This is a genomic window from Pseudomonas sp. Gutcm_11s, assembly GCF_028649395.1.
Taxonomy (GTDB): Bacteria; Pseudomonadota; Gammaproteobacteria; order Pseudomonadales; family Pseudomonadaceae; genus Aquipseudomonas.
The window spans coordinates 1-55,426 of record NZ_JAQSUW010000011.1 but is presented as its reverse complement, the minus strand read 5'-3'; the positions used below and the strand labels follow the sequence as shown (position 1 = coordinate 55,426).

The window sequence follows — 55,426 nt, the reverse complement described above, 5'->3', positions numbered from 1 at the left end:
AAGATCTCGTTGCTGCCCTCGCGCAGGCACTGCAAGGTGCGCTGCAGGGTGTTCATCGCCATCCACGGGCAATGCGCGCAGCTACGGCACGCCGCGCCGTTACCAGCAGTAGGCGCCTCGACAAAGACCTTGTCCGGGCACAGCTGCTGCATCTTGTAGAAGATGCCGCGATCGGTGGCGACGATGAAGGTCTTGTTCGGCAGCGTCTGCGCCGCCTTGATCAGCTGACTGGTAGAGCCCACAGCATCAGCCAGATCGATCACCGCTTCCGGCGATTCCGGGTGGACCAGGATGGCCGCATCCGGATGCAGCGCCTTCATGTCTTCCAGCTGCTTGGCCTTGAACTCTTCATGGACGATGCAGGCACCGTCCCACAGCAGCATGTCCGCGCCGGTCTCGCGCTGGATGTAGCGCCCCAGGTGCTGGTCAGGTGCCCAGAGGATCTTCTCGCCGTTGTCCATCAGGCTCTCGACGATCTCCAGCGCACAACTGGAGGTCACCACCCAGTCGGCACGCGCCTTCACCGCCGCCGAGGTATTGGCGTAGACCACCACGGTGCGGTCCGGATGCTGGTCGCAAAACGCCGAGAACTCGTCCACCGGGCAGCCCAGGTCGAGCGAACAGGTGGCGTCCAGGGTCGGCATCAACACGCGCTTTTCCGGGTTGAGGATCTTCGCCGTCTCGCCCATGAACTTGACCCCGGCCACCACCACGGTCTGCGCCTCGTGCTGGTTGCCGAAGCGGGCCATCTCCAGGGAGTCGGACACGCAGCCACCGGTTTCCTCGGCCAGAGCCTGGATCACCGGGTCGCAGTAGTAGTGGGCCACCAGCACGGCGTTCTGCTTCTTCAGCTCGGCAGCAATTTCGCTGCGGTAGAAGGCTTCTTCGTCGGCGGTCAGCGGCTTGGGCTGCTTGGCGGCGAGATGGGCCTGAACCAACAGGCGTTCGGAAATCTGGGTCATGTCATCAGGCTCTGAATATGCTTTCAGTGCAGTCGATTATACCCGCCAACGGTTCTGGCGAGAGAGCTCTGACGGGGAAGTGATGAGGGGTGACGCGAAGGAGGGAGTGGTGGGTCGTGTAGGATTCGAACCTACGACCAATTGGTTAAAAGCCAACTGCTCTACCGACTGAGCTAACGACCCAACGCGGAGCGCATGATACTGATTTAATTCAGGAAATCAACACCCCGCAGAAAATTTTAGGCGTAACGGGTCGGATCCGCCACTCCGGCCGCCACGAAACCGGCTGCGCGCAGGCGGCAGCTGTCGCATTTGCCGCAGGCACGGCCGTCGTCATCCGCCTGGTAGCAGGACACCGTCAGCCCGTAGTCCACGCCATGCTGCAGGCCGATCTGCACGATCTGCGCCTTGGACAGGTTCTGCAGCGGCGCCTGGATGCGGAAGCCACGCCCCTCCACGCCCTCGCGGGTCGCCAGATTGGCCACCCGCTCGAAAGCGGAGATGAACTCGGGCCGACAGTCCGGATAGCCGGAATAGTCCACGGCATTGACCCCGATGAAGATGTCATGGGCGCCCAGCACCTCGGCCCAGCCCAGGGCGAGGGAAAGAAATACCGTGTTGCGCGCCGGCACATAGGTAATCGGGATGCCCTCGGTAGGCGCCTCTGGCACGGCAATCGTGCTGTCGGTCAGGGCCGAACCACCCATGCCATTGAGGTTGAGGCCGATCACCTTGTGCTCGATCACACCCAGCTGCTGCGCCACCCGCTCGGCGGCCTGCAGCTCGGCGCGATGACGCTGGCCGTAATCGAAACTCATGCTGTAGCAGGCAAAGCCCGCCGCCTTGGCCTGGGCCAGGACGGTGGCCGAGTCCAGGCCACCGGATAGGAGTACAACGGCTTTCTTGTCGGTCATCTCAGTGCCCCGGCTCATCATTCCAAAGAATCTTGTGCAGCTGCAGCTGGAAACGCACCGGCAGGTTGTCGGCGACTATCCAGTCGGCCAGATCGCGCGCACTCACCTGCTGGTGGCTGGGCGAGAACAGCACCTCTCCAGCGCGCTCGTCCAGGCGGTACTCGATCAGCTTGCTCACAGCCCAGTCGTAGTCCTCTCGCGAGCAGATGACGAACTTGACCTGATCGTTGCGGGTCAGCTCGGCCATGTTGCTGTAGAGGTTGCGCGAAACTTCCTGGGAACCAGGCGTCTTCAGGTCGACCACACGACTGACACGCTTGTCGGTCGGGGCAATATCGATGGCACCGCTGGTTTCCAGGGAGACCTGGTAGCCGGCATCGCACAGGCGCTGCAACAGCAGCACGCAGTTGGGCTGGGCCAGCGGCTCGCCGCCGGTCACGCAGATATGGCGTGGTTTGTAGCTGGCTACACGCTCGAGGATGGCGTCCAGGCTCATGATTTCGCCGCCGCTGAAGGCGTAGGCGGTGTCGCAGTACTGGCAGCGTAGTGGGCAGCCAGTCAGGCGGACGAACACAGTGGGCAGGCCACTGGTCGCTGTCTCGCCCTGCAACGAGTAGAAAATCTCGGTAATGCGCAGGGTTGTTTGCATATCGGCACCGGGCGTGACGGCTAAACAGGCCATCCGCCTCCGTTGCGGGTGAATCGGGGCGGCGATTCTAAACGAAAAAATACCCGGGGTGATTTCCAGCGCCACGCCGACACATGGCAGGAAACAAAAAGCCCGCGACTAGCGCGGGCTTTCCGACGGAGGGCATACCGACTCAGGGCAGGCGCTGTAGATCACGCTGTGCCAGTTGGGCAGCCGACGAGCCGGGGTATTGGGCGATCAGCTGCTGCAGGATGCCCTTGGCGCGATCGGTGTTACCCATGCGCTGCTCGACATCGGCCAGCTTGAACAGCGAGTCCGGCACCTTGGCGTGGGTCGGATAGCTGGCGGCGACCTGAGCGAAGGCCTTGCCGGCGCCCTGCAGGTTGCCCTGGGCCAGGTTGACCTCACCCAGCCAGTACTGGGCGTTGCCGGCGTACTGGCTCTGCGGGAACTTGCGCAGGAAACCTTCGAAGGCCTGGCTGGCCTTGGCGAAATCCTTGGCCTTGATCAGGTCGAAGGCAGCGTCGTAATACAGCTTTTCCTTCGCCGGGTCGGCCGGTTCGTTGCTGGCTGCCGGAGCCTGCTGGGCAGGGGCAGCGGGAGTGCCGGCGGCGTTGATCGCGCCATCGGCCGGGGAATTCTGTGCAGGTGCCTGTTGTGCACCGGCGGCACCGCCTTGCAGGCGGCTGTCGAGATCCTGATAACGCGCCTGGCTCTCTTGCTTGAGGCGTGCGATCTCGTTCTGCTGCTCTTCAACCTGACCGCGCAGCTGCGCAATGTCCTGTTGCATCTGCTGCAGTTGCATGAACAGTTCGCCCTGCGCCGAAACCGGGGCGGCTGCCCCAGTTCCGGCGTAGGCGCCGCTCGTACCGTAACCGACTGGTGGATAGCTGCTACCGGAGCCGCCATCTACCACGGGAACCTCCGCCACTGCCGCGAGCGGCAGAGCGAAGATCAGAGAGGTCAGGATACGAGGGCACTTACGCATAGCGAATTACTTGCGCAGTTCGACGCGACGGTTCTGAGCCCAGGAGGACTCGTCGCTGCCGGTAGCAACCGGACGCTCTTCACCGTAGGAAACCAGTTCCAGCTGAGCCGGGGAAACGCCCTGCAGAACCAGGTAGCGCTGAACGGCCTTGGCACGACGCTCGCCCAGAGCCATGTTGTACTCGCGGGTGCCGCGCTCGTCGGTGTGGCCTTCCAGAACGACGCGAGCGCCGTTGCCTTTCAGGTCCTTGGCGTGTACGTCCAGAGCGCGCATGGCTTCCGGCTTCAGGTCGGAGCTGTCGTACTCGAAGTAGAAGGTGGTGATGGCGCGCAGAGCAGCTTCTTCGCTCAGAGCACCGTCAACGCCGCTGCCGCCAGCGTTGTAGCCAGCGTTCGGGTCAACAGCGCCTTCGCCGGAAGCGTCGCCGCCTTTGGACGAGCAACCAACAGCCACGGCCAGAGCCAGGCTCAGTGCGGCAAATTTGCCAAATTTCAGCATTTCCATGGTGTAGCTCCTAATGAGTTCTAGGTGTTTTTTACAGCAGAAAATCGTGATACCGCATCAGTTCAGGAAGGGCGACCAGGAAGGTTCCCGGACATCACCTTGCGCGGTGGGAATCGGGAGCCTGACACGCCCGTTGGTGGACACGAGCATCAGCACTCCCCGGCCCTGCTGGCGGGTGGCGTAGATTAGCATGGTGCCATTGGGCGCAACAGTGGGCGAGTCGTCCAGGCTGGTCTCCGAAAGGATGCGCAGGCGACTGGTCACCAGGTCCTGAGCGGCCACCTTGAAGTTGGTGAAACCATCCTGACGATGGATCATCACCAGCGTCTTCTCGTCAGCCGAGAGTTTCGGGTTGGCGTTGTAGTTACCGGTGAAGGTCACGCGCTGCGCTGCGCCACCGGAGATGCTCTGCTTGTAGATCTGCGGCTTGCCGGCGCGGTCGCTGGTGAAGTACAGGGTCTGCCCGTCTTTACCCCAGAATGGCTCGGTCTCGATCGAGCCGGAGTTGGTCACGCGCTGGATCTGGCGCGAGCCCAGGTCCATCACGTAGATCTCCGGGTTGCCGTCCTTGGACAGCACGAAGGCCAGGCGATTGCCGTCCGGCGAGAACGCCGGTGCGCCATTGAGGCCTTCGAAGTTGGTCAGCTGCTCGCGACGACCGGTATCAATGTGCTGCATGAAGATACGCGGGCGGCGCTGCTCGAACGACACATAAGCGATGCGACGACCATCCGGCGCATAGCGCGGCGACAGGATCGGCTCGCGCGACTGCAGCAGGGTCACACCGCGGGCGCCGTCGTAGTCGGACCGCTGCAGGGTGTAGCGGGTGTTGTTCACGCCGAAACGCTCGGCAGTGACATAGAGCATCTTGGTGGAGAAGGCGCCCTTGATGCCGGTCAGCTTCTCGAAGGACTGATCGGCAATGTGGTGCGCCATGTCACGCAGCTGGTCGGTGGTACCACCGACGGTACCGGCCACCACTTGCTGCTGGGTCGCCACGTTGAACAGGGCGAACTGCACCTGCAGGCGCGCGCCGTTCGGCACGATGCTGCCGACCATCACGTACTGGGCACCCAGAGCCTGCCAGTCGCGATAGATGATCTCGGCCGCCGAGGTCGGCAGGCTGATCATGTTCTGCCGCGGGATCGGCTCGTACATGCCGCTGTTGCGCAGGTCGTTGCCGATGATGGTGGACAGGTCCTCGGGCAGCACGGAGCCGCCCTGCCAGCCGAAGGGCACCACGGCGATGGGGATGGCGCGATCGCTACCGGTGGTAACCACCAGTGGGTCCGCCGCCTGCACCGAACCGACCAACAGGGTCAGGCCGAGCAGAGCAATACGAATCAAGGTATTCACAGAGACAAATCCTCCGGTTTGAAAATCATCCGCCGCTGACGGTACATGGCGTTGAAGGTTGCACTATCCAGCTGTTGCATTTCCGGAATACGCACGACGTTCTTCACAGCCGCCACGGCGGAGTTGTCGAACGGCGCGTCGCCGCTGGAACGGGTAACCGAGGCGTTGACGATGGTGCCGTCCGGCAGCATCTGGATCATCACCTCGACACTCATCCCGTTGCGCGCCGATGGCGGACGCTGCCACTGCTCGCTGACCAGCTTGATGATCAGGTCATCGAGACTACCCGCGACCTGATCACCCACTTCATCGGCCAGCGCCTGCTGACGTTCGGTGGTGTCGCCCAGCAGCTCCGCCAACGCTTGCGCCTTCTTGTCTTCGGCGGCCTTGCGTGCGGCCTCCTGGGCCTTTTTCTTCTTCGCAGCCTCGGCAGCCGCCGCTTTCTTCTTGGCGTCTTCCGCGGCTTTTTTCTTCGCCTGCTCGGCCGCTTTCTTGCGAGCCTCCTCGGCGGCAGCCTTTTTCTTCTCTTCCTCGGACTTCTTCTTGGCGATGTCGGCCTGCTTCTTCTGCTCGGCCGCCTTCTTCGCCTCGTCGGCTTTCTTGGCCTCGGCCTGCTTCTTCGCCTCAGCCTGTTTGGCCGCCTCGACTTTCTTTTGTTCCGCCGCTTCCTGCTTCTGCTGCTCTTCCTTCTTGGTCTCGAGCTGCTCCACCTCGTACTGGCGCGCCTTGGTCTTCTGGGCTTCGCCGGCAATCTTCTGATTGGTCTGGGTGGTCGCCTGGCTCTGCGACTTCAGCTGGTAAAGGGTAGCCTGCACGATCGGGCGCGCCGGTGGCAGTTCCGGCGCGAAGTGGAAGCTGACGAACAGCATGGCGAACAGCAGGACGTGGATCGACACCGCCCAGACCGTTGGCCAGAAGTAGCTTTCCGAGGAGGAGCGAACGCTCTTCTGCTGCATCAGGGCGCCTCGGTGATCAGCCCGACGTTACCCACGCCGGCTTCCTGCAGGCCACCCATCACGGCCATGACCGAGCCGTAGTCCACGGCCTTGTCGCCACGCACGAAGACCTGGACCTTCTTACCCTGGCCGGCGTTCTGGTTCATGATCGCGCTGACCGTCTGCACCAGCGCCGGCAGGGCCGTAGCGGTCTCGCTAGCCTTGCTCTGGTCCGGATCGACTTCCTCGCCCATGTTCCAGTAATAGGTCTTGTCGGCCTTGATCGAGATGGTCAGCACACGGGAGTTGTTGTCCTGCGGCAGTACCTCGCTGGAGACCTTGGGCAGGTCGACCTTGACGCCCTGGTTGAGCATCGGCGCGGTCACCATGAAGATCACCAGCAGCACCAGCATCACGTCGATATACGGCACGACGTTCATCTCGGCGACTGGCTTGCGTCTGTTGCGGATTCTGGCCATTGGCTGAGCCTCACTCGTCCGAGGTGTGGACCTTGCGGTGCAGGATGGCCTGGAACTCGTCGGCAAAGGTGTAGTAACGACCGATCAGACGATCACCTTGCGCCGAGAAGCGGTTGTAGGCGATGACCGCCGGGATGGCGGCGAACAGACCGATAGCGGTGGCGATCAGCGCCTCGGCGATACCCGGGGCCACGGTGGCCAGGGTCGCCTGCTGCACCTGAGCCAGGCCGCGGAAGGAGTTCATGATGCCCCACACGGTACCGAACAGGCCGACATAGGGGCTGGTAGAACCGACGGTGGCAAGGAACGGCAGGCTGGTTTCCAGCTTTTCTTCTTCACGCGAGATAGCAACGCGCATGGCACGAGCCACGCCGTCCATCACCGCATCCGGGTCGACGCCCGGTTGCTGGCGCAGGCGGGAGAACTCCTTGAAGCCAGCGCGGAAGATCTGCTCGACGCCGCAGTCCGGGTCCGGATTGCTGCCGGCCTGGCGATACAGCTTGGACAGGTCGATCCCCGACCAGAAGCGCTCCTCGAACACCTCGAGGGACTTCTTCGCCGCGCGCAGCATGGTGCTGCGCTGGAAGATCATGATCCAGGACACCACCGAGGCGGCCACCAGGGCGAGCATGACCAGTTGCACCACCAGACTGGCGTTGCTGATCAGGCTCCACATCGACATATGGTCAACGGCGTTGGCTGTTGCTTCCACGCTACTCTCCTACCGATCCTGCTGTGACTGTACCCATGCCCGCCGCGAAGGCTGCGCGCAGCGCTTCGGGGATGGCACGGGGTTTCAAATTGTCGGCCCGCACGCAGGCCACCACGAACTGCCCCTCGCAGAGCAGTGCCTCATCCGTTGCCCGCCGTACCTGTTGACGAAAGCGCAGGCTGGCACGGTTTAACTCCATCACCTCGGCAGTGACAAAAATCTCGTCGTCCAACCTGGCCGGCGCGTGGTAGCGCGCCTCGGCGGAATGCACGACGAACAGGAGGTTCTCGCCCACCAGCTGCGACTGGGCAAAACCCAGATTACGCAGGCACTCGGTACGAGCCCGCTCCATGAACTTGAGGTAATTGACGTAGTAGACGATGCCGCCAGCGTCGGTGTCCTCGTAATACACCCGACACTTGAGGGCAAAAGGCTGGGCCTCGTTTTGCGCGCGCATACTCTAGTGTTTACTCCTGGCCTTGCCAATCCGGGCAAGCCGTTGTTTTGCAACTATTCGTCGCCGCCGAACAGGTCCGCGACCGGGGCGTCGCCCAGGCGCTTCGGCAGATTGAGCCCAAAGTGCAGGTAGGCATGCCGCGTCACCACCCTACCCCGCGGCGTACGCATGATGTAACCCTGCTGAATCAGGTACGGCTCGAGCACGTCCTCGATGGTACCGCGCTCCTCGCCAATGGCAGCGGCCAGGTTGTCGATACCCACCGGGCCGCCGTCGAACTTGTCGATCATCGCCAGCAGTAGACGGCGGTCCTGGTGGTCGAAGCCACGTTCGTCGACATCCAGCATGTTCAGTGCCTGATCGGCGATCTCGCGGCTGATCTGCCCACTGGCACGCACCTCGGCGAAGTCGCGCACGCGGCGCAAGAGGCGATTGGCAATACGCGGCGTGCCACGGGCGCGGCGAGCGATCTCGAAGGCCCCCTCAGGATCGATGGTCAGACCGAGAATGCCGGCCGAACGGCTGACGATGGTGGCAAGGTCCGCGCTGGAGTAGAACTCCAGGCGCTGGACGATACCGAAGCGGTCGCGCAACGGGTTGGTCAGCATGCCCGCACGGGTAGTGGCGCCAACCAGGGTGAAGGGCGGCAGGTCCAGCTTGATCGAGCGCGCGGCAGGGCCTTCGCCAATCATGATGTCGAGCTGGAAGTCCTCCATCGCCGGGTACAGCACCTCCTCGACCACGGGCGAGAGGCGATGGATCTCGTCGACGAACAGCACGTCGCCCGGTTCCAGGTTGGTCAACAGCGCAGCCAAGTCGCCCGGGCGTTCCAGCACCGGGCCCGAGGTGCTCTTGATCGACACGCCCATTTCCTGGGCGATGATGTTGGCCAGGGTGGTCTTGCCCAGGCCGGGCGGGCCGAAGATCAGCGTGTGATCGAGGGCCTCCTGGCGATTCTTGGCGGCCTGAATGAACAGCTCCATCTGCTCGCGCACCACCGGCTGACCGATGTACTCAGCCAGCTTGAGCGGGCGAATCGCGCGGTCCAGCTGCTCGTCGCGCTCACGGGCGCTGGCGGTGATCAGGCGGTCGGCGTCTATCACTTCTTACACCATTCCTTTCAGGGCACGGCGGATCAGCTCTTCGCTGGACAGCCCTTCTTCCTTTACAGCGGCCACGGCCTTGCTGGCCTCCTGCGGCTTGAAGCCGAGCGAGATCAGGGCGCTGACGGCATCGCTCTCCGCGCTTGAGACTGCCACGCCGGCGCGGGGTTCCACTACCAGTGGAGCGATGGACGGCATGGTCTCCCAGGCCTTGAAGCGATCCTTGAGCTCCACCAGCAGGCGCTCGGCGGTCTTCTTGCCGACACCGGGGATCTTCACCAAGGTCGAAGTGTCCTGAGCCTGCACACAGCGCACCAGCTCATCCACCTCCAGGCCGGACATCAACGCCAGGGCCAGCTTGGGACCCACGCCATTGAGCCGGATCAGCTCACGGAACAGCTCACGCTCGCGCTTTTCGGCGAAGCCATAGAGCAGATGCGCATCCTCGCGCACCACCAGATGAGTGTGCAGCGTCACCGGCTGCCCCACCGCCGGCAGGCGATAGAGGGTGGTCATCGGCACTTCCACTTCGTAGCCGACGCCGTTGACGTCGAGGATCAGGTGCGGCGGCTGCTTCTCTGCCAGATTGCCCTTGAGGCGTCCGATCACGAATTCGTTTCCTTTTGTTTACAGGCGCAGGCGCCCGCTGCGGCGCTTAGCGCCGAGCAGGTTGTGCGGAATCAGGCTCTGCCGGTGATGGGCGTGGCAGAGAGCGATGGCCAGGGCGTCGGAGGCGTCGATCTGCGGCTTCTGCACCAGCTTGAGCAGGTGCATCACCATCATCATCACCTGCTGCTTGTCGGCGCCGCCGGTGCCGGCAATCGCCTGTTTGACCTGGCTGGCGGTGTACTCGTTGACGTCCAGCCCCGCCTCGATGCTGGCGACGATGGCTGCGCCACGGGCCTGACCGAGCTTGAGCGCCGAATCGGCGTTCTTCGCCATGAACACCTGCTCGATGCCCATGGTCACCGGGCCATGCTGGCGAATCACCTCGCTGACCCCGCGGAACACCACCTGCAGACGCTCGGCGAGCGAGCCATCACCGGTGCGAATGCAACCGGAAGCGACGTACTCGCAGCCGCGCCCGGTGTCGCGTACCACGCCGTAGCCGGTGATGCGCGAGCCGGGGTCGATGCCAAGGATCAGGGTCATGCAGCGTTGCGCTCCGCAGGCCGTAGCACTGTCTATTTATCCAGCCGCGAGTATACGGAGCGGCGCGCATATAAAAAAGCCGGAAGCGCATGAGCGGCTTCCGGCTTTTTAGTGCAACGAGAGCGCAGTGGAGATCAGTCCAGCTGCTCCATGAGCTCGTCGGGAATTTCCGCGTTGTGGTAGACGTTCTGCACGTCATCCAGGTCTTCGAGCATGTCGATCAGCTTGAGCACCTTCTTGGCGGTCTCCAGGTCAGCAATCGGCGCCATGGTCGAGGGGATCATGGCCACCTCGGCCTCTTCGCCCTTGAACCCGGCGACGGTCAGCGCCTCGTTGACCGCGAGGAAGTCGGCGAAGCTGGTCGACACCAAGGCCGAACCATCCTCACCCATCTCCACGTCGTCGGCGCCGGCTTCCAGGGCCGCCTCCATCAGCGCATCCTCGCTCACGCCTGGGGCGAAGCTGATCTGCCCCTTGCGCTCGAACATGTAGGCCACCGAGCCGTCGGTACCCAGGTTGCCGCCACACTTGGTGAAGGCATGGCGCACGTCGGCGGCGGTACGGTTGCGGTTGTCGGTCATGGCCTCGACGATGATCGCCACGCCACTCGGCGCATAGCCCTCGTAGCTCAGCTCGGTCATGTTGTCGGCTTCGGTGTTACCGGCACCGCGAGCGATCGCACGATCGATCACATCACGCGACATGTTGGAGGTCAGTGCCTTGTCCACCGCCAGACGCAGACGCGGGTTGTCCGCCGGCACGCCACCGCCATGCTTGGCGGCCACGGTCAGCTCACGAATCAGCTTGGTGAAGATCTTGCCGCGCTTGGCGTCCTGACGACCCTTGCGGTGCCTGATGTTGGCCCATTTGGAATGACCGGCCATAACTCACTCCGTTTCTTTCAATCGATTTTGTCGTACCTGAAATGCAAGGAGCCTGGCATGCCAGGCTCCTGTTGCTACCGCTTACTCAGCCTTGGGCTGTTCGCGCAGGCGGATATGCAGCTCGCGCAGCGCCTTGGCATCGACGATGCCCGGGGCCTGGGTCATGACGCAGGCCGCGCTCTGGGTTTTCGGGAAGGCGATCACTTCACGAATCGAGCTGGCGCCGGTCATCAGCATGACCAGGCGGTCCAGACCGAAGGCCAGGCCGCCGTGGGGCGGAGCACCGAACTTGAGGGCGTCGAGCAGGAAGCCGAACTTCTCCTGCTGCTCGTCTTCGCTGATGCCCAGCACGCGGAACACGGTCTGCTGCATGGCCTTATCGTGGATACGGATCGAACCGCCACCCAGCTCGGTACCGTTGAGCACCATGTCGTAGGCACGGGACAGAGCAGCTGCCGGGTTGGCCTCCAGCTCTTCCGGGGTGCACTTGGGCGCGGTGAACGGGTGGTGCATGGCGGTCAGGCTGCCGTCGTCATTTTCCTCGAACATCGGGAAGTCGACGACCCACAGCGGGGCCCACTCGCAGGTCAGCAGGTTGAGGTCGTGGCCGACCTTGATGCGCAGCGCGCCCAGAGCATCGCAGACGACCTTGGCCTTGTCGGCACCGAAGAACACGATGTCGCCATCGACGGCGCCAACGCGGTCGAGGATGACCTTGAGGTTATCTTCCGGGATGAACTTGACGATCGGCGACTGCAGGCCTTCTACGCCCTTGGCGCGCTCGTTGACCTTGATGTAGGCCAGACCCTTGGCGCCGTAGTTGCCGACGAACTTGGTGTAGTCGTCGATCTGGCTACGCGGCATGGAGGCAGCGCCCGGTACGCGCAGGGCAGCGACGCGGCCCTTCGGATCGTTGGCCGGGCCGGAGAACACCTTGAACTCGACACCCTGCAGCTGATCGGCAACGTCAACCAGCTCCAGCGGAATACGCAGGTCCGGCTTGTCGGAGCCGAAGCGACGCATGGCTTCGGCCAGGGTCATGTGCGGCAGCTCGCCGAATTCCAGGTCCAGCACTTCCTTGAACAGGTTGCGGATCATGGTTTCGGTGATGCCCATGATGTCGCTTTCATCGAGGAAGCTGGTCTCGATGTCGATCTGAGTGAATTCCGGCTGGCGGTCGGCGCGCAGGTCTTCGTCGCGGAAGCACTTGGCGATCTGGTAGTAACGGTCGAAGCCGGCCACCATCAGCAGCTGCTTGAACAGCTGCGGGGACTGCGGCAGAGCGAAGAAGCTACCGGCATGGGTACGGCTCGGTACCAAGTAGTCGCGCGCGCCTTCCGGAGTGGCACGGGTCAGGATCGGGGTTTCGACGTCGAGGAAGCCGTTGTCGTCGAGGTAGCGGCGGATGCTGCTGGTGATGCGCGAACGCAGCTTCAGCTTCTCGGCCATTTCCGGGCGACGCAGGTCGATGAAGCGGTAGCGCAGGCGGGTTTCTTCACCCACATCGCTGTATTCGTTGAGCGGGAACGGCGGAGTTTCCGCCTCGTTCAGCACTTCCAGCTCGTAGCCGAGCACTTCGATGGCACCGGAGGCCATGTTGGCGTTGCGCGCGCCTTCGGGGCGTACACGCACCTTGCCGACGATCTTGACCACGTATTCGCTGCGCACGCGGTCAGCCTTGGCGAAAGTCTCGGCGCGGTCCGGGTCGAACACCACCTGGGCCAGGCCTTCACGGTCACGGATGTCGAGGAAGATCACGCCACCATGGTCGCGACGGCGGTGGACCCAGCCGCAAAGGGTGACTTCCTGGCCGTCCAGGCTCTCGTTCAACTGGCCGCAATAGTGGCTGCGCATCATGGTCGTGGTTCGCTTCTCTAGATCAGTCTTGAATTCGCGCCCGGCCGGCCCGGGCTCGCCCTGCAGGTAAATAGCAGGCATTTTCTTCAATTTGCAGGGGAAAGCCGACCAATGGCGCCAAGCGTCTCGATCGCTGCACTTTCCGCTTCCGCAGACAAGGGGCGGGATTATATAGGGTTAATCGCACCGGTGCAGCCGGGCTTTCTATACTGAGAATCCAGCCCCGCGGAGAGCTCCCATGGCCATGCCCCGCCCCGCCGACGTCCCCAGCGACCTGCTGGAGGAATTTCGCCTCGACACCGCCGAGCATCTGCCGCGTTGCGAGCAGTTGCTGATCGAACTGGAAAGCCACCCCCAGGACGGCTCGCGGCTGCGTGAACTGTTCCGCCTGGTGCACACCATCAAAGGCAGCCTCGGCTATGTGGAGCTGAATCACCTGCTGCCCCTGCCCCAGGCCATGGAAGACGTACTCGACCGCCTGCGCGAAGGCAGCTTGCAATTCGACAGCCTGCTCGGCGACATCCTGCTGTTGAGCCTGGACCAGTTGCGCAATCTGATAGATGCCGCGCTCGGTCGGGCCGAGATGCCAAACCAGCAGCAGATAGCCAGCCAATGCCAGGCCCTGCAGGCCCTGGCCAGTGCCCCAGAGGCACGGCAGACCGAGATCCGCCGCACCCTGCTCCAGCACCTGGACCCGGAGACGCGCCTGCAGCCGGTGGAGATCGGCCACGGCCAGATCTCGCAGCTTCTGGCGGAACACGGCATCGAAGCCAGCGCCGACCTGGAGTTCTTCGCAGAGCTGATGACCGCCAGCGAACATCGCTCTCCCTACTGGCATGGCCGCGGCCTGCGCCTGCTGAGCCTGGCGCTGGGCATGAACGAAACCGCCGGGCAGCCGGTAGAGCCGGAGCAGCTGGCCGCTGCGGTATGCCTGCACGACCTGGGCATGGCCTTCCTGCCGCTGGACCTGCTGCACAAGGAGGGCGAATTGAACCGCGAGGAACGCAAGCAGATACAGTCCCACCCACGCCAGGCCTGCGAACTGCTCAAACGCATGCCCGCCTGGGACGCCGCCGGCGAAATCATCCTGCAACACCAGGAACATGCCGACGGCAGCGGCTACCCCAAGGGCCTGCACGAAGACGAGATACACCCCGGCGCGCTGCTACTGAACATCGCCGACACCTTCGACGCCCGCACCCACGAGCGCGCCCATCAGACCATGAGCAAACGCCCCCGCCTGCGCGCCATCCTCGAGATCAACAACCTGGCCGACCAGCAATTCAGCGCCTACTGGGTGGAAATCTTCAATCGCACCCTGCAACTGCGACCGGAACTAGCACACCGGTGATAGACGGAACCGCAGCGGCGCTCATAGTTTCCAAGCATTGCCTTCATTGACATAGATCGGGCAGGACGGCGCATCCCCTGTGATAGGCTCCCAACCATTACGGGAGCGCCTAGCCCGGCTACTTTTAAGAGCCTGAAGAGGAGTAATAAGGTATGGAAATCAATATCGGCATCGCCGAACAGGACCGCGCAGCCATCGCCGAAGGACTGTCGCGCCTGCTGGCCGACACCTACACCCTGTATCTGAAGACCCACAACTTCCACTGGAACGTCACCGGCCCGATGTTCAACACCCTGCACCTGATGTTCGAAGGGCAGTACACCGAACTGGCCCTGGCCGTGGACGCCATCGCCGAGCGCATCCGCGCACTGGGCTTCCCGGCGCCTGGCACCTATGCGGCCTATGCACGCCTGTCCTCGATCAAGGAAGAGGAAGGCGTACCGACCGCCGACGAGATGATCAAGCTGCTGGTACAAGGCCAGGAAGCCGTCGTACGCACCGCCCGCGGCATCTTCCCGCTGCTGGACAAGGTCAGCGACGAGCCGACCGCTGACCTGCTGACCCAGCGCATGCAGGTCCATGAGAAGACCGCCTGGATGCTGCGCAGCCTGCTGGCCGCCTAAGCAGCCCCAGCATCGACAACAGAGGCCCGGCTAGTCCGGGCCTTTTGCTAGGCGAAGCCCCCATGACTACTCTATCCTTTGCCTATTCCTCCCATCGCCACAGTGACGTGCATGAGCCAGCCCCCCAAAGCCCCCTCCCTCCTCGAGCTCTACCCCGAAGAGACCCGCGAGGCAGCTGATCTGCTCAAGCAAGCCGTCCCCCAGATGGTACGCCACGACATTCCGCCAAATCCGGTGCATTACGCGCTCTGGTACAGCTACTGCCAGGGCAATGCCCCCGAACTTAATCGTCGCCTGGACAAGATCGTCAAAGACTTCACCAGCTTCCCCCCGGAAACGGCGGTCAAGCTGTTCCGTGAGTTCGTCATTCGCGGCGAACTGGAAGAGGCCCGCGCTGGCCAGCAACAGGTAATCACCCTGGTCGACGACATAGAAGTCGATGTACAGCGCAGCGTGAGCGGCAGCCAGCATTACCAGTCCAGCCTCTCCCAAGGCCTCGCCGCCCTGCAGGAGCCGATAGTCGACGACCTGCCCGGCGTCCTCAGCGACCTGCAACTGAGCACTCAGCATATGCAGGAGCAGCAGGAGAAATTTCTCTACCGGCTGCGCTCCGCCCAGTCGGAAATCCAGAACCTGCGTAGCCAGCTGGAGCGTGCCCAGGCTGCCGCCACTCTGGACAGCCTGACCCATGTATTCAACCGCCACGCCTTCACCCGCCTGCTGGAGCAGGCTCTGGCGGGCGACACCAAGGGCCTGGCCCTGGTGATGCTGGATATCGATCACTTCAAGCAGTTCAACGACCAGTACGGCCATCCGCTCGGCGACCGTGTACTGCAGCATGTCGGCCAGCTTATGCGCGAACTGCTCCCGGCCCGGGGAGTAGCCGCACGCTACGGCGGCGAAGAGTTCTGCGTGATTCTGCAGGACTGCTTCGATCTGGAGACTGCAGGCGAGTTCGCCGAACAACTGCGTCTGAAGATCCAGGCCCTGCGGGTCAAGGTACGCAGCACCGACAAGATACTGGACAGCATCACCGCCTCCTTCGGCCTGGCGCTAGCCGAGACGGGCGACACCTTCGAGAGCCTGGTCACCCGGGCCGACGATGCGCTTTACCAGGCCAAACGCAACGGCCGTAACCAGATCCACCCCTCGACCCCAGAACCTGCCCTAACCGCTTGATTTGAGTAGGCATCCCCTTTGCGGTTAAATAGCCGCGGTGTCGCATTGCTGCGACATAGGCGGAGCACATCACCCATTCACCGGGCCGGCTCCGCTCCTCGATAGCCATCTCGAACAAGCGAGCTCCTTGACCATGTTGAAGATCGTTCACCTGATCACAGGCGGCGGCGCCCTGCTGCTGTCCTTCGCCCCCAGCCTGCGCAACGACGCACTGCCTTACCTGCAACAACCCGATGCCATCTACCTGGCCCTGCTCGGCCTGACCAACCTGATCGTCGCCGCCCTCCTGCCCGCCCGCCACGACGGCGCACGCAACCAACTGCAGGCCCTGGCCTCCGCGATGCTGGTATTCGCCTGCGTACTGCAAGCACTGATTCTACTGGCCCCACTGGCACAGATCGGCAACCAGCCCGCTGTAGCGCTAACCCTTGCCACCCTGCTGGTCGCCACCGCCCTGCACCTGGCCAGCAACCTCGGCAAACGCACGCCACGCGCCTATGTCCCACCCCGCGAGAGCGATGACAGCCGCGAGAGCGGTACCGTCAAGTGGTTCAACACCTCCAAGGGCTTCGGCTTCATTTCCCGTGACAGCGGCGATGACATATTCGTCCACTTCCGCGCCATCCGCGGTGAAGGCCACCGAATCCTGGTCGAAGGCCAGCGCGTCCAATTCTCCGTAATGCAGCGCGACAAGGGCCTGCAGGCCGAAGACGTGATAGTCGCCCTCCCCGGCCAACGCTGATATCTCCGCCCAACAAAAAAGCCCGCTTAAAGCGGGCTTTTTCATGACATCAATAATGTGGCGGCGGCGCATCACCCTCGGCAATACCGAACTGCCCCGCCATATCCTCCTGCCGCCGAGCCAGCGAAGCGATCTGCAACTGCAAGCGATCCAGCGCAAGCCGCTGTTCCACCACCACATCGTTCAGCGTGGCGATCACGTCGTCCTGAAACGCCAGACGAGTCTCCAACTCGACGACACGAGACTCCAGATCCATGCCTCAGCCCTCCACAAACTGAAAGTCGTTGGCGAGCACCAACCGCAGGCGCTCACGAACATCGGCCAACTCCAGCTCGGAATAAGCTCGAGCGGGGTGCTTGCCCCATACCGGAGCAGGCCAGGCCAAGTCCTCGCGACGACGCACTATCACGTGCATGTGCAACTGGCTCACCACATTGCCAAGAGTGGCAACGTTCATCTTGTCGGCGACAAAGGCGTCCTTGAGAACCTCAGCCAAGCGCGTGGTTTCCAGCCACAGCTGCTTCTGATCAGCGTTATCCAGCTGGAACAGCTCGCTCACAGCCTCACGGCGAGGCACCAGAATGAACCAGGGATAGTTGGCGTCATTCATCAGCAGCAACCGACACAGGGGGAAGTCCCCCAGAACCAGCGTGTCCTGCTGCAAGCGGGAATCAAGGCTAAACATCTATACGTCCTCCGAACGAACCAAGGCGCGCAGCATAGCGGCATGAGCGACGCTGTTCATCCGCATACTAATCCTCTCCTGCCGTGACAATCGCCCGAAACGCGCGCCCAGCAGCACCTCGAGCATGGAACGGCAAAACAGCGCCCCAAAATCGAGCAAAAATCAGCCAGTCACGCCCAAAAAACGCACACACCCACAAAGAGTTTCGTTACCGGCGAGTAGATTCCGCCACCGCAACCAATACCGGTAACACCGGAAGAGCCACTACGCTGGAGATTACCAACTACCGGAGCACCTCCGTGCCACGCCAGACCTCCAGCCGAAACGGCTCCAAGCGACAACTGGAAAAAGCCACCGACAAACAGTGGAAATATCACTTTGTGCATGGAAGTTGCTTAGAGACCAGCACCGTCGCCATCGGCATGCCTGAGAATGACTTGCAACGCCCTAAGCGATTGGATTTGCAGTCTTTTTCAAAGGCATCCGAAACGGGAAGATGGGCGGCAAAAATCTACAGATTTGCGACGTCAAAAATGTAAATTTGCGACGCGCATGTGAAGAACTCGTAGAGAATCAATGATATCTGTCGCCAACTTAAGTCACCGTGCTATAAGTTAGCGCCGACACAAAAAGAAAGAGCCGCCCAGACAAAAAGATATCGGGTAGCACAACTCTTCTAAACCAAAGGAGCAATCACAATGCAAGTGATGAAGTGGAGCGCACTGGCTCTGGCCGTGACCGCCGGTACCACCCAACTGGCTTTCGCCAGCGCACAGTCCGAGTCCAAGGGCTTCGTTGAAGACAGCAGCCTGAACCTGCTGCTGCGCAACACCTACTGGAACCGCGACTACAACCACGGTCAAGATGACCGCAAAACCTGGGGCCAAGCTTTCATCGGCACCTATGAGTCCGGCTTCACCCAAGGCACCGTTGGTGTCGGCGTTGACGCTTTCGGCCTGCTGGGTCTGAAACTCGACGGCGGCCAAGCTGACATGTTCCCGGGCGAAGAAAAAGACTGGGACGACTCCGTTGGCCAAGCCGGCGCCGCTGTCAAAGTCCGCTTCTCCAACACTGTGATCAAGTACGGCGATCAAATGCCGAGCCTGCCGGTTCTGGCCTATGACGATTCCCGCCTGCTGCCGCAAAGCTTCACCGGCACCATGGTTACCAGCAGCGAAATCGAAGGTCTGGAACTGAACGCCGGCCGCTTCACCGCTGCCAGCCCGATGGCCAGCGCCGCTCGTGACGACGGCCGCCTGAAGAGCATCGACGTAGCTGGTGGTAGCTACCAGTTCACCGACGACCTGAGCGCCGCCCTGTACTACTCCGACATCGAAGATGTCGCCAAGAAGTACTACGCCAACGTGAACTACACCATTCCGCTGGCCGAAGAGCAGGCTCTGAACTTCGACTTCAACATCTACAAAACCAAGTATGAGGACGACACCACTGCGTCGGATCTCTTCTTCGGTAACGGCGTTGAAGGCGACGACAACACCATCTTCAGCCTGGCCGGTAAGTACAGCGTTGGCGCCCACGCCTTCATCCTGGCCTACCAGCAAAACAGCGGTGACGTCGGCTACGCCTACGACATCGGCGACGGCGGTAGCGCGATTTGGCTGTCCAACTCCTACTACTCCGACTTCAACAACGCCGACGAGAAATCCTGGCAGGCCAGCTATGAGCTGGACTTCGCTGGCTACGGCGTACCGGGTCTGAGCTGGAAAACCGCTTACGTCTACGGCTACGACATCAACTATGGTGGCGAAGACGACGCCAAAGAGCGCGAGTTCTTCAACCAGGTCAAGTACACCATCCAAAGCGGCGCCGCGAAGGACCTGTCCTTCAAAGTGCGTAACTCGATCTATCGTACCGATACCAACTTCTCGAACGATCTGAACGAGTGGCGTCTGTTCGCAGAGTACCCGCTGGAAATCCTGTAAGGATTTCTTCGAGTACACTCGAAACAGTAAAAGAAACCCGGCCTAGGCCGGGTTTCTTGTTTTCGCGCGCAAGAATTTATTGCGCAAATACCTGTTCACTAGAGCGGTAAAGCGTAAGTCCCGGTGACATGCGCGACCAGCTCATCCTCTTCGCCCAGCGAAAAGAGCTGCACCTCGCACACCGCCTGGCGTCGTGACAAACGCAGGATGCGCGCTTCGGCGATCAGATCGACCGGCTTCGGTCTAGCCAGGAAGTTGATATTGAGATTGGCCGTTACTGCCATCTCCACCCTGCCCAACCGCCCCAGAACCACCGCATACATCGCCGCATCGGCGAGCGACATGATGGTTGGCCCCGACACAGTTCCACCAGGGCGCACCAGCTTGCCCTGGAAAGGCACCCGAGCCACCGCCTTCTCCGCATCCAGATGATCGATACGCAGATCGATGTCCTCGGCCATCGGCACGCCGGCGCGAATCAACGCCTGCACCTGATCAGCGGTCAACTCCGCCATGCTCAACTCCCGGTCCGTCCTGTACGCCACATGGCTGGCACCGTACAATGCCGAGTCATTATTTGCCCTCGCAACCGACATAACGGCCAAACATGCGTACCAGTCAGTACCTGCTCTCGACCCTCAAGGAAACCCCCTCCGACGCCGTGGTGATCAGCCACCAGCTGATGCTGCGCGCCGGCATGATCCGCAAGCTGGCCTCTGGCATGTACACCTGGATGCCGATGGGTCTGCGCGTGCTGCGCAAGGCCGAGGCCGTGGTACGCCAGGAAATGGTCGCCGCTGGCGCACTCGAAGTGCTGATGCCGGCCGTGCAGCCGGCCGAGCTGTGGCAGGAATCCGGTCGCTGGGAGCAATACGGTCCCGAGCTGCTGCGCATCAAGGATCGCCATGATCGCGCCTTCTGCCTGGGCCCGACCCACGAGGAAGTCATCACCGATCTGGCCCGCAACGAGCTGAACAGCTACAAGCAGCTGCCGATCAACATGTTCCAGATCCAGACCAAGTTCCGCGACGAGATTCGTCCGCGCTTCGGTCTGATGCGTGGCCGCGAGTTCATCATGAAGGACGCCTACTCCTTCCATCTGGACCAGGCTTCGCTGCAGCAAACCTACGACCGCATGCACCTGGCCTACTGCAACGTATTCAGCCGTCTGGGCCTGAACTTCCGTCCGGTACAGGCCGACACCGGCTCCATCGGTGGCACTGGCTCCCATGAGTTCCATGTACTGGCCGAGTCCGGTGAAGACGATATCGCCTTCAGCGACACCTCCGACTACGCCGCCAACATCGAGAAGGCCGAAGCCATCCCGCGCGAGACTGCGCGCGGCGCGGCCAGCGAAGACCTGCGCCTGGTCGATACGCCAGATGCCAAGACCATCGATGAGCTGGTCGCCCAGTTCGGGCTGGCCATCGAGAAGACCATCAAGACCCTGGTGGTGCATGCCGCTGAGGAAGGCAAGCTGATCGCCCTGATCGTCCGCGGAGACCACGAGCTGAACGAGATCAAGGCCGCCAACCATGAGCTGGTCGCCAGCCCGCTGGTGTTTGCTTCCGAAGCCGAGATCCGCGCCACCATCGGTGCCGGCCCCGGTTCGCTGGGCCCGCTGAACCTGCCGATCTCCTGCGTGATCGACCGTTCGGTGGCGCTGATGAGCGACTTCGGCGCTGGCGCCAACGTCGACGACAAGCACTACTTCGGCCTCAATTGGGAGCGCGACCTGCCTCTGCCAGCCGTTGCCGACCTGCGCAACGTGCTCGCCGGCGACCCCAGCCCGGACGGCCAAGGCACCCTGGTGATCAAGCGCGGCATCGAGGTCGGGCACATCTTCCAGCTCGGCACCAAGTACAGCGAAGCCATGGGCTGCAAGGTCCTGGGCGAGAGTGGCAAGCCGGTCACTCTGACCATGGGCTGCTACGGCATCGGCGTATCCCGCGTGGTGGCCGCCGCCATCGAGCAGAACTGGGACGAGCGCGGCATCCTCTGGACCGACGCCCTGGCGCCCTTCCAGATCGCCATCGTGCCGATGAAGTACGAGAACGAGGCGGTGCGCGAGGCGACCGACAAGCTCTACGCCGAGCTGACCAGCGCCGGCTATGAAGTACTGCTCGACGATCGCGACAAGAAGACCAGCCCCGGCGTGAAATTCGCCGACATGGAGCTGATCGGCATCCCGCACCGCATCGTTGTCAGCGAGCGCGGCCTGGCCGAGGGCACCTTCGAGTACAAGAACCGCCGCGAGAGCGACAACCAGCAGGTGGCCAGCGCCGACCTGTCGGCCTTCCTCGCCACGCGCATCAACCGCTGAGTCCCGACCAAGAAGCCCGCATGTTCCAGCGTCATACTCTCCGCACCGGCGCCGCCCTGCTCGGCGCCCTCCTTCTGGTTGGCTGTGCCAACCACCTGCCGCAACGCAGCGAACACGAGGAGCGCTTCGAGCGGCGCCTGCTCGACCATAGCCTGCAGATCGAGGTGGGCGAGCCCAGGGTGCTGGAGCTGCCGCAGCGCCGCGTGCGCATCCAGGAACAGAAGACGTTCGAAGTCACCGAGTTCGAGGTCACCCGCCGCTACGACCGCTACACCCCCTACCAACCCTGGCGCGAGCTGTATGAAGTGCCACTGGGTGCGGTAGCGATAGTCGCAGGCGTGGGTGCCAACGTGCTCAACGTGGTGATGCTCGGCCGCCTGCCGGACAGCGTCACCAAGGACTGGATCAGCTACGGCTTCGCCGGCATCAACCCGGCGATGAACGTCGAGTCCAACGGGCGCTCCCAGCAGAACCTGGCGACCATCGAGGAGACCCAGCGCGACAGGCGCATGGAATACTCCAGCCTGCCCTGGGCCGAACGCCCGGTGCGGGTCAAGGCCGGACAGGACAACCACGAACTGACCACCGATCGTAACGGTATCCTGCGCCTGAACCTGCTCGACGGTCCCTTCGCCGACCACGACGCCAGCAAAGTCGGCGCACTCGTGCTCAGCGTGGAAGACCCGCAGGACAGCGCCCGTGCCGAGGCCACCCTGCTGGTCAGCCGTGACCTGCGCGGCAAGCTGCGCGAAGCTCACGCCCTGATCTACGACGATCTCGAAGACGACGAAGTCAGCCAGTGGGTCTACCGGGTCAAGCGCCTTTCCGACCTGGGCCTGGAAGAGGAAGCCAGCGAACTCGAGCAGAGCCTGATCGAGCTGACGCGCAACGATCCGGAGCTGCAGGAAGAGTTTCTCAAGACCCTGATGAAAGACGCTGGACGCCTGGCCGCCGACCCCGGCGAGGACTGATCAGCGCCTGATCACGAAGCCGGTGATGCCTTGCACCGGCTGCTGCTCCAGCTCCAACGCATCGACCCGCGCCCGCTCCGGCCCACTCTCCAGCCAGGCCTCCAGTTCGCGTACCGCGGCCTCGGCCCCTTCGACCAGCACCTCGACCCGGCCATCGGCCAGATTGCGCACCCAGCCATTCAGATCGAGGCGCTCCGCCTCCTCCAGGGTGTGCTGACGGAAGCTCACGCCCTGCACCTTGCCGCTGACGAAACCGTGCAAACAGATCTGCATGCTCCTTACTCCTGCGCCCGCCAGTGCGCCAAGCGCGCCTGCAGGCCGGCGGCGGTCTGCTCGCCGACCAGGCGCTCACGCAAGCGGCCGTCGGCATCGATGATGTAGGTCACCGGCAACACATCGTTACGCGGCAGTTCGAGCCGTGGCGCAGGGTCCTGCGCCAGCACGGTGAAGCGGATATCGAAGGCCGTGGCAGCCTGGCTGAGTTTCTCGCCCTGCAGGGCATCGAAGTTCACACCGAGTACGCGAGCCCCCTTGCCCTGCAGTTCTGCCTCGAGCCGATTGAGCTGCGGAATCTCGGTGCGGCATGGCTTGCACCACTCGGCCCAGTAATTGACCACCAACCACTGGCCATCCAGCTGCTCAGCCGTTACCTTTCTCCCATGCTGATCGACGCCCCAGTCTTCGGCGCAGCCGGCCAGAAGAAGCCCGGCGCAGAGTCCCATCACCATCTGGAGTGGTCTTCCCATGCAATCGCTCCTCGTGCACGCGGGGTTGATATGACGCTGGATGCCCTGCGCCTGGAAGTGCCGGATATCCTCGACGAGGATGCGACACCGCTAGCCGACCTCAATGCCAGGCTCGTCGACGCTCGTCGCCAGCCTTACGAGGACGGTCTGTCGCAGGTATTGAGCATGCTGTTCCAGCTCAATCGCAGCGCCATGACCTTACTGGAAAGGCAGCGCGCCCTGCAAAGCTTCTGCGAGGAATACCGCCATTACTGCGCCAACCTGCGCAGAGGAGTCGCACCCTCGCAGCTGTTCGTGCACCTGTGCAACGAGCTGGCGGCCGGCTTCAAGCGCTTGCTGTTGCAGATACTCCAGGGCCGACAACCGTCGCGCCCGCACTTGGCCTGGTGCCTGTATATGGCCGAGCATTTCCTCGCCCAGAGCCTGATGCGCAACTATCAGCTGTACCAGGAACCACCGGCCTCGCTGTGGAGCGACAGCCACCTGCTGTACTGGATCGCCGAGCACCAGGGCTGCCTGGACGAACATGTGGCCGCGCCCTTCCAGCCCGCGCCTGCCGGCTCGCTGCGCGGTCTCTACCAGCAGATGCTGGTACTGGCCCTGAGCAATCCGTTTCACCTGGCCGAAGGCGAATGTGAAGTGCTCTTCGGCGCCCTTACCCCACTCGCCGAACTGGCCCGACTGCTGCCCTGGGATGAAGAGGAAGAAGCAGAAGGCCCGCTGATAGACCTCAGCCAGTCCCTGCCCTGCCTACCCTACGACAGCGAAGCCACCGGCTCGGTCGAATACCTGCGCCGCCTGGAGCTGGGCGCACTGCTGGTCGCCCTGCATGAGCCCGCGCCGCTGCAGAGCGCCCGTGAGCGCGAGTTGCTGGAACGGGTTCGCCCCCACTGGCTCGGCCGTCAGCAGCGCCGCCATCCCCGCGCCGACTTCAGCGCCGATTGCAGCCTGGTGATCGGCCTGCTCGCGATCCATGCCCAACTGCTGGAGAAGCGTCCGACCAATAGCGCCGCGCAGATGCTCGATGCCAGCCCCGGTGGCGCTCGCCTGCTGTGCCACGCGGATCTCGGCCAACAGCTACCGGTCGGCCAGCTGGTTCTGGTACTCCCCCATAGCGGCACCCCGACCCTGGCCCTGGTGCGCTGGCGCCATCTCAACCAGCTCGGCCTGCACCTCGGCCTGCGCTACCTTAAGGGTCTGCCGCGCGCAGTGTGGCTACGCCGCGCTCCCAGCGCGCAGACCCACCCTGGTGTACTGCAGAGCACCCCGGAGCCCGGTGCCGGCTGGCACCATGGCCTGTGGCTGCCATGCGGGCAATTCGTCGAGGGCGAGAACCTCTGGCTGCAACTGGCCAACGTCAACAACCAGGCCGTGCTGCCACTGCCGCAGGCCAATCTCAGCACCCCTTCGGTGATCCGCCATCCCTTGCGGCTGGCCTGAGGACCTGTTTACGGTCTTCTGAATTAGAGCCCGGCAAGGCAGAACCGGTTGAGAAAGCGCAGCTTACAAAGCGTAAATGAGCTTTTCGCAGCCGGTTTTAACGCCGCATGGCTGCGAGTCAGGAGATCGGAAACAGGTTCTGGGCATTCAGCCAGGTTCTGCGACATAGGTCTCAGGCGCCGAAGCCACAGTGCACAGTTTCCCGGCGGGGCCGCTGCCTATAATCCGCGCATTCCTATACCAATGAGTTCTGCCGGAGCCTACATGTCCCAAGCCAATGACAAGCTGATCGGCCCAGTACCCTCCAGCATCGTCAACAGCGCACGCCTCAGCGTGACGCCTTACGAGGGGCGTGTCGGCGAGTTCAACGTGGCGGCTTGGCTGCATGTGCCAGGTCTGGCCAACCTGCCGGTATCGCTGATGGTGCGCTACCGCGACGGCAGCCAGGTACGCGAGGTCGCGGTGGACCACGGCAAGGTCAACGTGCACAACAAGGTGATGCTCTCCGGCGTCGCGCGCCTGCCGATGAAGACCAAGATCGAGGAAATGCAGGTACGCCTGCGCTCGGCCGTGCCGGCACAGACGCTGATCGTCGAGGAACTGTTCGTGCAGGCCGTGGAGATGCTCGATAGCGCCTCGCGCCAGGCAATGGCCTGACCTTCTCGGCTCACTGCAACCCCCGCCTCGGCGGGGGTTTTGCTTTCTGGGATCAGTAGACGCCGAAACGCACTACCGAACTCGGCTTAGCCGGTTCGTCCTCTTCGACGGCCTGGCGCGCCAGCGCCGCGAGGGACTGCGGCCAACGCACGAAACGCAGGCCGGTGATGCGATTGAGCCGCTCCAGCGCTTCCTCGGAATCCCGCGGCTGCAACGGCACCACCTTGTTCTTGCTACTGCTCATCCACTCGACTTCCCTGAGTCATTCAGGCCGCTAGCAGTCTGCCAGCATATAGCTGGGTAATTGCCAGAAGCATGCCAGCCTTCCCGGGCCGGTATTTATTGCGCCTCAGCGCATGAGCAGCGTCACTGAGCCCGCTGCGCCTCGCCCTAAACTGACCTTTTTCGTCACTCCTGACAAGCGCTATCCCTGCCCCGCAGCCACTGCGCCAGGCTGCCGGCGAACAGCTCCTCCTGTTCCCGATACAGCTCTTCCAGAGCCTCGCGCAGCTGCGGATACCAGGCCTCGTTCAGCTCCTGCGGCAACTGGTTCGGCCGCGGCAATGGCCAGGGGCTGTGGCTGATCAGGCGGTACAGGCTGTAGTGCTCAAGATCGCGGCAGAGCACCCAGGTGTCGCCACTGGTACGACAGATCAGTTGCTCCCGCTCGAGGAAGTCGATGAATTCCTCCCACTCGCTCTCGGGCAGTCGCCAGCCCTGACGCTGCACATCCAGGTGCCGCACGGTACGCCCGCGCTGCTGACGCTCATGGAACACCCGCAGGATGCCCAGCAGCACCAGCAGACGCGGCAGCGCCTGGCGCCGCCAGGTACGCGATGACGACAGGTTGCACACCAGCTCGGCACCGAACAGCACGATCAGCCAGGACAGATACACCCAGAGCAGGAACAGCGGCACCGTGGCGAAGGCGCCATAAATAAGCTGGTAACCCGGGAACAGGCTGACGAACAGGCCGAACACCTTCTTCGCCACCTCCACCAGCACCGAGGTGAACAACCCGCCGAGCAAGGCGTGGCGCACCGGCACCCGAGCGTTGGGTACCGCCGAATAGATCAGGGTGAAGGCCGCCGTGCTGAACAGCAGCGGGGCGAAGCCAAGCAGCGTCTTGGCGCCGATCACCGCGTCGGGCCCGGACAGCAGCGACAGCGAGGCGATGTAGGTGGTCACGGCGAAGCCGGCGCCGAGCAGCAGCGGCCCCAAGCTGAGAATCGCCCAGTACAGCAGGAAGCTGGAGATGCCACGACGTGGCTGGCGCACCCGCCAGATCGCGTTGAAGGTCTTCTCGATGGTTACCAGCATGAAGAACGCGGTGACCGCCAGCAGCGCCACGCCGGCCCAGGTCAGGTGACGCGCCTGGGTGGTGAACTCGCGCAGGTACTGCTGCACCGTCTCGCCAGACGAGGGCACGAAGTTGCGGAAGATGAAGCTCTGGATCTGCTCGCCGGTATCCTGGAAGGCCGGCACCGCGGAGAGCGTGGCGAAGGTCACGGTCATCACCGGCACCACGGCGAACAGCGTGGTGTAGGTCAGCGCCGCAGCGCTGTTGATCGCACGATCGGCGAGGAAACGCTGCAACAGGAAGCGCCAGAACTCCACCCAGTCCGCCAACCGCTGTCGCATGCCCTCTCCTTAGCCCGTTATGCCTTCGAGGCGGCTAGAATAGCGCCCTCATTCGCCAATGGGCACTGTCATGACCGACCTCACCCTCTACCACAACCCGCGCTGCTCCAAGTCGCGCGGCGCCCTGGAGCTGCTCGAAGCGCGCGGCCTGGCGCCGAATGTGGTGCGTTACCTGGAAACTCCGCCCAGCGCCGATGAGCTGCGCGAGCTGCTGACCAAGCTGGGCATAGGCGCACGCGAGCTGCTGCGCACCGGCGAGGACGAGTACAAGGAGCTGAATCTGGCCGACGTCAGCCTCACCGATGAGCAACTGATTGCCGCCATGGCCAGCCATCCCAAGCTGATCGAGCGCCCGATCCTGATCGTCGGCGATCGCGCAGTGATCGGCCGCCCACCGGAGAAGGTGCTGGAGCTGCTGGCATGAGCGCGCCCTACATCCTGGTGCTCTACTACAGCCGCCACGGCGCCACGGCCGAGATGGCCCGGCAGATCGCCCGCGGTGTGGAAATGGCCGGCCTGGAGGCGCGCCTGCGCACCGTGCCGTCGGTATCCAGCGACTGCGAAGCCACAGCCCCGGCCATCCCCGAGGACGGCGCGCTCTACGTCGAGCTCGACGACCTGAAGAACTGCGCCGGCTTGGCGCTGGGTAGCCCCACTCGCTTCGGCAACATGGCCGCACCACTGAAGTACTTCATCGACGGCACCAGCAGCCTGTGGCTGACCGGCGAACTGGTCGGCAAGCCAGCCGGCGTGTTCACCTCCACCTCCAGCCTACACGGCGGCCAGGAGAGCACCCTGCTGTCCATGCTGCTGCCGCTGCTGCACCACGGCATGCTGGTGTGCGGCCTGCCCTACAGCGAAGGTGCGCTGCTGGAAACCCGCGGCGGCGGCACCCCGTATGGCCCCAGCCACCATGCCGGTGCCGACGGCAAACGCAAACTCGACGAACACGAAATCGCCCTGTGCCGTGCCCTCGGCCAGCGCCTGGCGGCCACCGCCGCAAAACTGGAGACCCCACGTGGCTAAAACGCCCAAGCCCCTGCCGAGCCTGGAATGGCTGGCCCCGCGCCTGAAACTCAGCCGCGCCCTCAGCCTGGTCAGCTTCTTCGCCCTGCTGGTCCTGCTATTGGTATGGAACCTGGCCTACGCCGACCTGCACGGCGCACGCATCTGGGTGGTGCTGTGCATCCAGCTACTGCCGCTGCTGCTGCTCGCCCCCGGCCTGCTGCTGGGCAACGCCCGCGCCCACGCCTGGGCCTGCTTCGTAGTGAATATCTACTTCATCCAGGGCGTACTGGCCGCCATCGACCCGGCCCGCGCCCTGTTCGGCGCCCTGGAGACGGTGATCAGCCTCGGCCTGTTCTGCAGCGCCCTGCTCTACGTGCGCTGGAAGTTCCAGCACGACCGCAAACTGGCTGGCGAGTAAGGCTTGCTCCCTGGGCTACCAGCCCAGGGTTTCCTTGAGGAAGGGAATGGTCAGCTTGCGCTGGGCCTGCAACGAGGCCTGATCGAGGCGCTCGAGCAACTCGAACAGCGCACTCATGCTGCGCTCGCCACGGGTGAGAATGAAGCGGCCGACCTCGTCGGTCAGGTGCAGACCACGCCGCGAGGCGCGCAGCTGCAGGGCGCGCAGCTTGTCCTCGTCGGACAGTGAATGCAGCTGGAACACCAGCGCCAGGGTCAGGCGCGATTTCAGATCCGGCAGCTGGATCGGCAGTTCGCGCGGCGACACGGTGGCGGCCAGCAACAGGCGCCGACCGGAGTCACGCAGGCGATTGAACAGGTGGAACAGCGCCTCCTCCCAATCCGCACGACCGGCCACCGCATCCAGATCATCCAGGCAGACGAGCTCGGACTGGTCCAGCCCATCGAGCAGCTCGGGACCGTACTCGGCCACCTCGGCCAGCGGCAGGAACACCGCCTGCTCACCGCGCTGCTCGAAACGCAGGCAGGCCGCCTGCAACAGATGGCTGCGCCCGACACCCTCACCACCCCACAGGTAGATCAGGCTCTCGGTCCAGCCGGCATCGGCCTCGCACAGCCGCTCGACATAGCCGAGGGCCGCCGCATTGGCGCCGGGGTAGTAGTTGGCAAAGGTGGCGTCGTCACGCAGACGAACACCCAGAGGCAATTGCGTAGGAACCATGAAAAAGCAGGGTGCGAGTCAAGAACTAGGGCCGCGAGTCTAACGCCAGTCCCCGACTCTAACAATCTTCGGGCCGAGTCAGATCTTTTGCTGCCCTCTCAGCAGATCAATGATCACTTGATTTCCTGTCTGCTGCGCATAACCCAGAGCAGAAATGCCTTGGTACTCAACATGTCCGTAGTCTACGCCCTGATCAATGGCGAAACGAACACCCTCGGCGCTACCGCGGAAAATCGGCAATAGAGATAAAGGGTAATTCTCCACGCCGACCTTGATATTCAGACTTGCCCCCTGAGTCATCAGACGCCGAGCTGCTTCGAAGTTATTGTGCTCTAGGGCATAGGTAAGCGCGGTATGCCTTTGCCCGTCCATGCTGTCGATATTCGACTTATAACGCTGCAGTAACGCCTCGGATTGGGGCACCTGAGCCAGCCCCCAGTAAAGCCCTGGCCCCTCAGGCTGGAATACTCTGGCACGCCCTATTAGGGATGGTTCCTGCAAAGAACCAATGTGGTAGGCGATACCCAAGGTCCTACGCGCACTCTGATCCTGACAGCCACCGTCCAAGGCCTTGTGCCCATTTTCGATTGCTTTCTTGTAGTCCTGGCGTTGACTCAGAAGGAAGGAGGCATACTCGACATACAGGCAGGAGCGCTCGTCGAATTCACTCAATCGCTGCAGGTGCAGCGCATCCATCTCATCAAGATGCTTACCGTCGTCGAAGAAGAACAGCAGATGCTCGAAGGCGTTAAGTCGCGCTCGCAAGTTTCGCCCCGTCGGCTTTTCACCCGCCAACGTGCGGCGATAGAGTTCTATAGCGCGAGTCTTGTTACCTTGGAGCTTCTCCTTCATAGCCCAGTTGTTCCAGATCCAAAGATTTTTTATCCCAAGCGCTTCGGCCTTGCGAAAATCCGCCTCGGCATCATCAAAGTATTTCAGATGCGCCAGTACAAACCCTCGCAAAATGTAGCCATCGGCATAACCGGGGTCGATATTTAGCGCAGTGTCCAAGTGGCTGCGCGCCTCAGTCAGTCCCTGCTCGTTCCATTGTTCGGCCATGGCGATACGCGCGAATAGCTTGTAGACCTGAACACGATCAGGCTCCTCAAGCACGATCTTTTCTAGATACTGCCGAGCGACGTTCCGAGCCTCAGGATCTCCTCCATCGATAAGCTCCTCTGCCCTATCCAAGATTTCATCGTTGCTGTATCGCGCATACATGCGCTGTCGCAAATATGTCGACTGATTGGGCCAGCTGATCTGTTGCTGCTGCTCTTTTACCGCCAGCTCTTTTGTGCCGTTGAATATCCTGGCTGCGAGCGTGTAGGTATTGAATGAACCTTCCGGCTCGGTGGGACGATTGAGCTCGAGACGAGCCGAGCGCCTCCCTGGCGAAACCTCATGCGGAAAACTGTGGCTGTAGGTTTCGTATCCTTCGGGTATATCGAGTGCAAGCAGCAGGAAAACCGGCTCCTGGGTTTCCGGCACATAACAATATTCAACCTCGACTTGGTAATAGCCCTTTTTCGGACTGATCAGCTGCAACCTGTCGACACTGGTCCGCTCGCATTCATTCTGATTCGCGAGCAGCAGCGGCGAAGCTAGCAGCAGCAAAGCGCCGAGCATTTTTTTGAAACAGCTTCCCTGCAGCATGGCCTTTCTCCCTAGAAAATAACCTACCTACATTAGCTGCCGTTTGCTCAAGGGACCGGTAACAAGAACACGAAATTAACTGCCACCCGGCTACGACTAGTGAGCGAGCCCCTTCTAGGAGAGATCACCAGGCAATCTATGGCTCGGCTTGAGGCCCTTCCGATGCGTCGACAGGCTCGCCATAAAGACTGGAAAGCTTGTAGAAATCATGCGCATGGCGCAGCAATACCATGATCACCGCCGCCACCGGCAAGGCCAACAGCACGCCGGTGAAGCCGAATAGCTGACCGCCGGCGAGGATGGCGAAGATCACTGCCACCGGGTGCAGGCCGATGCGATCACCGACCAGCATGGGCGTCAGCAGCATGCCTTCGAGCAACTGGCCAATGCCGAACACCACGGCGATACCGATCAGCGGATACAGCTCGAAGCCGGCATGCTGGAACAGCGCAGCCACCACGGCGGCGCCGAAACCGACGATGAAGCCCATGTACGGAACGATGCTGGCCAGGCCGGCGAGCAGGCCGATCAATAGGCCCAGCTCGAGGCCGACCACCATCAGGCCCACCGAGTAGATGCCGGCCAGGGCCAGCATCACCAGCAACTGGCCGCGCATGAAGGCGCCAAGCACCTCGTGGCATTCGCCCACCAACTGCACCACCAGGCTCTCGCGGGCACGCGGCAGCAGGCTGCGCAGCTTGGCGATCATCAGGTCCCAGTCGCGCAGCAGGTAGAAGGCCACCACCGGAATCAGCAGCAGGTTGCCCAGCCAGCCCAGCAGCGCCAGGCCGGAAGCCGTGGCCTGGGCCAGCAGGCCACCGACGATATCGGTGGTCTTGCCCAGGTGGCCCGACAGCGCTTCTTTGACTTGATCAAAGCGCCAGAAACCCTCGGCCAGACCGAATTGCGCCTGCACCCAGGGCAGTGCCTGGTGCTGCGCCCAGTCGAGACCCTGTGGTGCCAGCTCGTAGAGCCGCACCAGTTGGCGGCCGAGCATGGGGATCAGCACCAGCAGCATGACCAGCAGCAACAGGCTGAACAGGCTGAAGACGATGACCACGCCCCAGGTGCGCGACAGGCCGCGCCTCTCCAGGCGGTCCACCAGCGGGTCGCCCATATAGGCCAGCAGCATGGCGACCAGGAAGGGCGAGAGGATGGGGGTGAGCAGGTAGATCAGCCAGCCGCACAGGAAAAGTCCGGCCAGCCATAGCCAACGCCGCGAATCGGTCATCTCAGGCACTCCGTCGCTACTAGATGGAAAATCGGGTTGTGCCGCCGGCGAGCACCGGCGGCCTGGATTACCAGCGGAAGCGCATCAGGTTGGCCGGCGCCGGGGCCGGAGTTGCCTGGGGAGCAGCAGCGGCATCCAGCGGCGCTGCGTCCGCCGGCACTTCCTGCAGGCCGGCCAGGGCCAGTTGGGCGCGCAGCTGTTCGGCGCTGGCGTTGACCTGCCAGACCATCTGGTCACCCTTGACCCGCAGCAGGCGAGCCGAGAAGGGTTCGAGCAGGCGCTCCAGCTCGGCGTAACGGCCCAGATCGGCGCCCTGGATCTCCAGGGTCATGGCACTGGCAGCGCCCGGTTTGACCAGGAAGCGCGGAGCCAGGCGCTCGCTCACGGCCAGCAGCACGGCGTCGGCCAGGGCCTTCTGGTCAGCGCCTTGGGCCTTGCCCTGCTCGCGAGCATCGCCCAGCCACAGGCGCCACTCGGCCTGCCACTGACCGCCCTCCTCGCGAGCCTGTACGGCCAGCAGGGCATCGGCGGCGTAGCGCTCCGAGGCCGGCTGCAGAGCATCCGGCTGGCTGGCGCCGAGGTTTTCCGGAGTAGCGACCAACTGTTCCTGCAGATCGGCCAGCGGCAGGCGCACGGGCAGGCCGCGGTGTTGGGCGGCCTGCTGCAGCGGCTTGGCCGCCTCCTGCGCGTCGCCGACCAGGCTGGCGCCTTCGGCGCTGCTGTTCAGCCACCAGGCCAGGATCGACGGGCGATTGGCGCCCCACAGCGGCAGGCCGGCCTGGCGCAGCTTGTTCTCGGTGGTCAGCGGGTCGAAGTCCACTACCAGGGTCTCACCCTCGTAGACGTACTGGCTGACCAGCTGTTGCGGGTCCTGGCGTACGGCCTGCAGGGCCTGCCCCTGTATCGCCTTGGCGTCGCCGGTCAGGCGCAGCACCAGGGTCTCCAGGGCGCGATTGAGCGCCGCAGTGCGCTCTTCCGGCTGCTGGCTGGTGACCGGCTCGCGCACCTGATAGAGGCCGCTGACCGTCTCGGCCAGGGCCGGCAGGCTGAACAGCGGGAGGCAGAGGGCAAGCAGGCGGGCGGACAGGCGCATCGATAAGGTCTCGGTTCGGGAGGACGCGCCCGTACGGCACGCGAAGGGCTATACCTTAAACAGCCGCCTGCCCCCCGGCAACCGTCGCGCCCGGTGGCCGCTGGCGGGCAAGCCTGATAAAATCGCGCGCCTTCGCGGACCGGCCCGCACACACGTCGGTCGCCCACAGCATTCCCCTTCTAAAGGCCTGAACCCATGAGCAAGCAACCCTCCATCAGCTACAAGGATGCAGGTGTCGACATCGACGCCGGCGAAGCCCTGGTCGAGCGCATCAAAGGCGTGGCCAAGCGCACCGCGCGTCCGGAAGTCATGGGTGGCCTGGGTGGTTTCGGCGCCCTCTGCGAAATTCCCGCCGGCTACAAGCAGCCAGTGCTGGTTTCCGGCACCGACGGCGTCGGCACCAAGCTGCGCCTGGCGCTGAACCTGAACAAGCACGACAGCATCGGCCAGGACCTGGTCGCCATGTGCGTCAACGACCTGGTCGTGTGCGGCGCCGAGCCGCTGTTCTTCCTCGACTACTACGCCACCGGCAAGCTCAACGTCGATGTGGCCGCCACCGTGGTCACCGGCATCGGCGCCGGTTGCGAACTGGCCGGCTGCTCCCTGGTCGGTGGTGAAACCGCCGAGATGCCGGGCATGTACGAAGGCGAAGACTACGATCTGGCTGGCTTCTGCGTCGGTGTGGTGGAGAAGGCCGAGATCATCGACGGCTCGAAAGTGGTCACCGGCGACGCCCTGATCGCCCTGCCCTCCTCCGGCCCGCACTCCAACGGCTACTCGCTGATCCGCAAGATCCTCGAAGTGTCCGGCACCGACATCGAAAATACCGAACTGAACGGCAGCAAGCTGGCCGACCTGCTGATGGCGCCGACCCGCATCTACGTCAAGCCGCTGCTCAAGCTGATCAAGGACACCGGCGCGGTGAAGGCCATGGCCCACATCACCGGCGGAGGCCTGCTCGACAACATCCCGCGCGTGCTGCCGCAAGGCGCCCAGGCGGTGATCGACGTGGCCAGCTGGAACCGCCCGGCCGTGTTCGACTTCCTGCAGGAAAAAGGCAACGTCGACGAGCACGAGATGCACCGCGTACTGAACTGCGGCGTCGGCATGGTCATCTGCGTTGCCCAGGATCAGGTCGAGGCCACCCTGGCCAGCCTGCGCGCCTCGGGTGAAACCCCGTGGGTGATCGGCCAGATCGCCCAGGCCGCCGAAGGTGCCGAACTGGTCGTGCTGAACAACCTGAAAGCCCACTGATGGCCGACTGCAATGTCGTGGTGCTGATTTCGGGGTCCGGCAGCAACCTGCAGGCCCTGATCGACAGCATCGCCAATGACGGCAATCCGGCACGCATCGCCGCGGTGATTTCCAACCGCGCCGATGCCTACGGCCTGGAACGCGCCAAGCAGGCCGGCATCGCCACCCAGGTGCTGGACCACAAGCAGTTCGATGGTCGCGAGGCCTTCGACGCCGCGCTGGTCGAGGCCATCGACGGCTTCGACCCGCAACTGGTGGTACTGGCCGGCTTCATGCGCATCCTCAGCGGCGGCTTCGTGCGTCACTACGAGGGTCGACTGCTGAATATCCATCCCTCGCTGCTGCCCAAGTACAAGGGCCTGCACACCCACCAACGCGCGCTGGAGGCTGGCGACAGCGAGCATGGCTGCAGCGTGCACTTCGTCACCGAGGAACTCGATGGCGGACCACTGGTCGTACAGGCGGTAGTGCCGGTAGAGTCTGGCGATACGCCGGAGAGCCTGGCCCAGCGAGTACACAGCCAGGAACATCACATCTATCCTCTGGCGATGCGCTGGTTCGCCGAAGGCCGCCTGAAACTGGGCGAGACCGGTGCACAACTGGATGGCACGGCTCTGCCGGCCACCGGACATCTGATCCGCACATAGGAGATTCCATGCCTCGTGTTCTGCTGATGCTGCTCGCCCTGCTGGCCCTGCCGGTGCAGGCCCTGGAGCTCAAGCCCTTCTCCGCCAGCTACACCGCCGACTGGAAACAGGTACCGATCAGCGGCACCGCCAGCCGCAGCCTCAAGGCCCTGGACAATGGCCGCTGGGAGCTGAATTTCGAAGCCTCCATGCTAGTCGCCAGCCTCAACGAGACCAGCACCTTCCGCATGGAGAACGATGCCTTCCTGCCACTGACCTACCGCTTCGACCGCAGCGGCCTGGGCAAGGCCAAGCAGATCGAGCTGGACTTCGACTGGACCGAGAAACAGGTGCTGGGCAACGACCGCGGTGAGCAGGTGCGCTTCCCGCTCAACCGTGGCCTGCAGGACAAGTCTACCTACCAGCTGACGCTGCAACACGACGTGGCCGCCGGCAAGCAGAGCATGAGCTACCAGGTGGTCGACGGCGACGAGATCGAGACCTACGACTTCCGCGTACTTGGCGAGGAGCGCGTGCGCACCAAGGCCGGCCTGGTCGACGCGATCAAGGTCGAGCGCGTGCGCGACCCCACCCAGAGCAGCCGCAAGACCGTGCTGTGGTTCGCCAAGGACTGGAACTACCTGCTCGTGCGCCTGTACCAGGTGGAGAAGGACGGCAAGGAATACCAGATCATGCTCAAGGACGGCACCGTCGACGGCCGCACCGTCGAAGGCATCGCCGAGTAAGCACAGCGAGTCGAACGAGCCGGGCAATGCCCGGCTTTTTCATGCCTGCCTGAAAGCGCTAGGCTGCAGCAAGCTCTCTCTCGAGCATCGTGATGAACGACACCTACCGGCCGCAGGCCTGCGCCCTGTACGACTACCTGGAAGTCGCCTGCCTGCACCGCTACCGGCTGCGTATCGAGCTGGTCGACGGCGGCGAACTGCGGGCCCAGGCACTGGGCACCAGCACTTCGGCGAGCAAGGAGGAGTTTCTCGTGGTCGGCACCGAGGACGGTGAACAGCACCTGCGCATGGACCGCCTGCTCGCCATCACACCACTGGACGTCGGCGCCAGCTTCGGCCGCGTGCTGCTGGGCGCTAGCCCGGCCTGCTGAACCGAGGGCAGAAAAAAGCCGGGCATGCCCGGCTTTTCATCACCACATCAGATCGTCGGGGATCTGGTAGGCGGCGTACGGATCGTCCTCGTCCGGCCCCTCGGTCTGGGTATTGAGCAGGACGATGCGCTGCGCGTCGCGCTCCTGGATCTTCAGCGCCGCCTCGCGCGGGATCACCTCGTAGCCGCCGCCATGGCGTACCACAGCCAGCGAGCCGCGGCTCAGCTTGTCGCGCATCAGGTTGTTCACCGCGATGCGCTTGACCTTCTTGTCGTCGACGAAGTTGTAGTAGTCCTCGCCGCTGATCTTCGGCAGGCGGGCGCTTTCGATCAGCTGCTTGATCTGCGCGGCGATGGCCTTCTGCTGCGCCTTCTCCTGCTGCTGGCGGTTCAGCTCCTGGTCCTTGGCCTGCTTTTCGGCCTTGGCCTGGAGGGCGACCTGCTGCTGCGAGTCGTCCACGTCGACCTGGCCCTTCTTCTCCAGGCGGGTCTGCTTCTGTTTCTGCTTGCCGGCCTGCTTGGCCTGCTTTTCATTGACCAGGCCGGCTTTCAGCAGCTGGTCGCGGAGGGAAAGGCTCATGGGGTTCTCGTCACTCAGCAGCCAGGCTGCAGTTTTTCCAATTTTTTAGCTTCGCCCCACAGGGCATCCAGCTCTTCCAGGCTGCAATTCTCGATGGGCCGACCGGTGTCGCGCAATGCCTGTTCGATATAGCGGAAGCGCCGCTCGAACTTGGCGTTGGCCGCGCGCAGGGCGCTCTCCGGGTCGACCTTGAGATGGCGCGCCAGGTTGACGCTGACGAACAGCAGGTCGCCGATCTCCTCGGCGATGGCCTCGGCATCGTTCTCGCTCATGGCCTCGAGAACTTCATCGAGCTCTTCGCGCAGCTTGTCCACTACCGGAAGCACCTCGGGCCAGTCGAAGCCGACCTGGGCCGCGCGCTTCTGCAGCTTGGCCGCGCGCGACAGCGCCGGCAGTGCGCCCGGCACATCGTCGAGCAGCGACAGCTGTTCCGGCACGGCGGCCTTCTCGGCACGCTCTTCGGCCTTGAGCTCTTCCCAGCGCTGCTTGACCGCCGCTTCCTCCAGCTTCGCTGCATCAGGTGCGCCATAAAGGTCGCCATCGGGGAACACGTGCGGATGGCGGCGGATCAGCTTGCGGGTGATGCCGTCGACCACCTGGGCGAACTCGAAGCGCCCCTCCTCCCTGGCCAGCTGGCTGTAGTAGACGACCTGGAACAGCAGGTCGCCCAGCTCGCCGGACAGGTGGTCGAAGTCGCCGCGCTCGATGGCGTCAGCCACCTCGTAGGCCTCCTCAATGGTGTAGGGAACGATGGTCGCGTAGCTCTGCTTGAGGTCCCAGGGGCAGCCGTGCTGCGGGTCACGCAGGCGGGCCATCAGGTGCAGCAGGTCGTCGAGCTGGTACATGGGGCTTCCGTGAGGTCGAGGGCGCCCCGCCTGGGCGGGGCGCACCTGTTAGGTGCCGGAACGGTTGCGGCGGACTTCGATAATATTGGGCAGCTGACTGATGCGCGCCAGCAGCCGCGACAGGGAATCCAGCCCCGGAATCTCGATGGTCAGCAGCATGGAGGCGGTGTTGTCCTCCTTGTTCGAGCGGGTGTTCACCGCCAGCACGTTGATACGGTCGTTGAGCAGCACCTGGGACACGTCGCGCAGCAGACCGGAACGGTCGTAGGCCTTGATCACGATGTCCACCGGGTAGGTCTGCACCGGCACCGGACCCCAGCTGACCTGGATGATGCGCTCCGGCTCGCGGCCGGCCAGTTGCAGCACCGAGGCACAGTCCTGGCGGTGGATCGACACGCCGCGACCCTGGGTGATGTAGCCGACGATGGGGTCGCCCGGCAGCGGCTGGCAGCAGCCGGCCATCTGCGTGAGCAGGTTGCCGACGCCTTCGATCTGGATGTCGCCGCGGCGCCCCGGGCGCATGCTCTGCGTCCGGCGCGGGATCAGCTCGAGCTGCTCGGTGCCACGCTCCGGTTCCACCAGCTGCTGGGCCAGGTTGACCGCATGGGCCAGGCGCAGGTCACCAGCACCGAGGGCTGCGTACATGTCCTCGGCGGTGCGCAGGTTGCACTTCTCGGCCAGCTTGGCGAAGTCCACTACCGGTAGCGCCAGGCGTGCCAGGTCGCGTTCGAGCATGGCCTTGCCGGCGGCGACGTTCTGCTCGCGGTCCTGCAGCTTGAACCAGTGGACGATCTTGGCCCGCGAACGGCTGGTAGTGATATAGCCGAGGTTGGGGTTGAGCCAGTCGCGGCTCGGCGCGCCCTGCTTGGAGGTGATGATTTCCACCTGCTCGCCGGTCTGCAGGCTGTAGGTCAGCGGCACGATGCGCCCGTTGACCTTGGCGCCGCGGCAGTTGTGGCCGATCTGGGTGTGCACGCGGTAGGCGAAGTCCAGCGGCGTGGCGCCCTTGGGCAGGTCGATGGCATGGCCGTCCGGGGTGAACACGTAGACCCGGTCCGGCTCGATGTCGACGCGCAGCTGCTCGGCCAGGCCGCCGATGTCGCCCAGCTCCTCGTGCCACTCGAGCACCTGGCGCAGCCAGGCCATCTTCTCTTCGTAGTGGTCGGAACCACCCTTGACGTCAGTGCCCTTGTATTTCCAGTGGGCGCACACGCCCAGCTCGGCTTCCTCGTGCATGGCGTGGGTGCGGATCTGCACTTCCAGCACCTTGCCGTCCGGGCCGATCACCGCGGTATGCAGCGAGCGGTAGCCGTTCTCCTTGGGGTTGGCGATGTAGTCGTCGAACTCCTTGGGGATGTGCCGCCACAGGGTGTGGACGATGCCGAGCGCGGTGTAGCAGTCGCGCACCTCGGGCACCAGCACGCGCACAGCGCGTACGTCGTAGATCTGGCTGAACTGCAGGCCCTTGCGCTGCATCTTCCGCCAGATCGAATAGATGTGTTTGGCGCGGCCGCTGATGTCCGGCTTGATGCCGGTGGCGGTCAGCTCGTCGCGCAGTTGCTGCATCACATCAGCGATGTACTGCTCGCGGTCCAGGCGGCGCTCGTGCAGCAGCTTGGCAATCTGCTTGTACTGCTCGGGCTCCAGGTAGCGGAAGGAGATGTCCTCCAGCTCCCACTTGATATGGCCGATGCCCAGGCGGTGGGCCAGCGGCGCGTAGATGTCGAACACCTCGCGGGCCACGCGCAGGCGCTTCTCGTCATCGGCATGCTTGACCGCGCGGATCGCGCAGGTGCGTTCGGCCAGCTTGATCAGGGCCACGCGCACGTCGTCGACCATGGCCACGAGCATCTTGCGCAGGTTCTCGACCTGGGCCTGAGAACCGAGCACCAGGGAGTCGCGCGGGTTGAGCGAGGCGCTGATGGCAGCCATGCGCAGCACGCCCTCGATCAGCTTGGCCACCACCGGGCCGAACTTGTCGTTGACCGCCTTGAGCGTGGTCTTGCCCTCGCGCACGGCGCGGTAGATCAGCGCGGCCACCAGGCTGTCCTGGTCGAGCTTGAGGTCGGCGAGGATCTCGGCGATCTCCAGGCCGGTCTGGAAGCTGGAGTTGCCCTCCGCCCACAGGTTCTGCGCGGCATTGGCCTGCTGCTCGACCTCACGGGCGAACTCGCAGGCCACCTTGAGGGCCTCGCGGTCCAGCGCCGGATCGACGCTCAACGTATGGTCCAGCCATGCCTCGAGGTTGATGCTGCCGTCGAGGTTGATCGGCTGGTGTGCTCTCACCTGTACCATCTTCTGCCTTCCCTACGGCAGGCCTGAACCCGCCGGATTAGCTCTGACCTTCTATGGGTCAGTCGGATTACATGAGCTTCCTAGCCCATCTCGAATAACGCCATCGCCTCCACATGTGCCGTCTGCGGGAACATGTCGAGAATCCCGGCCCGCTTCAGCCGGAAACCCTGCCTGACCAGTTCGGCGGCATCGCGCGCCAGGGTCGCCGGGTTGCATGAAACATAAACCAAACGCCGCGCGCCCAGTACACCGATCTGCTTGACCACCTCGAACGCACCGTCGCGCGGCGGGTCCAGCAGGATCGCGTCGAAGCCCGGGGCGGCCCAGGGTTCACCGGCCAGCGGGTTCGACAGGTCGGCACGGAAAAAGTGCAGATTGCCCAGGCCGTTGCGCTGCGCATTGTCCCGCGCCCGCTCGACCATGGTCTCTACGCCTTCCACCGCCACCACCTCACGCACCTGCTGCGCCAGCGGCAGGGCAAAATTGCCCAGGCCGCAGAACAGGTCCAGCACGCGCTCGTCAGTCTGCGGCGCCAACCAGTCTAGTGCCTGTTCGACCATCGACTGATTGATCAGCCCGTTGACCTGTACGAAGTCGCCCGGACGGTACTGCAATTCCAGGTTCCAGGGTTCCAGGCGATAGCCCAGGCTCAGCCCTGGCTGGTCGGCCTCGGGCTCACCGGCGCCATGCAGCCACAGCTGCGCCTCATGCACGGAGCAGAAGTCCCGCAGGCGCTGCACATCCAGCTCGCCCAGCGGCGCCGTATGGCGCAGCAGCACGGCCGACTGGGTACCGTGGAACAGCTCGACATGGCCGAGCGCCTGGGGCTTGTCCAGGCTGCGCAGCAGCGCCGGCAACCCACGCAGGATCAGTTGCAAGGGCTGTACCAGCACCGGGCAGTCGTCGATGGCGACGATGTCCTGGCTGGCGGCGGCGCGGAAGCCCACCTCCAGGCGCTTGGCCTTGACGTCCCAGCGCACAGCGATGCGCGCGCGGCGGCGATAGCCGAGCTCCGGCCCGCTGAGCGGTGCAACCCACTCGTCGGGCTGCAGGTCGGCGAAGCGCTTGAGCTGCTCGGCCAGGGTGCGCTGTTTCAGGGCGAGCTGTTCGTCGTGGGGCAGATGCTGCAGCGTGCAGCCGCCGCAGGTACCGGCGTGGGCGCAGGCCGGCTCGCGGCGCAGCTCAACGGCGCGCAACACGCGCTCGGTACGCGCCTCCACCACCTGGGCGCGCGCGCCCAGCACGCGGGCTTCCACCTCTTCGCCCGGCAGGCTGCCGGCGACGAACCAGCTGCGGCCCTCGACGAAGGCGATACCGCGGCCGTCATTGGCCAGGCGCTCGATGGTCAGCTTCTGCTTCTTGCCCACCGGTACTTGGGCCTTGCGCTCTCCACCGGAGGGCTGGAAGCGCAGCGACTTGTGCTTGGCCATGGTTATTGATTGAACAGGCCGGAGGACAGGTAACGGTCGCCGCGATCGCAGATGATCGCCACCATCACCGCGTTCTCGGTCTCGCGCGCCAGCTTGAGCATGGCGGCTACCGCACCACCGGAGGAGACGCCGCAGAAGATGCCTTCCTCGCGCGCCAGGCGCCGCGTCATGTCCTCGGCCTCGGCCTGGGTGATGTCCAGTACGCGGTCCACGCGGGCGGCGTCGTAGATGCTCGGCAGGTATTCCTGCGGCCAGCGACGGATGCCGGGGATGGACGAGCCGTCCTGCGGCTGCAGGCCGATGATCTCGATTGCCGGGTTCTGTTCCTTGAGGTAGCGCGAGGTGCCCATGATGGTGCCGGTGGTGCCCATCGAGCTGATGAAGTGGGTGATCGCCCCCTGGGTCTGGCGCCAGATCTCCGGGCCGGTGCCACGGTAGTGCGCCTCGGGATTGTCGCCATTGGCGAACTGATCGAGCACCTTGCCCTTGCCGTCGGCCTGCATGGCCAGGGCCAGGTCACGGGCCACCTCCATGTTGTCCACCAGGATCAGCTCGGCACCGTAGGCGGTCATCGCCGCCTTGCGCTCGTCGGTGGAGTTGTCCGGCATGATCAGGATCATCTTGTAACCCTTGATCGCCGCCGCCATCGCCAGCGCGATGCCGGTGTTGCCGCTGGTGGCCTCGATCAGGATGTCGCCGGGCTGGATGTCACCGCGCAGCTCGGCGCGGGTGATCATCGACATCGCCGGACGATCCTTCACCGAACCGGCCGGGTTGTTGCCTTCCAGCTTGACCAACAGGTGATTGCGTTCGCTGCCGGGCAGGCGTTGCAGGCGGACCAGAGGGGTGTTGCCGATGCAGTCGGCGATGGTGGGGAACTGCAGGGTCATGGCGAAGCGGCCATCCGTTCGTGAAACAAGTGCGCCATGATACCGGCAAACCGCCGCCGACCCCAGATCGACGGCGACTTCGCCTCAACCGCCCAGCAGCCAGAGCAGGCCCCACAAGGGCGCCGCCGCCAGCGGCAGCAGCGCCGCCAGGCGCGGCCGATAGGGCAGCAGCATGACCAGGGCGAAGCCGGCTAGGGATATCTGCCCGAACCAGCCGACCGGGCCCATGGCCCAACCCCAGGCCGCCACGCAGGCAGCGAAGCTGGCCACCAGCAGGCACCAGCCGCCGACACGCAACCCGCGCCTCAGCATGGGCGCTGGTAAGCGCTGCCAGACCTTCTTGTAGTGGCGCTCCATGCCCTGGCACAGGCCGACCATGCCAGCGTAGGCCAGCAGCACGCCGCCGAAGAATGCACTCAGCATCTCAGTTCACCTCCAGGGCAGGTTGCGCCTTGCGCCGTGGCGCAGGTTTCTCGCCCGGTCTCCCGACACGCCAGGTGGTCCAGGCCATGAGGGCGCCGCAGGCCAAGCCGGTCAGTTCCAGCAGCAAGCGCGTGTCGTCTGCCCAGGGCTGCTCGACCGTCAGCAGACTGAGCAGCGGCAGCGCCAAGCACAGCGCCGCGGCTGCACCCAGCTGCTCGCGCCAGGCCTGCAGGCAGGGGCGCAGGCAGGCGTGCAACAGGGTCAGCAACCACAGGCCGAAGAACACCTGCACCTCCCAACCAGCGCGATCAGCCAGTTCCACTGGCAGCAGGCGGTTGGCCCAGAGCATGCCGACGCAGGCGATGCCCAGACCGGCGATCGCCGCGATGTTCACTCGCTCGGCGTTGGCGTGCATGCGCGCCGCCAGCGCGCCCTCGGCATCCGGCCGGCGACGGCGCTTGACGGTGAATAGCACCAGGCCGGTGGCGATCATCGCGCTGCTGACCAGGCCACAGACGAAGTACAGCCAGCGCATGGGGTAGCCGCCGAACTGGGCGAAATGCAGACCGGCCATGACCCGCTGGGTCAGCGGCACCGGGCGGGCAACGTTGGGCGCGCGCAGCAGCGCGCCGCTGACGCCGTGGAACTGCATGCTCTGGCCCTTGGTCAGTTCGATGCGATTGCCCAGCACCGGGCGCACCTCGATCAGCGCATCGGCCCGCCCCGGATTGCGGATCGACAGCGAGCCGACCGGCCCCATCAGGCGCTCGGCCTCGGCCAGCAGTGGCGCCAGGTCGGTCAGCTCAGCCTGCGGGCGCTCGCCACGGACAGGACCATGCTCATGCGCCCCACCCTGCTCTGCGTTACGCCCCATGCGTTCGCCCCCCTGCCCCTCGCGGGGCGCACGCTGTTCGCCGCCCTGGCCGCCACGACCGAAGGCAGCCTCGCGATTACCGTCGAACAACGCATCGACCGCCGCCGGCATATAGATGAGGTAGAAGATCACCAGGCCGGTGTAGGTGATCATCAGGTGGAACGGCAACAGCAGCACGCCGCTGGCATTGTGCGCATCGAGCCAGGAACGCTGGCCCTTGTTCGGGCGAAAGGTGAAGAACTCCTTGAAGAACTTCTTGTGGATGACGATGCCGCTGACCAGCGCCACCAGCATCGCCACCGCCGCCAGCCCGACCACCCAGATGCCGATGTTGCGCGGCAGGTTGAGGGTGAAGTGGAAGCGGAAGAAGAAGCCGCCGCCGGCCGTCTCGCGAACATCCAGACGCTCGCCGCTGCGTGGATCGAGTTGCTCGCCGCCGCCACGCCGCTGCTCGCCGGCAGACACGCTGAGCCCAGGCGAGCGCTCGGTCGGCAGGCCGATGTTCCAGGCGCTGGCGTCCGGGTGCCTGGCCTGCAGGTAGGCCAGCGCGCGCTTGGCTGCATCGACCTGGCTGACGTCGTGGGCGGGAATCTCCGGGCGCATCCACTCGTCGATCTCCTTGTCGAACACCGCCAGGGTGCCGGTGAGGAAGATGGCGAACAGCAGCCAGCCGAAGATCAACCCACCCCAGGTGTGCAGCCAGGACAGCTTCTGCGTGATGGTCTGCGGCTTGCTCATGCCAGCACCCTCATCAACTGTGGCCAGAAACCGACCAGCGCCAGCGGCGCCGCCAGGGCCATCCCCAGCCAGGCGCGCGTGGCGCTGTGGCAGGCGAAGGCCCAGAGGATGGCCAGCGGATAGATGACGAAGGCCGGCAAGGTGGCGACCACCAGGGCGTCCTGCGCCGTCAGCGGCAACAGCCGGGCGAGAAACGCGGTGAACGCGTAGGTGAAGGCGTAGGTGAAGGCGTAGCCGCCGAGGATGGCGGCCAGGGTGCGGGACACCATCGGCCAGGCCGAGGTTGAGGGTTTCATGTCATTTTCCTCGCATACCGCTCACCCGCTGCCGCACTCCGGCGCCGGGCGCATCGCCATGTGGCAGCGGCTCGAACTGGACGAGTTAGCGCGCAAACCATCGCAGTTGCTCTTTCGCCTGGCTGGCGTGAGCCACGCCAGCTCGCAACGCAAAAAGAGAGCTGCCTGGCGGCAACTCCCATCCGTCTCTGCCCTGTACGTCAGGCGCGAGGCCCAGGATTCGCCAGGCTGGCGAGCCCTGGGCTCGGCCATGGCGATCAGAAGCTCTGGGTCAGGCCGAAGATGAAGCGGCGACCATCGAGGTTGTAGGCGTAGTCGTCATCGGTGGTGACTTCCTTGTTGGTCACGTTGTACACGCCGAACTTCAGGCTCAGGTCCTTGTTGGCCTGATAGACCAGTCCCACGTCGGCGAAGGTGTACGACGGATAGGTCACGCCATTGGTGCTCGCACCGCTGGTGCCGGTCTGCCAGCGCCCGGAGGTCTCGCTGCGGTAGTTGACCTGGGTCCAGAGGTTCATCTTCTCGGTGGCCTGCCAGTCCAGCGAGAAGTTGAACATGTGCTTGGCCACGTCGTTGAGCGGCTCGCCCTTGTACTGCCCGGACTTCTGCTCGGTGCTGGTGTAGGTGTAGCTGTGGCGGTACATCAGGTTGTCGAGCAGACGGTAGTCCAGGGTGAACTCGACGCCCTTGAGCTCAGCCTTGTCGACGTTCTCGTAGGCGGTGTAGCCGTACTGGTGCGCTGGGTAGCTGGTGCCGTTGTAGACACAGGGAACGTTCGGTTCGCAGACACGGCCGGTACGGTTGATCTTGTCGTCGTAGTCGGTCTGGTAGACGGTCAGGGTGCTACTCAGGTCGAGCTCGAAGTTCTCGTAGCCGATGCCCAGCTCACGGTTCAGGCTGGTCTCTGGAACCAGGTCCGGATTGCCGATGATCACGCCGCCACGGGAAGAGGAGCCGAAGTCGGTCGCGCTCTGGCGCAGGCTCGGTGCCTTGTAGCCGGAGGTGACGCCGCCTTTGAGGGTGAAGTTCTCGTTCAGGTGATAGACCGCGTAAACCTTGGGACTGAACTCGCTGCCGAACGCCTCGTTGTCGTCGTAGCGGCCGCTCAGGGTCAGGGTCAGGTCGTCGGTCAGGCTCCAGCTGTCTTCGAGGAAGGCGGAGTTCTGGTAGCGGTCCATCTCCACCACCGCGTCGGCCACCGGCACCACCGGAGGGCGCAGGCCGCTGGTGGCGCCATCTTCCAGTTTCTCGTACTTGTGCGTCAGGCCGCCGGTCAGGGTGTGCGTGCCGAAGAAGTAGGTGGCCTGGGTGTTGGCGGTCAGCACGTCGTATTCGATGCCGTTGCCGGTGTTCTCGTTGACCCGGGTCGGGTTTTCCGAGGTGTCGTAGTTGACGTAGGAGTCCAGCAGCAGATTGTCGTAGCGGCCCTCATGGGTCACCGCGTAGGTCTTCTGGATGGACTTGCTGTAGCTGGCCTCGTCCGACTCGGCGAGGCTCTCGCCCGGATTGTGCCAGCGGCGCTGCAGGGCCTCGTTGTAGTTCAGAGTGACCAGGTTTTCCTCGTTGATGTTCCAGCCCAGCTTGCCGCCGGCATTCGAGCGGCGGAATTTCGGGTCCGAGGCGGCGCTGTCGCTGCCACCGACGAACTGGCTCTCATCCTGGCTGAGGAACGAGCCATTCAGCTGCAGGGCGAGAATGTCCTTGATCAGCGGCGCGTTGAGGTAGGCGCTGGTCTGGTAGCCGTCCTCGTTTACCTTGTTGGCGCTGTCGGCCATGGTGTACTCGGTGGTGATGCTGCCAGCCCACTCGTTCTGGATCTTCTTGGTGATGATGTTGATCACCCCGCCCATGGCATCGGAGCCATACAGCGACGAGGCCGGGCCACGGATCACTTCGATACGCTCGATGGCCTCGATGGGCGGCAGGAAGTTGATCGGCGTGCCGCCCTGGGAGCCGTTCAGGCCGAAGGATTCGTTGCCCTGCACCGGGCGCCCGTCGATGAGGAACAGGGTGTAACCGGCAGTCATGCCGCGGATCATGATGGAGCGCTCTACGCCGCCACCGGAAATCTGTACGCCAGCCACGTTCTTCAGCGCGTCGGTGACGTCGGTGTAGGACTTCTTCTTCAGCTCTTCCGCGCTGATCACGGTGATGGCCGCCGGGGCGTCCTTGACGCTCTGCTCGAAGCCGGTCGCCGAGATGACCACCTCATCCAGCTCCAGCGGCTCGGCCTGCTGGTCGGCGAACGCCGTGCACGCCAGGGAGGCCATGGCGGCCGTCAGCAGGGTCTTCTTGAACTGCGGCTTGATCCGCGCGGTGAACTGATGGGTCGTGCGTGACATGCGTATGGCTCCTAACCAGTCAGGATGACTCGGGTGTCGGCTTTGGTTTTTTTATTGCTGCCCATCGCAGAACCCGAGAAACCGCACTACCGCACTCAACCACCTCACCCGTCCCATGCCCTGGAATAGGCGACCGGGAAGAACCGATGCCCCCGCATCGATTGGTCAGGAAGAGCTGGTTGAAACGCGGAGAGAGGCGACGCTCCTGTGCAATGGGAGATGCACACAGATGAGCGGAGACGACTGGTTGTGGCGTTGCGACTCGTCGGCATCTGTGCGGATCGGTCGCAAATGATATTTCTTCACATTTGAGAGTAAATGCAATTTACAAACTATACACTTGGCAGCCGCAGGTTCAGCCGCAGCCCCGCCTCGCCGTTCTCCGCCCACAGCACGCCACCCTGGATGCGCAGTGCCCCACGGGCGATGGCGAGGCCCAGGCCGAAGCCATCACCACCCGGGCGCGAAGCATTGAGACGAGTGAAGGGATGGAAGATCGCCTTCAGCTGCGCGACCGGAACGCCGCCGCCCTGATCCTCCACGTGCAACTGCCAGAAGCCGCCATCGCGACGCCCGCCGAGGTGTATCTCGCCATCCGGCGGCGAATGGCGAATGGCATTGCGCACGATGTTCTCCAGGGCCTGGGCCAACCCGTTGAGGTGGCCGCGCACCCGGCATTCGGCCGGTAACTCGCAGCGCAGGCGCTCGGCCGACCAACCGCTCTCGAAGCAGGCGTTCTCGCTGATCACCCCCCACAAGGCCGGCACATCGATGTCCTCCAGCGGTGGCTGGGGGCGCTCGGTATCCATCCACACCAGCTCCAGGGTGTCGTCCACCAGGCGCTGCATGCACTGCACCTCACGTTCGAGGCGATCACGCAGCAATTCCAGGTCGCTGGCGCACTCCCCCGCCACGCGCAGGCGCGACAGGGGCGTGCGCAGCTCATGGGACAGATCGCGCAGCAGCTGGCGCTGGAACGCCACCGTGTGCTCCAGGCGCCCGGCCATGTGGTCGAAGGCACGCCCGAGCTCGCCCAGCTCATCGCGCCGGGCCGTCACCTGTTCGCCAACCCGCGCGCCCAGCTTGCCGGCGCTGAGCGCCAGGGCCTGCCGGTGCAGGGCGCCGAGCGGGGCGATCAACGAGCGATACAGCAGCACTCCGAGCAGCACCGCGAGAACCGCCGGCAGAATTCGCTGCAACAACAGCTCCCATAGCTCGCGATACTTGCGCGGACTCAGCTCCTGCGGCAGCTCCATCACCAGGCGATGTTCGCCATCGCTGAAAGGGATGTAGAAGGTGGGCCAACCAGTGGGCCGCCCCATCAGTCCGCGCAGCGGACGGATGAAGCTCAGACGCTCGCGCTCCTCCGCGCTCAGCGGCTGCAGCGCCAGCGACTCGCCGGCGGCATCCACCACCACCGCCCAGACCTGCTCGCGCTCGCGCAGGCGGCGCAGATACTCATCGACACCCTGCGCCCCGCGCTCGCGCCAGGCACTCTCGGCGTCCCGCGCGTAGCTGATCATGATCTGCCGCGAGGACTCGGGCAGGCGCGAGGTCGCCTCGTTCATCCATCGGCCCAGGTCGAGATGCAGGCTGGCCAGCAGCAGGCAGAACAGCGCCAACGCACCGGTCAGCTTCCAGAACAGCGAGTGGCGCGTCGGCATCTCAGCCCTCGTCGCTCAGGAACAGGTAACCCTTGCCCCAGGCCGTCTCCAGCCTTCCGGCCTGGTAGCCGACAGCGAGCAGCTTGCGACGGATATGGCTGACATGCATGTCCAGGCTGCGATCGTGCTGGGAATAGGGGCGATGCAGCACCTGCTGATAGAGGAAGGGCTTGCTCTGCACCTCGCCGGCATGGCGGACGAAGAGCTCCAGCAGACGGTACTCGGTGCTGGTCAGTTGCACCCACTGCCCCTTGTGGCGCACGTCGCAGCGTTGCTCGTCGAACTGCAGCTGCCCACCCGCCGTGGCCTCCTGCTGCCGCCGCTCATAGGCCACCCGGCGCAGGATGGCGTCGATACGCACCTCCATCTCGGCCATGGCGAACGGCTTGGGTAGGTAGTCGTCGGCGCCCTGGCTGAAACCGGCGATGCGGTCCTGTTCGGCGCCCAGGGCGGACATCAGGATCACCGGTACGCCGCGCCGCCGGCGCAGCTCGGCCAGCGCGTCCAGGCCGCTGCGTCCGGGGAGCAGGATATCCAGCAGCACCAGGTCGAACGGCTCGGCGCAGGCCAGCTCCAGGCCGCTGTCGCCGTCGCCGCGCAGGGTCACGTCGAAGCCACGGCGGCCGAGGTGATCCTGCAGGTGCGCAGCCAGCACCGGATCGTCCTCGATGGCGAGGATACGAGCACTCGGGTTCATGATAATGAATATCTAATGAGAATTGATCGTGACTATTCTGCCAAAAGCCACTGCAGATTCCCACCGCACGAATCGCTAAACTCCCGCTATCGCCTGGATGGAGACTGCCGTGTTCAAGGACCTCGGGATCAAGGGTCGCGTACTGCTGCTTACCCTGTTGCCTACCAGCCTGCTGGCGCTGGTGCTGGGAGGCTACTTCACCTGGACGCAGCTGGCCGACCTGCGTAGCCAGCTGCAGCAGCGTGGCGAGCTACTGGTGCAGCACCTGGCGCCGCTCTCCGCCTCGGCCCTGGCCCGCAGCGATGCGGCGCAGCTCGAGCGCCTGGCCGAGGAGACGCTGAACCAGCCGGACGTGCGCGCCGTGGGCTTCCTCTCCGCCGAGCGGCAGAGCCTGGCCAAGGCCGGCCCGCACATGATCAACCCGGCGCCACAGACCACTGTCGAACCGCTGACCACCACCACCAGCCAGGACGCCACGCGCTTCCTGCTGCCGGTCTTCGGCCGCCACCAGAACCTCGCCGGCAGCGTCGAGTCGGACAGCGCCGACCGCCTGCTGGGCTGGGTCGAGCTGGAGCTGTCGCACCACCGCACCCTGCTGCAGGGCTACCGCAGTCTGTTCGCCAGTCTGCTGCTGATCATCACCGGGCTCAGCGTCACCGCGCTGCTCGCCCTGCGCATGAGCCGCACCATCAACGACCCGCTGCGTACCATTCAGCAGGGCGTCAACCAGCTCAAGGACGGTCAGCTGGAGACCCGCCTGCCACCGCTGGGCAGCCATGAGATGGATCAGTTGGCGGCCGGTATCAACCGCATGGCCGAGGCCCTGCACAACGCCCAGGAAGAGCTGCAGCACAGCATCGACCAGGCCACCGAGGACGTGCGGCAGAACCTGGAGACCATCGAGATCCAGAACATCGAGCTGGATCTGGCGCGCAAGGAGGCCCTGGAGGCCAGCCGCATCAAGTCCGAGTTCCTGGCCAACATGAGCCACGAGATCCGCACTCCGCTCAACGGCATCCTCGGCTTCACCGGCCTGCTGCAGAAGAGCGACCTGACCCCGCGCCAGCAGGACTACCTGGGCACCATCGAGAAGTCCGCCGAGAGCCTGCTGGGGATCATCAACGAGGTGCTCGATTTCTCCAAGATCGAGGCCGGCAAGCTGGTGCTGGAGAACATCCCGTTCAACCTGCGCGACCTGATCCAGGACTGCCTGACCATCCTCGCGCCCTCCGCCCACCAGAAGCAGCTGGAGCTGGTCAGCCTGATCTACCGCGACACCCCGCTGTCGCTGCAGGGCGACCCGCAGCGCCTGAAGCAGGTGCTGACCAACCTGGTGAGCAACGCCATCAAGTTCACCCGCGAAGGCACCATCGCCGTGCGCGCCATGGTCGAGGACGAGAGCGACGACCGCGCCCAGCTGCGCATCAGCGTGCAGGACACCGGCGTCGGCCTCTCCGACGAGGACTTGCGCGCCCTGTTCCAGGCCTTCAGCCAGGCCGACAACTCGCTGAGCCGCCAGGCCGGCGGCACCGGCCTCGGCCTGGTCATTTCCAAGCGCCTGATCGAGCAGATGGGTGGTGAGATCGGCGTCGACAGCAGCCCCGGCACCGGCTCGGAGTTCTGGATCAGCCTGACCCTGCCCAAGGCTCGCGACGACGCCGATGACCTGCCGCGCGCGCCGCTGCAGGGGCGCCGCGTGGCCCTGCTGGAGAGCCACGAGCTGACCCGCCAGGCCCTGCAGCACCAACTGGAAGACTGCAGCCTGGAAGTACTGGAGCTGGGCAGTCTGGATCAGTTGCTCGAACGGGTGGCGCAGCAGCGCGAGAGCGGCCAGCCGATCGACCTCGCGGTGCTCGGCGTCAGCCTGCAGGAGCTGCCGCCGGAGCAACTCGGCAAGCGCCTGTGGGAACTCGACAATCAGGGTTGCAAGGCCCTGGTGCTCTGCCCCACCACCGAACAGGCGCTGTACCACGAGGCGCTGCCGGAACTGCAGCTGCAGGCCAAGCCGACCTGTACCCGCAAGCTGCTGCGCGCCCTGGGCGAGCTGGTCAGCCCGCGCGCCTTCAGGGTCGAGCCCCCTGCCCCGCTGACCAGCCGCGCGCCACGCCTGCTCTGCGTCGACGACAACCCGGCCAACCTGCTGCTGGTGCAGACCCTGCTCGGCGACATGGGCGCCGAGGTGATGGCGGTGGACAGCGGCTATGCGGCCGTCGACGCGGTGCGCCAGCACAACTTCGACCTGGTGTTCATGGATGTACAGATGCCGGGCATGGACGGCCGCCAGGCCACCGAGGCGATTCGCCAGTGGGAGCAGGAAGAGGAACGCAATCCGCTGCCCATCGTCGCCCTCACCGCACACGCCCTGGCCAACGAGAAACGCTCGCTGCTGCAGGGCGGCATGGACGACTACCTGACCAAGCCGATCAACGAGCGCCAGCTGGCTCAGGTCGTGCTCAAGTGGACCGGCCTGGCCCTGCGCAACCATCCGCAACCGGCCGCGCCCGCGGCGCAGATCGCCAACGCCAGCCTGCGCGTGCTCGACCCTGAAGAAGGGCTGCGCCTGGCCGCCGGCAAGGCCGACCTGGCCAGCGACATGCTGGCGATGCTGCTGGCCGGGCTGCCCGCCGACCGCCAGGCCATTCGCCAGGCCCGCGACGGCGGCGAGCGCAGTGCCCTGCTAGAACGGGTACACCGCCTGCACGGGGCCACGCGCTATTGCGGCGTGCCACAGCTACGCGCCGCCTGCCAGCGCAGCGAAACCCTGCTCAAGCAGGACGATCCGGCGGCTCAGGTCGCCCTCGACGAGCTCGACGCCGCCATCGCCCGCCTGGCCGAGGAGGCCGCGGTAGACGCCTGAGGACCGCCCATGCGCATCACCATTTTCAGTGCCAAGGCCTATGACCGCGCCAGTTTCAACGCCTGCGCGCTGCCGTCTGGCTGGCACCTGCGCTACCAGGACAGCCTGCTGAACGTCGACACCGCGACCCTGGCCGCCGGCAGCGAAGTGGTCTGCGCCTTCATCAACGACGATCTTTCCGCCGCAGTGCTGGAGCGTCTGGCTGCCGGCGGCACCAGGCTGATCGCCTTGCGCTCGGCCGGCTACAACCATGTCGACCTGCAGGCCGCGGAGCGCCTGGGCCTCGCCGTGGTACGGGTACCCGCCTATTCGCCGCATGCGGTGGCCGAGCATGCCGTGGCGCTGATCCTGGCGCTCAATCGACGCATCCACCGCGCCTACAACCGCACTCGCGAAGGCGACTTCAGCCTGCACGGCCTGACCGGCTTCGACCTGCACGGCAAGACCGTCGGCGTGGTCGGCGGCGGGCAGATTGGCCTGGCCTTCGCCCGCATCATGGCCGGCTTCGGCTGCAGGCTGCTGATCAGCGACCCCTACCCCATTGCCGGCCTGGAAGAGCTCGGCGCCCGCCAGGTCGCGCTGGGCGAGCTGATCACCAGCAGCGACGTGATCAGCCTGCACTGCCCGTTGACCGAGAGCAGCCGCCACCTGATCAATGCCGCGAGCCTGGCGCAGATGAAGCACGACGCGATGCTGATCAATACCGGCCGCGGCGCCCTAGTCGACACGCCGGCGCTGGTCGAGGCACTCAAGAGTGGCCAGCTCGGCTACCTGGGCCTGGACGTCTATGAAGAGGAGGCCGAGCTGTTCTTCGAGGACCGCTCCGATCAGCCACTGCAGGATGACGTGCTGGCGCGCCTGCTGACCTTCCCCACGGTCATCGTCACCTCCCACCAGGCCTTTCTCACCCACGAGGCGCTGGCCGCCATCGCCACCACTACCCTGGACAACATCGCCGCCTGGGCCGCCGGAGCGCCGGTCAACCGGGTGACATCGACGGCGTGATAGCATCCCGCGCATTTCCGGAGGCGCCATGACCACCCACGATTTCCGCTACACCCTGCTCAACCCGCAACACACCCTGACCGAGTGCCGCGCCCTGGCACCGGGCCGCTATCAGGTCACCGGCAATGGCGGCGCCATCCAGGCCGGCGACACCTTGCTGGTGACCCTCAAGGGCAGCAAGGAACTGTCCATGAGCCTCGCGGTGGAAAAGGTCCGTCACCTGATCAATCCGCCAGGCCAATGGCTGGCAGTCGCCAGCGGCCCGGCCTTCCGCGAGCTGGCGATTCACAACTGGCAGGTGGATTGCGACGGTTGCAACAAACGCATCGATCTGGAATTCGCCGTCGACGCCAGCCTCGGCGCCAAGGCCCAGCAGCCCGCCGCCGAGGCCCGCCTGAGCGAGCTGGGCTGGACCAGCCGCGCCGGCAAACACTTCTGCCCCGCCTGCAAGGAGAACAGCGCATGAAACACGCCCTGGCCCCCACGCTTCTGGCCGCCGCCCTGGTCGGCTGCGCCAGCGATCGACCGCAACTGGAAAGCGAGAAGACCTATCAGGTGGAGTGGATCGGCGAGCGCCCGCTGATCGACCGCAGCCACCTGACCATCACCCTCGGTGAGGATGGCCGCGCCTACGGCAGCGCCGGCTGCAACCATTGGTTCGCCAGCTACAACCGGGAAGAAGACAAACTGACCTTTGCCCAGCCCGGCGCCACTCGCAAGATGTGCGCCCCGGCGCTGATGGAGCAGGAGCAGCGCTTCCTCGAGGCCCTGGGCCAGGTGCAACGCTGGGACGTATCCGGCATCGGCCAGCTACAGCTGTGGCCGGCCACCGGCAAGCCCATTCGCCTGTGGCCGGAAGAAGGCTGAGAGCCGCCACTTAAGGCGCAAACAGCTCCAGCTGCTCATGCCGGCCGCGCAGGTCCAGCAGGCGCACGCCCACACCGAGCAGACGCACCGGCTTGCCGCCACGGGCAAAGGCGGCGCCCAGCAGGCGCTGGTAGCTCTCCAGATCACGCCGCGCGCCGGCCTGCTCCAGGGTGGTCTGGCTGAAGTCGTGAAACTTGATCTTGACGAAGGGCTTGTCCGGTCGATAGCTGTCGTCCAGCCGCGCCATGCGCGTATCGAGCTGCTGCAGCAGCTCCGGCAGATGCTCCAGACAGGCAGCCAGGTCCGGCAGGTCCTTGTCGAAGGTGTTCTCCACGCTCACCGACTGGCGCCGGCTATCCACCTGCACCGCACGCTCATCGATGCCCCGCGCCAGGCTCCACAGGCGCTCGCCGAAGCTGCCGAAATCGCGGGCCAGGGCCAGCTTGCTGCGCTCGCGCAAATCCAGGCAGCTGACGATGCCCAGGCGCTCCATCTTGCTCGCCGTGACCTTGCCCACCCCGTGCAACTTGCTCACCGGCAGTGCGGCGACGAACTCCTCGACCTGATCCGGAGTGATCACGAACAGGCCGTTGGGCTTGCGCCAGTCGCTGGCGATCTTGGCCAGGAACTTGTTCGGCGCCACGCCGGCGGACACAGTGATATGCAGTTCCTGGGAGACGCGGCGGCGGATCTCCTGGGCGATACGCGTGGCACTGCCGTCGAAATGCGGACTGTCGGAGACGTCGAGATAGGCCTCGTCCAGCGACAGCGGCTCGATGGTCTCGGTGTAGTCGCGGAAGATCGCGTGGATTTCCCGCGATACCGCCTTATAGGCATCCATGCGCGGGCGCACCACCTGCAGGTCCGGGCAAAGCTTGAGCGCCTGGCCCATGGGCATGGCCGAACGCACGCCCCAGGCCCGCGCCTCGTAGTTGCACGTGGCGACCACGCCCCGCCGGTCCGCCGCCCCACCCACCGCCAGCGGCCTGCCAGCCAGGCGCGGGTCGTCGCGCATCTCGATGGCAGCGTAGAAACAATCGCAGTCGATATGGATGATCTTGCGCACGCAAAGCCCCGTCCGGCCTGCTCCGAAGGGCCGCAGTCTAGCACCCGTGAAACGCTAACCATCTGACAGAAAACAGTTTTCTCGCAGAAAAGGTTGACAGCTCGAGTTTGGCCGCTAGAATGGCCGCCGCGGGATGGAGCAGTCTGGTAGCTCGTCGGGCTCATAACCCGAAGGTCGTCGGTTCA

58 protein-coding genes, 1 tRNA gene and 2 pseudogenes (1 of these 61 cut by a window edge) are annotated in these 55,426 nt (G+C 64.4%); 22 read left to right on the top strand and 39 right to left on the bottom strand.

The genetic code is table 11. The annotated features are described in order from the left end of the window. The 16 genes from nadA to aspS form a co-directional block, all read right to left on the bottom strand. Positions 1–962: the 5' portion of a quinolinate synthase NadA gene (gene nadA / locus PTT45_RS07115; RefSeq protein ID WP_273812341.1), read on the bottom strand. 97 nt of this gene lie to the left of the window's left edge; only the first 962 of its 1,059 coding nucleotides appear in the window; it begins with the start codon at positions 960–962; its stop codon lies off the left edge, out of view. A gap of 107 nt (positions 963–1,069) precedes the next feature. Further along, positions 1,070–1,145 (bottom strand) — tRNA-Lys (locus PTT45_RS07110). A 56-nt stretch (positions 1,146–1,201) separates the two neighbouring features. Continuing rightward, positions 1,202–1,876: a 7-cyano-7-deazaguanine synthase QueC gene (gene queC, locus PTT45_RS07105; protein ID WP_273812340.1), complete on the bottom strand. Its 675-nt coding sequence runs from the start codon at positions 1,874–1,876 to the stop codon at positions 1,202–1,204. Between the two features lies 1 nt (position 1,877). After that, positions 1,878–2,525 (bottom strand): 7-carboxy-7-deazaguanine synthase QueE, encoded by a 648-nt coding sequence (gene queE, locus PTT45_RS07100; RefSeq protein WP_273812338.1) that lies wholly within the window; start codon positions 2,523–2,525, stop codon positions 1,878–1,880. A 172-nt stretch (positions 2,526–2,697) separates the two neighbouring features. Beyond that, positions 2,698–3,513, bottom strand: a complete 816-nt coding sequence (ybgF, locus tag PTT45_RS07095; RefSeq protein WP_273812337.1) for a tol-pal system protein YbgF — start codon at positions 3,511–3,513, stop codon at positions 2,698–2,700. 6 nt (positions 3,514–3,519) lie between these two features. After that, positions 3,520–4,017, bottom strand: a complete 498-nt coding sequence (pal, locus tag PTT45_RS07090) for a peptidoglycan-associated lipoprotein Pal (protein WP_043311502.1) — start codon at positions 4,015–4,017, stop codon at positions 3,520–3,522. Between the two features lie 57 nt (positions 4,018–4,074). Continuing rightward, positions 4,075–5,373 carry a Tol-Pal system beta propeller repeat protein TolB gene (gene tolB / locus PTT45_RS07085; RefSeq protein WP_273812336.1) on the bottom strand — a complete coding sequence of 433 codons (1,299 nt, stop codon included), beginning with the start codon at positions 5,371–5,373 and terminating at the stop codon, positions 4,075–4,077. Beyond that, on the bottom strand, positions 5,370–6,329 hold the full coding sequence (tolA, locus tag PTT45_RS07080; RefSeq protein WP_273812335.1) for a cell envelope integrity protein TolA: 960 nt from the start codon (positions 6,327–6,329) through the stop codon (positions 5,370–5,372). Before tolA ends, tolB begins: the two co-directional genes overlap by 4 nt. Beyond that, complete coding sequence (tolR, locus tag PTT45_RS07075; protein WP_273812334.1) at positions 6,329–6,787, bottom strand: protein TolR; 459 nt, start codon at positions 6,785–6,787, stop codon at positions 6,329–6,331. Before tolR ends, tolA begins: the two co-directional genes overlap by 1 nt. A gap of 10 nt (positions 6,788–6,797) precedes the next feature. Then, entirely contained in the window at positions 6,798–7,469 is a 672-nt protein-coding gene (gene tolQ / locus PTT45_RS07070; protein WP_273812786.1) for a protein TolQ, read from the bottom strand. Positions 7,470–7,500: 31 nt separating this feature from the next. After that, complete coding sequence (gene ybgC, locus PTT45_RS07065) at positions 7,501–7,956, bottom strand: tol-pal system-associated acyl-CoA thioesterase (RefSeq protein WP_273812333.1); 456 nt, start codon at positions 7,954–7,956, stop codon at positions 7,501–7,503. 53 nt (positions 7,957–8,009) lie between these two features. After that, a complete protein-coding gene (gene ruvB, locus PTT45_RS07060) occupies positions 8,010–9,059 on the bottom strand; it encodes a Holliday junction branch migration DNA helicase RuvB (RefSeq protein ID WP_043311496.1) in 1,050 nt (349 codons plus the stop codon). 3 nt (positions 9,060–9,062) lie between these two features. Then, positions 9,063–9,668: a Holliday junction branch migration protein RuvA gene (ruvA, locus tag PTT45_RS07055; protein ID WP_273812332.1), complete on the bottom strand. Its 606-nt coding sequence runs from the start codon at positions 9,666–9,668 to the stop codon at positions 9,063–9,065. 18 nt (positions 9,669–9,686) lie between these two features. Further along, entirely contained in the window at positions 9,687–10,211 is a 525-nt protein-coding gene (gene ruvC, locus PTT45_RS07050) for a crossover junction endodeoxyribonuclease RuvC (protein ID WP_043311494.1), read from the bottom strand. Between the two features lie 134 nt (positions 10,212–10,345). Further along, positions 10,346–11,095: a YebC/PmpR family DNA-binding transcriptional regulator gene (locus PTT45_RS07045; protein WP_273812331.1), complete on the bottom strand. Its 750-nt coding sequence runs from the start codon at positions 11,093–11,095 to the stop codon at positions 10,346–10,348. Between the two features lie 81 nt (positions 11,096–11,176). Then, positions 11,177–12,952, bottom strand: a complete 1,776-nt coding sequence (gene aspS, locus PTT45_RS07040) for an aspartate--tRNA ligase (RefSeq protein WP_273812330.1) — start codon at positions 12,950–12,952, stop codon at positions 11,177–11,179. Positions 12,953–13,190: 238 nt separating this feature from the next. Here aspS and PTT45_RS07035 point away from each other — a divergent pair, with 238 nt between their 5' ends. The 5 genes and pseudogenes from PTT45_RS07035 to PTT45_RS07020 all read left to right on the top strand — a co-directional run. Then, a complete protein-coding gene (locus PTT45_RS07035; RefSeq protein WP_273812329.1) occupies positions 13,191–14,303 on the top strand; it encodes an HD domain-containing phosphohydrolase in 1,113 nt (370 codons plus the stop codon). 152 nt (positions 14,304–14,455) lie between these two features. Beyond that, positions 14,456–14,926: a Dps family protein gene (locus tag PTT45_RS07030; RefSeq protein WP_043311489.1), complete on the top strand. Its 471-nt coding sequence runs from the start codon at positions 14,456–14,458 to the stop codon at positions 14,924–14,926. Positions 14,927–15,037: 111 nt separating this feature from the next. Further along, a complete protein-coding gene (locus tag PTT45_RS07025; RefSeq protein WP_273812324.1) occupies positions 15,038–16,105 on the top strand; it encodes a GGDEF domain-containing protein in 1,068 nt (355 codons plus the stop codon). Positions 16,106–16,238: 133 nt separating this feature from the next. Beyond that, a pseudogene (locus tag PTT45_RS22260) lies at positions 16,239–16,511 on the top strand (cold shock domain-containing protein membrane protein); the annotation flags it as partial. 120 nt (positions 16,512–16,631) lie between these two features. Then, a pseudogene (locus PTT45_RS07020) lies at positions 16,632–16,847 on the top strand (cold-shock protein); the annotation flags it as partial. A 49-nt stretch (positions 16,848–16,896) separates the two neighbouring features. Here PTT45_RS07020 and PTT45_RS07015 read toward each other — a convergent pair. Together PTT45_RS07015 and PTT45_RS07010 are read right to left on the bottom strand one after the other, a co-directional pair. Continuing rightward, entirely contained in the window at positions 16,897–17,103 is a 207-nt protein-coding gene (locus PTT45_RS07015; RefSeq protein ID WP_273812323.1) for a SlyX family protein, read from the bottom strand. Positions 17,104–17,106: 3 nt separating this feature from the next. Then, the gene (locus PTT45_RS07010) at positions 17,107–17,532 is read right to left on the bottom strand and encodes an HIT family protein (RefSeq protein WP_273812322.1); all 426 of its coding nucleotides are present in this window, start codon (positions 17,530–17,532) and stop codon (positions 17,107–17,109) included. A 299-nt stretch (positions 17,533–17,831) separates the two neighbouring features. On the opposite strand from PTT45_RS07010, the gene PTT45_RS07005 reads away from it, so the two are divergent. Together PTT45_RS07005 and PTT45_RS07000 are read left to right on the top strand one after the other, a co-directional pair. Continuing rightward, positions 17,832–18,071 carry a hypothetical protein gene (locus tag PTT45_RS07005; RefSeq protein WP_273812320.1) on the top strand — a complete coding sequence of 80 codons (240 nt, stop codon included), beginning with the start codon at positions 17,832–17,834 and terminating at the stop codon, positions 18,069–18,071. 159 nt (positions 18,072–18,230) lie between these two features. Next, a complete protein-coding gene (locus PTT45_RS07000; protein WP_273812319.1) occupies positions 18,231–19,475 on the top strand; it encodes an OprD family porin in 1,245 nt (414 codons plus the stop codon). Positions 19,476–19,573: 98 nt separating this feature from the next. Here the strand turns inward: PTT45_RS07000 and PTT45_RS06995 are convergent, their stop codons facing one another. Then, positions 19,574–19,981: a PaaI family thioesterase gene (locus PTT45_RS06995; RefSeq protein ID WP_273812784.1), complete on the bottom strand. Its 408-nt coding sequence runs from the start codon at positions 19,979–19,981 to the stop codon at positions 19,574–19,576. A gap of 101 nt (positions 19,982–20,082) precedes the next feature. On the opposite strand from PTT45_RS06995, the gene PTT45_RS06990 reads away from it, so the two are divergent. Both PTT45_RS06990 and PTT45_RS06985 read left to right on the top strand, forming a co-directional pair. Continuing rightward, complete coding sequence (locus PTT45_RS06990; RefSeq protein WP_273812317.1) at positions 20,083–21,798, top strand: proline--tRNA ligase; 1,716 nt, start codon at positions 20,083–20,085, stop codon at positions 21,796–21,798. Positions 21,799–21,818: 20 nt separating this feature from the next. Further along, entirely contained in the window at positions 21,819–22,769 is a 951-nt protein-coding gene (locus tag PTT45_RS06985; RefSeq protein WP_273812316.1) for a hypothetical protein, read from the top strand. On the opposite strand, the gene PTT45_RS06980 is transcribed toward PTT45_RS06985, so the two are convergent. Continuing rightward, positions 22,770–23,042 carry an acylphosphatase gene (locus tag PTT45_RS06980; protein WP_273812315.1) on the bottom strand — a complete coding sequence of 91 codons (273 nt, stop codon included), beginning with the start codon at positions 23,040–23,042 and terminating at the stop codon, positions 22,770–22,772. It abuts the gene before it with no gap. 5 nt (positions 23,043–23,047) lie between these two features. Next, positions 23,048–23,515, bottom strand: coding sequence for a TlpA disulfide reductase family protein (locus PTT45_RS06975; protein ID WP_273812314.1), 468 nt, complete (start codon positions 23,513–23,515; stop codon positions 23,048–23,050). Positions 23,516–23,545: 30 nt separating this feature from the next. Between PTT45_RS06975 and PTT45_RS06970 the strand changes: the two genes are divergently transcribed. Both PTT45_RS06970 and PTT45_RS06965 read left to right on the top strand, forming a co-directional pair. Further along, the gene (locus PTT45_RS06970) at positions 23,546–24,955 is read left to right on the top strand and encodes a PilZ domain-containing protein (RefSeq protein WP_273812313.1); all 1,410 of its coding nucleotides are present in this window, start codon (positions 23,546–23,548) and stop codon (positions 24,953–24,955) included. A gap of 264 nt (positions 24,956–25,219) precedes the next feature. Beyond that, positions 25,220–25,612: a hypothetical protein gene (locus tag PTT45_RS06965; RefSeq protein ID WP_273812312.1), complete on the top strand. Its 393-nt coding sequence runs from the start codon at positions 25,220–25,222 to the stop codon at positions 25,610–25,612. Positions 25,613–25,664: 52 nt separating this feature from the next. Here PTT45_RS06965 and PTT45_RS06960 read toward each other — a convergent pair whose 3' ends face one another. Both PTT45_RS06960 and PTT45_RS06955 read right to left on the bottom strand, forming a co-directional pair. After that, a complete protein-coding gene (locus PTT45_RS06960; RefSeq protein ID WP_273812311.1) occupies positions 25,665–25,856 on the bottom strand; it encodes a hypothetical protein in 192 nt (63 codons plus the stop codon). A 164-nt stretch (positions 25,857–26,020) separates the two neighbouring features. Further along, the gene (locus tag PTT45_RS06955) at positions 26,021–27,253 is read right to left on the bottom strand and encodes a YihY family inner membrane protein (RefSeq protein WP_273812310.1); all 1,233 of its coding nucleotides are present in this window, start codon (positions 27,251–27,253) and stop codon (positions 26,021–26,023) included. A gap of 70 nt (positions 27,254–27,323) precedes the next feature. On the opposite strand from PTT45_RS06955, the gene arsC reads away from it, so the two are divergent. Genes arsC through PTT45_RS06940 form a run of 3 tightly spaced genes read left to right on the top strand, consistent with a single transcriptional unit; the run spans position 27,324 to position 28,679 of the window. Beyond that, a complete protein-coding gene (arsC, locus tag PTT45_RS06950; protein ID WP_273812309.1) occupies positions 27,324–27,677 on the top strand; it encodes an arsenate reductase (glutaredoxin) in 354 nt (117 codons plus the stop codon). After that, on the top strand, positions 27,674–28,279 hold the full coding sequence (wrbA, locus tag PTT45_RS06945; protein ID WP_273812308.1) for an NAD(P)H:quinone oxidoreductase: 606 nt from the start codon (positions 27,674–27,676) through the stop codon (positions 28,277–28,279). The genes arsC and wrbA overlap by 4 nt, the downstream gene beginning before the upstream one ends. Then, entirely contained in the window at positions 28,272–28,679 is a 408-nt protein-coding gene (locus PTT45_RS06940; protein WP_273812307.1) for a DUF2069 domain-containing protein, read from the top strand. The genes wrbA and PTT45_RS06940 overlap by 8 nt, the downstream gene beginning before the upstream one ends. Positions 28,680–28,694: 15 nt before the next feature. On the opposite strand, the gene hda is transcribed toward PTT45_RS06940, so the two are convergent. From hda to PTT45_RS06920, 4 genes are all read right to left on the bottom strand, one after another. Then, positions 28,695–29,399, bottom strand: a complete 705-nt coding sequence (hda, locus tag PTT45_RS06935) for a DnaA regulatory inactivator Hda (protein WP_273812305.1) — start codon at positions 29,397–29,399, stop codon at positions 28,695–28,697. 78 nt (positions 29,400–29,477) lie between these two features. Further along, entirely contained in the window at positions 29,478–31,052 is a 1,575-nt protein-coding gene (locus PTT45_RS06930; protein ID WP_273812303.1) for a hypothetical protein, read from the bottom strand. Positions 31,053–31,188: 136 nt separating this feature from the next. Beyond that, the gene (locus PTT45_RS06925) at positions 31,189–32,283 is read right to left on the bottom strand and encodes an AI-2E family transporter (protein ID WP_273812302.1); all 1,095 of its coding nucleotides are present in this window, start codon (positions 32,281–32,283) and stop codon (positions 31,189–31,191) included. A 67-nt stretch (positions 32,284–32,350) separates the two neighbouring features. Beyond that, on the bottom strand, positions 32,351–33,376 hold the full coding sequence (locus tag PTT45_RS06920; protein WP_273812301.1) for a DUF2066 domain-containing protein: 1,026 nt from the start codon (positions 33,374–33,376) through the stop codon (positions 32,351–32,353). A 195-nt stretch (positions 33,377–33,571) separates the two neighbouring features. Between PTT45_RS06920 and purM the strand changes: the two genes are divergently transcribed. The 4 genes from purM (at position 33,572) to PTT45_RS06900 (ending at position 36,373) form a co-directional block, all read left to right on the top strand. Continuing rightward, positions 33,572–34,630 (top strand): phosphoribosylformylglycinamidine cyclo-ligase, encoded by a 1,059-nt coding sequence (gene purM / locus PTT45_RS06915; protein WP_273812299.1) that lies wholly within the window; start codon positions 33,572–33,574, stop codon positions 34,628–34,630. Continuing rightward, the gene (gene purN / locus PTT45_RS06910; RefSeq protein ID WP_443218156.1) at positions 34,630–35,277 is read left to right on the top strand and encodes a phosphoribosylglycinamide formyltransferase; all 648 of its coding nucleotides are present in this window, start codon (positions 34,630–34,632) and stop codon (positions 35,275–35,277) included. Before purM ends, purN begins: the two co-directional genes overlap by 1 nt. 8 nt (positions 35,278–35,285) lie before the next feature. Beyond that, positions 35,286–36,002, top strand: a complete 717-nt coding sequence (locus PTT45_RS06905; RefSeq protein WP_273812297.1) for a DUF3108 domain-containing protein — start codon at positions 35,286–35,288, stop codon at positions 36,000–36,002. A 92-nt stretch (positions 36,003–36,094) separates the two neighbouring features. Next, the gene (locus tag PTT45_RS06900; RefSeq protein ID WP_273812295.1) at positions 36,095–36,373 is read left to right on the top strand and encodes a Rho-binding antiterminator; all 279 of its coding nucleotides are present in this window, start codon (positions 36,095–36,097) and stop codon (positions 36,371–36,373) included. Positions 36,374–36,412: 39 nt separating this feature from the next. Here PTT45_RS06900 and PTT45_RS06895 read toward each other — a convergent pair whose 3' ends face one another. From PTT45_RS06895 to PTT45_RS06845, 11 genes are all read right to left on the bottom strand, one after another. After that, complete coding sequence (locus PTT45_RS06895) at positions 36,413–36,952, bottom strand: DUF2058 domain-containing protein (RefSeq protein WP_273812294.1); 540 nt, start codon at positions 36,950–36,952, stop codon at positions 36,413–36,415. A gap of 14 nt (positions 36,953–36,966) precedes the next feature. Further along, positions 36,967–37,797 (bottom strand): nucleoside triphosphate pyrophosphohydrolase, encoded by an 831-nt coding sequence (mazG, locus tag PTT45_RS06890; protein WP_273812293.1) that lies wholly within the window; start codon positions 37,795–37,797, stop codon positions 36,967–36,969. 48 nt (positions 37,798–37,845) lie between these two features. Further along, positions 37,846–40,092 carry a GTP diphosphokinase gene (relA, locus tag PTT45_RS06885; RefSeq protein WP_273812292.1) on the bottom strand — a complete coding sequence of 749 codons (2,247 nt, stop codon included), beginning with the start codon at positions 40,090–40,092 and terminating at the stop codon, positions 37,846–37,848. An 80-nt stretch (positions 40,093–40,172) separates the two neighbouring features. Next, complete coding sequence (rlmD, locus tag PTT45_RS06880; RefSeq protein WP_273812291.1) at positions 40,173–41,522, bottom strand: 23S rRNA (uracil(1939)-C(5))-methyltransferase RlmD; 1,350 nt, start codon at positions 41,520–41,522, stop codon at positions 40,173–40,175. A gap of 2 nt (positions 41,523–41,524) precedes the next feature. Next, positions 41,525–42,412 carry a cysteine synthase CysM gene (cysM, locus tag PTT45_RS06875; protein ID WP_273812290.1) on the bottom strand — a complete coding sequence of 296 codons (888 nt, stop codon included), beginning with the start codon at positions 42,410–42,412 and terminating at the stop codon, positions 41,525–41,527. Between the two features lie 84 nt (positions 42,413–42,496). Next, entirely contained in the window at positions 42,497–42,835 is a 339-nt protein-coding gene (locus PTT45_RS06870; protein ID WP_273812289.1) for a DUF3325 domain-containing protein, read from the bottom strand. A 1-nt stretch (position 42,836) separates the two neighbouring features. Beyond that, the gene (locus PTT45_RS06865; protein WP_273812288.1) at positions 42,837–44,447 is read right to left on the bottom strand and encodes a PepSY-associated TM helix domain-containing protein; all 1,611 of its coding nucleotides are present in this window, start codon (positions 44,445–44,447) and stop codon (positions 42,837–42,839) included. After that, entirely contained in the window at positions 44,444–44,743 is a 300-nt protein-coding gene (locus PTT45_RS06860; protein WP_273812287.1) for a DUF3649 domain-containing protein, read from the bottom strand. The genes PTT45_RS06865 and PTT45_RS06860 overlap by 4 nt, the downstream gene beginning before the upstream one ends. A gap of 257 nt (positions 44,744–45,000) precedes the next feature. Further along, positions 45,001–47,085: a TonB-dependent receptor domain-containing protein gene (locus tag PTT45_RS06855; protein ID WP_273812286.1), complete on the bottom strand. Its 2,085-nt coding sequence runs from the start codon at positions 47,083–47,085 to the stop codon at positions 45,001–45,003. A 332-nt stretch (positions 47,086–47,417) separates the two neighbouring features. Beyond that, complete coding sequence (locus PTT45_RS06850; RefSeq protein WP_273812285.1) at positions 47,418–48,749, bottom strand: sensor histidine kinase; 1,332 nt, start codon at positions 48,747–48,749, stop codon at positions 47,418–47,420. Between the two features lies 1 nt (position 48,750). After that, positions 48,751–49,446, bottom strand: coding sequence for a response regulator transcription factor (locus tag PTT45_RS06845; protein WP_273812284.1), 696 nt, complete (start codon positions 49,444–49,446; stop codon positions 48,751–48,753). Positions 49,447–49,555: 109 nt separating this feature from the next. Between PTT45_RS06845 and PTT45_RS06840 the strand changes: the two genes are divergently transcribed. The 4 genes from PTT45_RS06840 to PTT45_RS06825 are packed head-to-tail and all read left to right on the top strand — an operon-like array spanning position 49,556 to position 54,175. Beyond that, positions 49,556–52,303, top strand: a complete 2,748-nt coding sequence (locus PTT45_RS06840; RefSeq protein WP_273812282.1) for a response regulator — start codon at positions 49,556–49,558, stop codon at positions 52,301–52,303. A 9-nt stretch (positions 52,304–52,312) separates the two neighbouring features. Next, positions 52,313–53,308, top strand: coding sequence for a 2-hydroxyacid dehydrogenase (locus PTT45_RS06835; protein WP_273812281.1), 996 nt, complete (start codon positions 52,313–52,315; stop codon positions 53,306–53,308). A gap of 28 nt (positions 53,309–53,336) precedes the next feature. After that, the gene (locus PTT45_RS06830) at positions 53,337–53,774 is read left to right on the top strand and encodes a hypothetical protein (RefSeq protein ID WP_273812280.1); all 438 of its coding nucleotides are present in this window, start codon (positions 53,337–53,339) and stop codon (positions 53,772–53,774) included. Further along, entirely contained in the window at positions 53,771–54,175 is a 405-nt protein-coding gene (locus PTT45_RS06825) for an META domain-containing protein (protein WP_273812279.1), read from the top strand. Before PTT45_RS06830 ends, PTT45_RS06825 begins: the two co-directional genes overlap by 4 nt. Positions 54,176–54,185: 10 nt before the next feature. Here PTT45_RS06825 and dinB read toward each other — a convergent pair whose 3' ends face one another. Next, positions 54,186–55,241 (bottom strand): DNA polymerase IV, encoded by a 1,056-nt coding sequence (gene dinB / locus PTT45_RS06820; protein WP_273812278.1) that lies wholly within the window; start codon positions 55,239–55,241, stop codon positions 54,186–54,188. Positions 55,242–55,426: the final 185 nt, after the last annotated feature.

Coding starts and splice junctions, on each gene's coding strand:
- queC (WP_273812340.1), bottom strand. CDS start 1,876: ATGACCGACAAGAAAGCCGTTGTACTCCTATCCGGTGGCCTGGACTCG.
- queE (WP_273812338.1), bottom strand. CDS start 2,525: ATGCAAACAACCCTGCGCATTACCGAGATTTTCTACTCGTTGCAGGGC.
- ybgF (WP_273812337.1), bottom strand. CDS start 3,513: ATGCGTAAGTGCCCTCGTATCCTGACCTCTCTGATCTTCGCTCTGCCG.
- pal (WP_043311502.1), bottom strand. CDS start 4,017: ATGGAAATGCTGAAATTTGGCAAATTTGCCGCACTGAGCCTGGCTCTG.
- tolA (WP_273812335.1), bottom strand. CDS start 6,329: ATGCAGCAGAAGAGCGTTCGCTCCTCCTCGGAAAGCTACTTCTGGCCA.
- tolR (WP_273812334.1), bottom strand. CDS start 6,787: ATGGCCAGAATCCGCAACAGACGCAAGCCAGTCGCCGAGATGAACGTC.
- tolQ (WP_273812786.1), bottom strand. CDS start 7,469: ATGTCGATGTGGAGCCTGATCAGCAACGCCAGTCTGGTGGTGCAACTG.
- ybgC (WP_273812333.1), bottom strand. CDS start 7,956: ATGCGCGCGCAAAACGAGGCCCAGCCTTTTGCCCTCAAGTGTCGGGTG.
- ruvC (WP_043311494.1), bottom strand. CDS start 10,211: ATGACCCTGATCCTTGGCATCGACCCCGGCTCGCGCATCACCGGCTAC.
- PTT45_RS07045 (WP_273812331.1), bottom strand. CDS start 11,095: ATGGCCGGTCATTCCAAATGGGCCAACATCAGGCACCGCAAGGGTCGT.
- aspS (WP_273812330.1), bottom strand. CDS start 12,952: ATGATGCGCAGCCACTATTGCGGCCAGTTGAACGAGAGCCTGGACGGC.
- PTT45_RS07035 (WP_273812329.1), top strand. CDS start 13,191: ATGGCCATGCCCCGCCCCGCCGACGTCCCCAGCGACCTGCTGGAGGAA.
- PTT45_RS07030 (WP_043311489.1), top strand. CDS start 14,456: ATGGAAATCAATATCGGCATCGCCGAACAGGACCGCGCAGCCATCGCC.
- PTT45_RS07025 (WP_273812324.1), top strand. CDS start 15,038: ATGAGCCAGCCCCCCAAAGCCCCCTCCCTCCTCGAGCTCTACCCCGAA.
- PTT45_RS07015 (WP_273812323.1), bottom strand. CDS start 17,103: ATGGATCTGGAGTCTCGTGTCGTCGAGTTGGAGACTCGTCTGGCGTTT.
- PTT45_RS07010 (WP_273812322.1), bottom strand. CDS start 17,532: ATGTTTAGCCTTGATTCCCGCTTGCAGCAGGACACGCTGGTTCTGGGG.
- PTT45_RS07000 (WP_273812319.1), top strand. CDS start 18,231: ATGCAAGTGATGAAGTGGAGCGCACTGGCTCTGGCCGTGACCGCCGGT.
- PTT45_RS06990 (WP_273812317.1), top strand. CDS start 20,083: ATGCGTACCAGTCAGTACCTGCTCTCGACCCTCAAGGAAACCCCCTCC.
- PTT45_RS06985 (WP_273812316.1), top strand. CDS start 21,819: ATGTTCCAGCGTCATACTCTCCGCACCGGCGCCGCCCTGCTCGGCGCC.
- PTT45_RS06980 (WP_273812315.1), bottom strand. CDS start 23,042: ATGCAGATCTGTTTGCACGGTTTCGTCAGCGGCAAGGTGCAGGGCGTG.
- PTT45_RS06975 (WP_273812314.1), bottom strand. CDS start 23,515: ATGGGAAGACCACTCCAGATGGTGATGGGACTCTGCGCCGGGCTTCTT.
- PTT45_RS06970 (WP_273812313.1), top strand. CDS start 23,546: ATGACGCTGGATGCCCTGCGCCTGGAAGTGCCGGATATCCTCGACGAG.
- PTT45_RS06965 (WP_273812312.1), top strand. CDS start 25,220: ATGTCCCAAGCCAATGACAAGCTGATCGGCCCAGTACCCTCCAGCATC.
- PTT45_RS06960 (WP_273812311.1), bottom strand. CDS start 25,856: ATGAGCAGTAGCAAGAACAAGGTGGTGCCGTTGCAGCCGCGGGATTCC.
- PTT45_RS06955 (WP_273812310.1), bottom strand. CDS start 27,253: ATGCGACAGCGGTTGGCGGACTGGGTGGAGTTCTGGCGCTTCCTGTTG.
- arsC (WP_273812309.1), top strand. CDS start 27,324: ATGACCGACCTCACCCTCTACCACAACCCGCGCTGCTCCAAGTCGCGC.
- wrbA (WP_273812308.1), top strand. CDS start 27,674: ATGAGCGCGCCCTACATCCTGGTGCTCTACTACAGCCGCCACGGCGCC.
- hda (WP_273812305.1), bottom strand. CDS start 29,399: ATGGTTCCTACGCAATTGCCTCTGGGTGTTCGTCTGCGTGACGACGCC.
- PTT45_RS06930 (WP_273812303.1), bottom strand. CDS start 31,052: ATGCTGCAGGGAAGCTGTTTCAAAAAAATGCTCGGCGCTTTGCTGCTG.
- PTT45_RS06925 (WP_273812302.1), bottom strand. CDS start 32,283: ATGACCGATTCGCGGCGTTGGCTATGGCTGGCCGGACTTTTCCTGTGC.
- PTT45_RS06920 (WP_273812301.1), bottom strand. CDS start 33,376: ATGCGCCTGTCCGCCCGCCTGCTTGCCCTCTGCCTCCCGCTGTTCAGC.
- purM (WP_273812299.1), top strand. CDS start 33,572: ATGAGCAAGCAACCCTCCATCAGCTACAAGGATGCAGGTGTCGACATC.
- purN (WP_443218156.1), top strand. CDS start 34,630: ATGGCCGACTGCAATGTCGTGGTGCTGATTTCGGGGTCCGGCAGCAAC.
- PTT45_RS06905 (WP_273812297.1), top strand. CDS start 35,286: ATGCCTCGTGTTCTGCTGATGCTGCTCGCCCTGCTGGCCCTGCCGGTG.
- PTT45_RS06900 (WP_273812295.1), top strand. CDS start 36,095: ATGAACGACACCTACCGGCCGCAGGCCTGCGCCCTGTACGACTACCTG.
- PTT45_RS06895 (WP_273812294.1), bottom strand. CDS start 36,952: ATGAGCCTTTCCCTCCGCGACCAGCTGCTGAAAGCCGGCCTGGTCAAT.
- mazG (WP_273812293.1), bottom strand. CDS start 37,797: ATGTACCAGCTCGACGACCTGCTGCACCTGATGGCCCGCCTGCGTGAC.
- relA (WP_273812292.1), bottom strand. CDS start 40,092: ATGGTACAGGTGAGAGCACACCAGCCGATCAACCTCGACGGCAGCATC.
- rlmD (WP_273812291.1), bottom strand. CDS start 41,522: ATGGCCAAGCACAAGTCGCTGCGCTTCCAGCCCTCCGGTGGAGAGCGC.
- cysM (WP_273812290.1), bottom strand. CDS start 42,412: ATGACCCTGCAGTTCCCCACCATCGCCGACTGCATCGGCAACACCCCT.
- PTT45_RS06870 (WP_273812289.1), bottom strand. CDS start 42,835: ATGCTGAGTGCATTCTTCGGCGGCGTGCTGCTGGCCTACGCTGGCATG.
- PTT45_RS06865 (WP_273812288.1), bottom strand. CDS start 44,447: ATGAGCAAGCCGCAGACCATCACGCAGAAGCTGTCCTGGCTGCACACC.
- PTT45_RS06860 (WP_273812287.1), bottom strand. CDS start 44,743: ATGAAACCCTCAACCTCGGCCTGGCCGATGGTGTCCCGCACCCTGGCC.
- PTT45_RS06855 (WP_273812286.1), bottom strand. CDS start 47,085: ATGTCACGCACGACCCATCAGTTCACCGCGCGGATCAAGCCGCAGTTC.
- PTT45_RS06850 (WP_273812285.1), bottom strand. CDS start 48,749: ATGCCGACGCGCCACTCGCTGTTCTGGAAGCTGACCGGTGCGTTGGCG.
- PTT45_RS06845 (WP_273812284.1), bottom strand. CDS start 49,446: ATGAACCCGAGTGCTCGTATCCTCGCCATCGAGGACGATCCGGTGCTG.
- PTT45_RS06835 (WP_273812281.1), top strand. CDS start 52,313: ATGCGCATCACCATTTTCAGTGCCAAGGCCTATGACCGCGCCAGTTTC.
- PTT45_RS06830 (WP_273812280.1), top strand. CDS start 53,337: ATGACCACCCACGATTTCCGCTACACCCTGCTCAACCCGCAACACACC.
- PTT45_RS06825 (WP_273812279.1), top strand. CDS start 53,771: ATGAAACACGCCCTGGCCCCCACGCTTCTGGCCGCCGCCCTGGTCGGC.